Here is a 54,820-nt window from a genome sequence, read left to right as displayed (position 1 = left end):
CAGAAGCTGCTCGACTGCCTCCGCGAGATGCTCAGCACGTCGCCCTATCGGGACGTCAAGGTCATCGACGTCGCCCGTATGGCGGGTACCTCCCCCGCGACCTTCTACCAGTACTTCCCGGATGTCGAGGGCGCAGTCCTCGAAATCGCCGAGGAAATGGCCAAGGACTCCGACACCCTCAAAGAGCTGGTGGCCGGAAAGTCCTGGGCAGGGAAGTCCGGACCGACCACTTCGGAAGAACTGGTCGACGGATTCCTCGCCTTCTGGCGCAAGAACGACGCCATTCTCCGAGTGGTCACGCTCGGTGCCGCGGAAGGGGACAAGCGGTTCTTCAAGATCCGCATGACCGTCCTCAACTCGGTCGCCAAGCCGCTCGCGGAGGCCGTCAAGGAACTCCAGGCGAAGGGTCAGGCCGACAAGTCGCTCGACCCGAACGCCGTCGCCGGGGCCCTGGTCTCGTTGCTCGCCTCGGCGGCCGAGCACCAGAAGGCCTTCACCTCCTGGGGCGTCAAGGTCAAGGACCTCAAGCCCAACCTCGCTCCCCTGGTGTACCTGGGCGTCACCGGCAAGAAGGCGCCCAAGTAGGACCGTCCTCCGACCCACCATCCGCTCCGCGCGCAGCCCCGGCCTCCTGTCCGGGGAACGACGGACGGCGGCCGTGTCCTCGGGGGAGGTCCGCCGACGTACCGCACGCGCGCCAGACATGCCGGTGGGCGGGCACCCCTCACACAGGGTGCCCGCCCATCGGCATGTGCTGTTCAGGGACGCCCGCCCCGGAGGCGAGTGGGCGGATCAGGGGCAGCGGACGACCTGCCCGGCGTAGGCGAGGCCGCCGCCGAAGCCGAAGAGCAGGACCGGATCGCCCGGGGAGAGCTCGCCGCGCTCGACCAGCTTGGAGAAGGCGAGCGGGATCGAGGCGGCCGAGGTGTTGCCGGAGTCGACCACGTCCCGGGCCACCACCGCGTCGGCGAGGCCCAGCTTGGCGGCGATCGCGTCGATGATCCGCAGGTTGGCCTGGTGCGGGACGAAGCCCTTGAGCTCCGACGGGTCGATCCCGGCCCGCTCGCAGGCCTGCCGGGCCAGCGGGGCGAGCTGGGTGGTGGCCCAGCGGAACACCGACTGGCCCTGCTGGCTGATCACCGGGTCCCAGCCGGTGATCACCACGGCGTCGCCCCGTTCCGGCTCGGAGCCCCAGACCACCGGCCCGATGCCCGGCTCGGCGCCCTCCTCCTGGGCCTCGACCACTGCGGCGCCCGCACCGTCGCCGAAGATCACGCAGGTGGAGCGGTCGGTCCAGTCGAGCGTGTCGGACATCCGTTCGGCGCCGATCACCAGCGCGCGCCGCGCCGCACCGGCCCGGATCGCGTGGTCGGCGGTGGCCAGCGCGTAGGAGAAGCCGGAACAGACCGTGTTGATGTCGTACGCGGCGGGCGCGCGGACGCCCAACCGGGCAGCCACCGCGGCGGCGGTGTTGGGGCTGCGCTCGATCGCGGTGCAGGTGGCGACCACGACCAGGTCGATCTCCGCCGCCGTCCGGCCGCTGTTGGCCAGCGCCTTCTGCGCGGCCTCGGCGGCGAGGTCGACCAGGGTCTCGCCCTCGGCGATGTGCCGGGTGCGGATCCCCACCCGGGTGCGGATCCATTCGTCGTCGGTGTCGACGAATGCCGCCAGGTCGTCGTTGGAGAGCACCTTGGGAGGCTGGTAGTGCCCGAGTGCCACAATGCGCGAACCGCTCATGCTGCCATGGAACCGGGTTACCCGCTGGTCAGCCGGGCACGACCGGCTACAGGATCCGCGCCGGTGAACTGTAGGGGCTCCACAAGGCCCTTGGGGCGCCTGGGCCCGGACGTCCGCCGAGGTCAGGCGGCCAGCGAAGTGGCGTCGCCCATCACGATCACCGGGTGGGCGGCCGGGTCGAGGGTGCGGATCAGCTGGGCCATCTTGTCCTCGGGTATCGACACGCAGCCGTGGGTCGGGCCGTCGTGGTCGACGTGCAGCCAGATACCGCCGCCCTTCTTGCTGCCCATCGGACGGCGCATGTCGAGCGGGGAGCTGCCGGCGACCCGGTTGTAGTTGATCGCGACCACGTAGTCGAAGGAGCCGGCCAGCTGGTCGCCGAAGAAGCCCGTCCCCGAGACCACGAAGCTCGCGTCCCTGTCGTACGGGAGCTTGCTGCCGGGGTTGTCCTTCTTGCCGCCGGCGTCGGTGAGGTCGAAGACGCCGATCGGGCTGCGCAGGTCGCCCTCGTTGTGGTCGGTGGTCCAGCCGTTCTTGCCGTTGTGGCCCTGCCAGGTCTCACCGGCCAGCCAGCGGCCCTCGGGGGTGCGGGTCCACAGGGTGACGCTGTTCTTGTCGGTGTCCTTGCCCTGGCCGGTGGCGACCACGACCTGGGTGGTCGCGGCGGGGATCTTCGCGGTGAAGGCGGCCCCGAGGCCGGGTATCGCGGTCAGCGAGCCGTCCGGGCGGGTCTCGCTGCGCCCGGCGGCCGCGGGGGCGGCCTGCCGGTCCGCGGCGGCCTGGACGGCCGCGGGGGCGGGCGTGACGGGGTGGTCGGGCTTGCTGACGCCCTCCGGTCCGGGGCCGTCGGCGGCCGCGGCGACGGACTTGGCGCCGTCCTGGCCGACGGTGTACCAGCCGGCGGCGGCCGCGACCAGCAGCGCGGTGCCGGCCATCACGGCCTTGCCGTGTCGTTTCTGCTTCACCTTGCGCCGCCGGCCCCGGGCGGCGGCCCGGCCACCGGGCGCGGGGGCCGCGGCGGCGATGGGCGTGACGGAGGCGAGGGGCGCGAGGGGCTCGGCCGGTTCGGGCTGCTGCTCGTACACCGGCTGCTGGTAGGCGGGCTCCTGGTAGACCGACGGCTCCGGGTAGGCGGGCTCCGAGTAGGCGGGCTCCGGCTCGACGACGTACGGCTGGAAGGGCTGGAACGGCTGCTCGTACGCCCCGGAGTACCCGTCGGCCGGCTGCCGGTACTCGCCGTAGTACTCCTGCGGAGCGGGCTGCGGGACGGCCTGCGGGTACGGCTCGTACGCCTGGTACGGCGCCTCGTGCGACTGCTGCGGCACCCCGTACTCCGGCTCCGGCATCGGCTCGTACGGCGGGTACTCGGTGGCGCGATGGGAACCGGACATGCCGTCGATCCTGCCAAACGCCGTACCCGTTGGTAAACCCGGGTCGCGTGCGGGAGCCGTGAAGACGCCGCCGCCCGGGCCGCGGTGCGGTCCGGGCGGCGGGAAGTGCGCAGGTCAGAGGCGCATCGCCTGCGGGGTCTCGCGACGCGTCAGGTCGGGGCCGTCGTACTCGCGGATGACCTCGTAGCGGGTGTTGCGCTCCACCGGGCGGAAGCCGGCGTCCCGGATCAGGCCGAGCAGGTCCTCACGGCCGAGCTTGTTCGGGGTGCCAAAGTTGTCCGCGTCGTGGGTGATCTTGTACTCGACCACCGAGCCGTCCATGTCGTCCGCGCCGTGGCTGAGCGCCAGCTGGGCGGTGGTGACGCCGTGCATCACCCAGAAGACCTTGACGTGCGGGACGTTGTCGAAGAGCAGCCGGGAGACCGCGAAGGTCTTCAACGCCTCGGCGCCGGTGGCCATCTCGGTACGGGCCATCAGCTTGTTCCGCACGACGCCGTCCTTGGAGTCGTGGAAGTCGTGCTGGTAGCGCAGCGGGATGAAGACCTGGAAGCCGCCGGTCTCGTCCTGGAGCTCGCGCAGCCGCAGCACGTGGTCGACCCGGTGGCGGGGCTCCTCGATGTGGCCGTACAGCATGGTGGCCGGGGTCTTGAGGCCCTTGCTGTGGGCGAGCCGGTGGATCCGCGACCAGTCCTCCCAGTGGGTGTCGTGGTCGACGATGTGCTGGCGGACCTCCCAGTCGAAGATCTCCGCGCCGCCGCCGGTCAGCGACTCCAGACCGGCGTCGATCAGCTCGTCCAGGATCTCGTCGGCGGGCAGGCCGCTGATCTTCTCGAACCAGTGGATCTCGGTGGCGGTGAAGGCCTTCAACGAGACGTTCGGCAGCGCCGCCTTGAGCTCCCGCAGCGAGCGCGGGTAGTAGCGCCACGGCAGGGTGGGGTGCAGGCCGTTGACGATGTGCAGCTCGGTGAGGGACTCGCTCTCCATCGCCTTGGCGAGGCGGACGGCCTCCTCGATGCGCATCGTGTAGGCGTCCTTCTCGCCCGGCTTTCGCTGGAACGAGCAGTACGCGCAGGAGGCGCTGCAGACGTTCGTCATGTTGAGGTGGCGGTTGACGTTGAAGTGGACGACGTCGCCGTTCTTCCGCGTCCGCACGTGGTGGGCCAGACCGCCCAGCCAGGCCAGGTCGTCGCTCTCGTAGAGCGCGATCCCGTCCTCGCGGGTCAGCCGCTCACCCGCGTAGACCTTCGCCTCCAGCTCGCGCTTGAGCCCTGCGTCCATGCGGTGCCCCGCCTCCTCAGACATTCGATTCCTTGCCGGAGACGAGGTTACGCCTATGCGGACAGCAGCTCTGCGAGCAGTGCGGGGTCGATGTTGCCCCCGCTGACCACGGCGGCCACCGTCCGGCCCCCGGTCTCGGCGGCGCGGTGGAAGTAGGCGGCCGGGGCGACCGCGCCGGAGGGCTCGGCGACCAGCCGGCCGCGGCGGGCCAGCAGGGCGACGGTGGCGCGGATCTCGTCCTCCGTGACGGTGACGATGTCGTCGACGTAGGCGGTGAGGTGCTCGTACGGCAGCACGCCCACCGAGGGGGTGCGCAGCCCGTCCGCGACCGTCCGGTAGGTGTCGGCGACCGGCCACTCCACCCGGCGCCCGGAGCGCAGGCTCTCCCGGGCGTCGGCGGCCAGCTCCGGCTCCACCCCGATCACCCGGACGCCCGGGCGGGTGAGCTTGAGCGCCGCGGCCGTCCCGCTGATCAGCCCGCCGCCGCTGACCGGCACCAGGACGGTGTCCAGCCCGGCCGGGGCGTCCTCGGCGATCTCCAGGCCCACCGTGCCCTGGCCCGCGATGATGAACGGGTCGTCGTACGGCGGCACCCAGACGAAGCCGAACCGCTCGGCCAGCTCGCCGGGCAGGGTGTCCCGCTCCCCCGGTGGGACGAGGATCACCTCGGCGTCGAACGCGCGGGTGGCCTCGACCTTCACGGCGGGCGAGGTGTCCGGCATCACGATCACGGCCTTGAGGCCGAGCAGCTGCGCCGCGTAGGCCACCGCCTGCGCGTGGTTGCCGCTGGACTGGGCGACCACCCCGCGGGCGCGCTCCTCCGGGGTGAGCGCGGCCAGCCGGTTGTAGGCGCCGCGGGTCTTGAAGGCCCCGGTCGGCTGGAGGTTCTCGGGCTTGAGCCAGAGCCGCCGCCCGTCCTCGGACGCCCAGGGGGCGGGGACCAGCGGGGTGCGCACCGCGACCCCCGCGATCCGCTCCCGGGCGGCGTGCAGCTCCTCCAGACCGACCAGTGCCATGCCGTCACTCTCCTTCGGGGGGGAGCTCGCTCACCCGGTTCTCCCACTTCGTGGAGAGTACGACGGTGGTGCGGGTGCGGGCCACGCCCTTCGTGCCCGAGATCCGCTTGACCACCGACTCCAGGCCGGCCACGTCGGCCACCCGGACCTTGAGCATGTAGGAGTCGTCACCCGCGATGAACCAGCAGTCCTCGACCTCGTTGAGGTCCTTGAGCCGGAAGGCGACGTCCTCGTGGTCGGCGGCGTCGGTCAGTTGGAGACCGATCAGGGCCGTGACGCCGAAGCCGAGCGAGGCCGGGTTGACCGTCGCCCGGTAGCCGGTGATCACACCGGCCTGCTCCAGGCGGTTGATGCGGTCCGTGACGCTCGGGCCGGAGAGTCCGACCAGTCGGCCCAGCTCGGCGTAGGACGCACGGCCGTTCTCCCGGAGCGCCTGGATGAGCTGTCTGTCCACCGTGTCCATATACCGTCCGCGTCCTTCCGAACCTCACCAGACCCACAGATCATTATCCGGATTCAAAGGCGCCGTGCGCTGAACGACCCGGATATCGCAGAGAAGATACTCTCCCACCCTCGCTCTCCTTACTCCCCCTCAGGCCGAGCGGCGTCCCCGTCGCCCGGTGTGCGGGCGGCCGCGCCCAACTCGCCCTCCCAGCGCAGGTACAGGGAGTGCGGCACGCCGACGGCGTCCAGCACCCGGCCGGCCACGAAATCCACCAGTTCGCGCACGGTGGAGCCGCCGGCGTAGAAACCGGGCGAGGCGGGGAGCACGACGGCGCCCTGCGCGTCCAGTTCCACCAGGTGCTTCAACGTCACCCCGTTGAGTGGTGCCTCGCGCACGCAGACGACCAGCGGACGGCGCTCCTTGAGCGTGACGCTGGCCACCCGCTGGAGCAGGTCCTTGCTCAGGCCGAGCGCGATCCCGGCCACCGCGCCGGTGGTCGCGGGGACCACCAGCATCCCCTTGGCCGGGTACGAGCCGCTGGACGGGCCGGCCGCGAAGTCCCCGGCCGACCAGTAGCGGACGTCGTCCAGGCCCTCGTCCGTACCCAGCCAGCGGGCGAGGTCGGCGCGCCAGTGGGCGTCCCGGAAGGAGATCCCGGTCTCGTCCAGGATGGTGAGCCGGGCGGCCCGACTGACGATCAGGTCCACCGCCTCACCGGCGGCCAGCAGCGCCCGGATCACCGAGGCCGCGTACGGCGTCCCCGACGCTCCCGAGACCCCGACCACCCACGGCTGACGCTTCGCAGTTCCCATGGAGGCAATTCTGTCCCGCCCCCACCTGCGGCTCCGCCCCGGGCACGGCGGAGCGGGCCCGCGCGGGCGCGCCCCCTGGGAGGATGGGCGCATGGCAGCGACCCTCGTCGACCTCACCCATCAGGTGACCACCGCGATGCCGGTCTACCCCGGCGACCCGGCCGTCCTGCTGGAGCCCGCGCTCACCACCGCCACGGCGGGGGTGAACGTGCTGGCCCTGCACCTCGGCTCGCAGTCCGGGACGCACGTGGACGCGCCCTACCACGTGGACGTCACCTGGCCGACCCTGGACGGACTGCCGCTGGAGCGGTTCACCGGCCCGGCCGTGGTCGCCGACCTGCGCGGGCTGGAGCCCCGGACGGCCGTCACCCCCGACCTGCTGGCGCCCGCGCTGGCGCGCTGCGCCGAGGGCACCGTCCTGCTGCTGGCCACCGGCTGGGCCCGGCACTGGGGCACCGACGCCTACCTGGCCCACCCCAGCCTGACCGCGGCCGCCGCCGAGGCGATCGTGGCCGCCGGGGTGCGGACGGTCGGCGTGGACGCGCTGAGCGTGGACCCCACCCCCGACCCGGGGCCGGAGCACCCGGCGGTCGCCGCACTGCTCGCCGACCTCACCGACGAGCACGACGGGCCCGACCCGGTGGAGGAGCCGACGCTGGCCGCCCACCGGGTGCTGCTGGGCGCGGACGGCGGCGGGGTGATCGCCGAGAACCTGACCGACCTGCGGGCGCTGCTGGCGGCGCAGCAGGCCGGTCGGCCGGTGGAGGTTTCGCTGTTCCCGCTGCGTCTGGTGGCGGCGGACGGGGCCCCGGTGCGGGCGGTGGCGCGGTTGGGCTGACCGGCCCCGACCGGGGCCGTACTTGGTCTAGACCAACTCCGATGGCGCCACTAGGCTTTCCGGCCATGGCTGAGATCATCGGAGTGGTCGAGCGACTCTGGCGCTACCCCGTGAAGTCCACCGGCGGCGAGCGGCTCGACTCCGTCGACGTGGACGTGCGCGGCCTGGCCGGGGACCGCCTCTACGCCGTCCGCGACGCCTCCGGGAAGCTCGGCTCGGGCAAGAACACCCGCCGCTTCCGCCGGATGGACGGGCTGCTCCGGCTCTCCGCCCGGCTCGGCCGCCGGATCGACGGCCCCGAACTGTTCGACCCGCTCGGCCGCCCGGTCGACCGTCCGACCGCCTTCCTGCGCGCCTACCTCCAGCGCGAGGACGTCGAACTCGCCCGCGAGGACGCCGTCCCGCACTTCGACCGGCTGCCCGTCAGCGTGCTCAGCACCGCCACCCTGGACTGGGTCCGCGAGGCCGTCCCCTTCGCCGTGGTCGACGAACGCCGGTTCCGCCCCAACATCGTGCTGCGCACCCCGCCGGGCACCCCGCCCTTCGTCGAGGACGCCTGGCTCGGCCGGCAGGCCCGCGGCGGGGCCCCGGACAGCGCCCGGCTCGCCTTCGTCTCCTCCAGCGAGCGCTGCGCGATGAGCGGCGCCCCGCAGCCCGGCCTGCCGCACGCACCGGAGATCCTCAAGGCGATCGTGCACGCCCACGACGGCCGGCTCGACGCCCTCGCCGAGGTCGCCGCCCCCGGGCGGCTGCGGCTCGGCGACCGGCTGGTGCTGGACTGAGTCCGGGCCGCGACGCCGGCGAAACCGCAGGTCGGAGCGGTTTCGAAGATTCTCCGAAAAAGTTCTGAACTCACCTGCAACCCCCGGGGCCCTTGCACGTCTATGGGAGTGAGCGGCGGGGGAGCCCGCCCGAGCGGACCGCAGGCGACACCGGGGACACCACCCCGGACCTCAGGTCCGATCCGTACCGTGCTGATCGACCAGCAGCGGAAAGCTGCCGGTGAAACACCCTGGGGGGTATTCAGAATGTCCGTCGTGCGCGCACGCCGTTCCCGCTCCGCCGTCGTCACCGCCGCCACCCTGGGCGTGCTGCTCGCCACCGGCGCCGTGGTCTCCTCCCCGGCCGCCCACGCCGCCGACGCCCCGGCCGCCGCCACCGCCCCGAAGGCCGCGACCGAGGCCGGCCGGCCGTCGCTGACGGTCAACACCCCTGAGTCGTTCGGCAACGGCGGGGAGCCGGTCGAGTTCACCGAGACCGTCACCAACCCCGGCACCACCGACGCCTCGTACAAGCTGTGGTTCGACGCGAGCAACCCGGCGGCCGGCTCCCGGAACCAGCTCACCGTCGACTACCGCGACGCGGACGGCGCCTGGAAGCCGGTCGACCTGGCCTTCACCAACTCCGGCGGCCACTTCACCGGCGGGATCCCGACCGCTCTGACCGTCGCCGGTGGCGCCACCAAGACGGTCCAGCTGCGTCTCGGCCTCCCGGTCAGCAACAACTGGGGCAGCCACGACCTGGCCATCAAGCTCGACTCCACCGTCCTCGACGCCTCCGGCCACACCGCTCTCGCCGAGAGCACCAGGACCGTGACGGCCAAGGCCCTCACGGTGCAGGTCAGGAACGCGCCGACCACCGCCGTCGCCGGCGGTGCCCCGGTCGAGTTCGACGTCACGGTGACCAACCCCAGCGCCGCGCGCTACACCGACGTCGCCAAGGTCATCGAGGCCGACAAGCGCAGCAAGCTCCAGGTGCGGAACGCCGACGGCAGCTGGGAGACCGTCACCGCGGCCCCCGACCAGTTCGGCCGCGTCCTCTACCACCTCACCGCGGACAGGACCCTCGCCCCCGGCGCCTCCTTCACCCGGCACGTCCGCCTCTCCTTCGCCGCCGACGCCCCGATCGGCACCACCTACATCCACCCGTGGGCCATGCTCGGCGAGGGCGGGGCGTTCGCGCCCGTCGTCTGCGGTCCGCAGTTCGTCGCGATCAACCTCACCTCCGGCCCGACCCTGTCGGTGCAGCCGCCGTCGTCCATCGGGAACTCCGGCAAGCCGGTCGAGTTCACCGAGAGCGTCACCAACCCGGGCGGTGCCGACGCCGTGTACACGCTGAAACTGAACGTCAGCAACCCGGCCGCGCGCAGCGCCGGCCGCTTCGCCGTCGACTACCGCGACACCGACGGCACTTGGAAGCCCGTCACGCTGAACTTCAGCCAGGGCGAGAAGACCTTCGATTTCAGCGGTGAGATCCCGGGCGTGGCGGTCGCCGCCGGTACCACCAGGACCGTCCAGCTGCGCCTCTCCGCCCCGGTCAACAACGACTGGCCCAACGCGCACGGGACCGTCACGCTCCACTCCGCGATCGTGGACGGCGCGAACGCGGTCGTGTCGGAGAGCACCGACGACGTCGAGATGAAGAGCCTCGGCCTGACGGTCAAGAACGCGCCGAGCACCGCCACGATCGGCGGCGCGCCGGTCGAGTTCGACTTCACCGTGGACAACCAGAGCGCCTCGGACTACGACAACCTCTCCCCCGTCGTGGTCGCCGACCGGTACAGCAAGCTCCAGGTGCAGCAGGCCGACGGCAGCTGGGCGGACATCACCGGCACGCCGAGCACCCAGTCCGGCGGTCCGCTGGTGTACCACCTCACCGCGGACAAGAACCTCGCGGCCAAGTCGTCCTCCACCAAGCACGTGCGCCTGGCCTTCACCGCCGACGCCCCGATCGGCCGGGTCTACGTCAGCCCGGCGGTCATCCTCGGCGAGCAGCCGGCCGGCAGCCAGTACGCGGACGCGTGGGCCAGCGCCCCGGGCTTCTCCCTCGACCTGACCACCACCCCGGCCGAGTACACGGGCAAGGGCACCGACAAGGGCAACGGCACCGCCGTCAAGGCCGGTCTCACCGGCACCGGCACCGACACCACGGCCGACAGCACCGACAGCACCGGCGGCACCACCGCCGACACCCAGCTGGCCGGCGGCTCGCTCGCCCACACCGGCTCGGACGGCATGCCGGCGGCCGCCGCGGCCGCCGCCGGCCTGCTCGCCAGCGGCATCGGCGCGGTCTTCTTCGCGCGTCGCCGCCGCAGCGCCTGATCCCCGCCCCGAGAAGCACCCGAGCCCCGGCTCCCGGCACCGTCCGGGGGCCGGGGCTCGGCCGTTCCGACCGCCCTCAGCCGCGGACCAGGCAGAACGGGTGACCGGCCGGGTCGGCGTAGACCCGCCAGCCGCCGGCGTCGTGCCATCGCACCGCGCCCAGGGCGAGCACCGCGGACTCGGCGGCGTCGAGGTCCGGCACGTCGATGTCCAGGTGGGCCTGCTGCGGGTGTTCGGCGCTGCCCCAGCGGGGCGGGCGGTGGTCGGCGACGGCCTGGAAGCAGAGCACCCTGCCGTCGTCCAGGTGCAGGGTGGACCAGCCCTCGCCGAGCGACCAGCGGCGGTCCGGGCGGTCGACCTCGCCGCCGAGCAGGCCGGCGTAGAAGCGGGCGAGCGGGCCCGGGGCCGGGCAGTCGAGCACCAGGCACTGCAGGGTGCCGATCACGGTTCTCCTCGGGGTCGGTTCAGGGGGTCCGGTGGTCCGGCCCGGGCAGGGTGACCGCCCGCAGGTAGGCCTCGACGAACAGGTCCAGCACGTCGTCCAGCGACGGCAGTCCGGCGCCGAACGCGGGCTCCAGCACCGGTCTCATCAGGACGTGGTTGATCAGCGGGCCGAGCAGCAGCTGGACCAGCACCGGGAGCGGCAGCGGGCGCAGCCGCCCCGCCTCGACGTACGGCAGCAGCAGGCGGGAGAGGCCGTCGAACAGGCGCGGCAGGTGGGCCGCCATCATCCGGGCGGCGGGGCCGTCCGGGCGGCCGAACAGGTCGGCGAAGACCGCCGGGACGACCCGCGGTTCGCCCTCGTAGGCCGCGGCGAAGGTGCGGTGGATCGCCCGGACGGTGTCCTCCAGGCTCTCCGGCGGGTTCGCGGCCAGCGTCTCCAGGTCCGGCAGCGGACCGTACTGGAGGAAGACGGCGGCGAACAGGCCGTCCCGTCCCTCGAAGACGGTGTGCAGGCTGGGCAGTGAGCAGCCGGCCCGGTCGGCCACGGCGTCCAGGGTCACTCCGGCGAGGCCGCGTTCGGCGACCAGCCGGCCCGCCGCCTCGATCGCCCGCTCCCGTACCGGTGGCCGCCCGCCCGGGTCGACGCCGGCCTGCCGGACGGCCTCGTCCAGCGGGGCCCGGGAGCCGCCGAGCCGGCGCAGCAGGGTGCTGCGCGAGATCCCGGCCGCCGAGGCGATCGCCGTCAGCGGGACGTCCGCGACGTCCTGCCCCCGTGCCTTCGCGGCCGCCAGGGCGGCCGCCACCAGATCGTTCATGTGAGACATCGTACTACTTGACACATGAGACGGTTCCAGAGACTCTCTATAGGCAAGTTCCACCCAGGAACGGCAAGGGATCGAAGGGGAGAGAGCCATGAGCGTCGTCATCTCCGGGGGCGGACCGGCCGGAATGGTGCTGGGCCTGATGCTGGCCCGAGCGGGCGTGGAGGTGACCGTGCTGGAGAAGCACGCCGACTTCCTGCGGGACTTCCGCGGCGACACCGTCCACGCGTCCACCGTGCGCCTGATGGACGAACTGGGCCTCGGCCGGAAGTTCGCCGCCCTGCCGCAGAGCCGGCTCGGCAACCTGGTGGTACCGGTGCCCGGCGTCGGGGAGGTCGCGCTGAGCGCCTTCGACCGACTGCCCGCGCCCTACAACTACATCGCCATGATGCCCCAGTGGGACCTGCTCACCTTCCTGGTCGAAGAGGCGAAGCGGGAACCCACCTTCACCGTGCGGATGAACACCGAGGCGACCGGACTGCTCCGGGAGCACGGCCGGGTGGTCGGCGTCCGCTACCGCACCCGGGACGGCGAGGAGGGCGAGCTCCGCGCCGACCTCACCGTCGCCGCCGACGGCCGGCACTCCACCCTGCGCCGGGAGTCCGGCCTGGTGCCCGAGGAGTACCCGGTGCCCTTCGACGTCTGGTGGTTCCGGCTCCCCCGGCACACCCACGAGCAGGCCGCGCCGCCCAGCCTCACCCCCGGCTTCGGCGAGCGCGAGATGGTCCTCAGCTTCACCCGCGACGACTACTTCCAGATCGCCTACTTCAAGTCCAAGGGCTCCGACCCCGCGCTGCGCGCCGAGGGCATCGACCGCTTCCGCGCCCGGATCGCCCGGCTCATGCCGCAGTTCGCCGACCGGGTCGACCAGTTGGCCGGGATGGACCAGGTCCACCTGCTCGACGTCAAGCTCAACCGGCTGGACCGCTGGTACGTCGACGGGCTGCTGCTGATCGGCGACGCCGCCCACGCGATGTCCCCGGCCGGCGGCGTCGGCATCAACCTCGCCATCCAGGACGCCGTCGCGGCCGCCACCCTGCTCGCCGAACCGCTGCGCCGCGGCCGGCCGACCGTGGCCGCGCTGGCCCGGGTCCAGCGGCGCCGCTGGTGGCCGACCGTGGTCATGCAGCGGCTCCAGCGGGTCCTGCACGCCGTCATGTTCGTCCCGGTGCTCACCGGCCGGCGCGCCGGGCCGCCGACCGCCTTCGCCGCGCTCACCCGCCGGGTGCCCGCCCTCCGGACCGGCCTGTCCCGGCTGATCGCCATCGGGCCGCGCCCCGAACACGCCCCGGCCTTCGCCCGCCGGCCGTCCGCCTGACCGTCCCCCGGCCATCCGCCCGACCGTCCGCCCGGCCGGGCGCCCGACCACCGGCCCGTCCACGCCCGCCCCGAACGGCCCGCCCCTGACCGGCCGTTCGGGCGGGCGCTTTCCGGGGAACGACCCTCAGCATGACGATCCCTCACCGCCTGACCGGCACGGGCGCCCACCCCGTCCTCGTCCTGCACGACTGGTTCGGCACCAGCGCGGGCTGGGGCCCCTTCCTCGACTACCTCGACGGCAGGGCGTTCAGCTACGCCTTCCTCGACTACCGCGGCTACGGCGAGCGCAAGGACGTGACCGGCGCCTACACCCTGGCCGAGATCGCCGCCGACGCGCTCGCCCTCGCCGACCAGCTCGGCTGGGACCGCTTCTCGCTGGTCGGCCACTCGATGGGCGGCAAGGCGGCCCAGCAGGTCCTGGCCGAGGCCCCGCTGCGGGTGCGCAAGCTGGTCGGCCTGTCGCCGGTGCCGGCCGGGGCGTACCCGCTGGACGCGGCGGGTGAGGCGCTGTTCTACGGCGCCGCCGAGGACCGCGAGAAGCGGTACGCGATCCTCGACCTGGTCACCGGGCAGCGGGCGGGCCGGGTCTGGCTGGACCGGATGGTCGACCAGTCGCTGCGGCTGTCGACCGTCGAGGCCTTCGACGGCTACGTCCAGGACTGGACCACGGCCGACCTGGAACACCGGATCAGCGGGAACCCCGTCCCGGTCAAGGTCATCGTCGGCGAGCACGACCTCGCGCTGACCGCCGACGTGATGCGGGGCACCTGGCTGGAGCACTACCCCAACGCGGAGTTGGAGGAGCTCGGCGGCAGCGGGCACTACCCGATGTACGAGGCGCCGGTGGCGCTGGCGACCGCGATGGAGGCCTTCCTGCACAACTGAGCCGAGCGGCGGGGCCGACCCGTTCGGGAGGGCCCCGGCCGCAGGGGTCAGATGCCGAGGCCGCGGATGACCAGGTCGACCAGGGCGAAGAAGAACAGCGAGATGCCGACGAAGCTGTTCGTCTGGAAGAAGGCCCGGTTGAGCCTCGACAGGTCGTTCGGCTTCACGATGGTGTGCTCGTAGACGAAGGCGCCCGCGACGACGGCCAGGCCGATCCAGAGCGCCGGGCCGGCGTCGGTGAGCACCGCGAACCAGCCCAGCAGCAGGGTGGTCAGGACGTGGCAGACCCGGGCGCCGCGGATGGCGGCCGGGACGCCGAAGCGGGCCGGCGGCGAGCCGACGCCGTGCTCCCGGTCGGACTCGACGTCCTGGCAGGCGTAGATCAGGTCGAAGCCGCCGATCCAGATGCCGACCGCGACCCCGAGGACCACGGCCTCCCAGGACCAGCTGCCGGTCACCGCGAGCCAGGCGCCGACCGGGCCCATCGCCTGGGCCAGGCCGAGGATCGCCTGCGGGAAGTTGGTGAACCGCTTGCCGTACGGATAGACGACCATCGGCACCACGGCCACCGGGGCGAGGGCCAGGCAGAGCGGGTTGAGCAGGGCCGCCGCGCCGAGGAACACCACCAGGGCGACCGCCGAGCCGACGTACGCGGTCCTCAACGAGACGGCGCCGGTGACGAGTTCGCGCCCGGCGGTGCGCGGGTTCCGGGCGTCGATCTCGCGGTCGATGATCCGGTTGGCGGCCATCGCGAAGGTGCGCAGGCCGACCATGCAGACGGTGACGACGAACAGTTCGCCCCAGTGCACCCGCTTGTCCGCCAGGAACATGGCGGTCAGCGCGGCGATGTAGGCGAAGGGCAGGGCGAAGACCGAGTGCTCGATCATCACCAGGCGCAGGAAGGCCGACACACCCCCGCGAGTGCGGGGAGATTCGCCCTGGCCTCCGCTACCGAGCGTACCGACTCCGGTGCTCACAGCCCGTACTCCTTCCAGCGGCGCGAGACCAGCGCGGCGGTCTCCGGGTCCGAGGAGACCATCTCCGGCCAGCCGCCGTCCCGGGTGTAGCCCTCCTCGGGGAGCTTGCGGGTCGCGTCGATGCCCGCCTTGCCGCCCCAAAACTGCTGGTAGGAGGCGTGGTCGAGGTGGTCGACCGGGCCCTCGACGACGGTGAGGTCGCGGCTGTAGTCGACGTTCCCGAAGGCCCGCCAGGCGACTTCCTGGTAGTCGTGGACGTCGCAGTCGGAGTCCACCACGATGATCAGCTTGGTGAGCGACATCATGTGGGCGCCCCAGATCGCGTGCATCGTCTTCTGGGCGTGCTTGGGGTACTTCTTGTCGATCGAGACGATCACGCAGTTGTGGAAGCCGCCGGCCTCGGGCAGGTCGTAGTCGACGATGTCCGGGATGATGATCTTGAGCAGCGGCAGGAAGAACCGCTCGGTGAACTTGCCCAGCGGGCCGTCCTCGGTCGGCGGGCGGCCGACCACGATCGACTGCAGGATCGGCCGGCGGCGCATGGTCACGCAGTCGATCGTCAGCGCCGGGAACGGCTCCTGCGGGGTGTAGAAGCCGGTGTGGTCGCCGAACGGGCCCTCGGGGAGCATCTCGCCGGGCTCCAGCCAGCCCTCCAGGACCACCTCGGCGTCGGCCGGGACCTGCAGCGGGACGGTCTTGCAGTCGACCATCCGGACCCGCTCGCCCGCGACGAAGCCGGCGAACAGGTACTCGTCGATGTCGCCGGGCAGCGGCGCGGTGGCCGCGTAGGTGACGGCCGGCGGGCAGCCGAAGGCGATCGCGACCGGGAGGCGCTCGCCGCGCTTGGCCGCGACGGCGTAGTGGTTGCGGCTGTCCTTGTGGATCTGCCAGTGCATCCCGATGGTGCGGCGGTCGTGCCGCTGGAGCCGGTAGAGGCCGAGGTTGCGGACGCCGGTGTCCGGGTCCTTGGTGTGGGTCAGGCCCAGGTTGAAGAAGGAGCCGCCGTCCAGCGGCCAGGTGAACAGCGCGGGCAGCTCGTCCAGGTTGACGTCGTCGCCGGTGAGCACGACCTCCTGGACCGGGGCGTCGCCGGCCTTCACGTGCCGCGGCGGGACGTGCGCCATCGAGGCGAGCTTGCCGAAGGCGTCCCGGAACCCGGTGAAGCCCTGCGGCAGTTCGGGCTTGAGCAGGCCGGCGATCTTCTCGGCGATGTCCTCCGGGCCCTTGAGGCCGAGCGACTTGGCGAGGCGCCGCTCGGTGCCGAAGACGTTCATCGCGAGCGGCATCGACGAGCCCTTGACGTTCTCGAACAACAGCGCCGGGCCCTTGGCCTTCTGCACGCGATCGACGATCTCGCCGATCTCCAGGTGGGGGTCCACCTCCGCCTTGATGCGCTTGAGGTCGCCCTCGCGGTCGAGAGCCCGGAGAAACGAGCGGAGATCGTCGTATGCCATGCCAGTCAGTATCCGCCACCCGATAGCCTGGCTTGCGTCAAGGGCCCCGGGAGGTGCCCGTCGCTACCGCCCTCGCGGGGGAGATCGCAGCCGTGCTGAGGATTCTTCTGACCATCGTCCTTCCGCTCGCGCTGTGGGTGTGGGCGTTCATCGACTGCCTGGTCACGCCCGAGGGAGAGGTCAAGCACCTGCCGAAGCCGATCTGGCTGATCATCGTGCTGCTCTTCCCGCCGCTCGGCCCGATCGCCTGGCTGGTGGCCGGGAAGCAGCGCGGCTTCCTGCGCACGGGCGCGCCGGACGGGCGGACGGACGCCGACGGCCGGAGCGGTTCCGCCGCCCCGCGCCGCGGCCGGCCGGTGGCCCCGGACGACGATCCGGAGTTCCTGGCCTCCCTCGGGAACGAGGCCGCGAAGAAGGACGAGTCCGCGCGGAACGAGGCCCCGAGGAGCGGGTCCTTGCAGGAGGACGACAAGGACCACGAGGAGATGCTCCGCCGCTGGGAGGCCGATCTGCGCCGCCGGGAGCAGGAACTGCGCGGCGGGGAGGAGCCCGAGGACGGGCGAAAGAGCTGATCGGAGCGGTTCCGCCACTCCCCCGGACAGCCCACCCGAGCACCTGCGGGTGGGCTGCGGCCTTTTTGGCGCTTCCCTACGACCGGGAGGCCTCCGGCCTTGATCGCCCCGCTCCCGGCGTCACGCTCCAGCCGTCCTCGAGCGGTACTCCAAACGACCGCCCCACACTGCTGGAGGACGGTCCTGACCTGCGTTTTCCTTCATGCTCAGATCATCGGACCATCATCTGCCCGACAACCCCCGGTATTCGAACGGCCACTGAGCGCACAGCCCTCGGGTCGACCGCTTCTGTACAGGCCTGACAGCTAAACGAACTCGACCTTGTACAGAATCGACGCCGAAACCAGCGCACGGCCCCTCGTACAGTCATAAGTGAAGAAGTTGATTCGCAGCTGGGGGTACAGCAGACGCTGGCTGTCGGACAGTTCCCTCACCCTTGGAGTGGTTCGAGATGACGGTTGTGCATGAGGCGCCGGTCGGCGGCGAGGTCCCCGAGGTCCCGGCCGACGCCAGGGGGCGGGTCGCCGAGCTCCACGAGCTCCGCGAGCAGGTGCGCCGCGGCCCGAGCGACAAGGCCACCGAGGCCCAGCACGCGAAGGGCAAGCTGACCGCGCGCGAGCGCATCGACCTGCTGCTGGACGAGGGCTCCTTCCGCGAGGTCGAGCCGCTGCGCCGGCACCGCGCCCAGGGCTTCGGCCTGGAGGCCAAGAAGCCGCACACCGACGGCGTGGTCGTCGGCTGGGGCACCGTGCACGGGCGCACCGTGTTCACCTACGCGCACGACTTCCGGATCTTCGGCGGCGCCCTGGGCGAGGCCCACGCGCAGAAGATCCACAAGATCATGGACATGGCCATCGCGGCCGGTGCCCCGCTGGTCTCGCTGAACGACGGCGCCGGCGCCCGCATCCAGGAGGGCGTCACCGCCCTGGCCGGCTACGGCGGCATCTTCCAGCGCAACACCAAGGCCTCCGGCGTCATCCCGCAGATCTCGGTGATGCTCGGCCCGTGCGCCGGCGGCGCCGCGTACTCCCCCGCGCTGACCGACTTCGTCTTCATGGTCCGCGAGACCTCGCAGATGTTCATCACCGGCCCGGACGTGGTCCAGGCCGTGACCGGCGAGAAGATCACCCAGAACGGCCTGGGCGGCGCCGACGTGCACGCCGGCGTCTCGGGCGTCTCGCACTTCGTCTACGACGACGAGCAGTCCTGCATCGAGGAGGTCCGCTACCTCCTGTCGCTGCTGCCGCAGAACAACCGCGAGATGCCGCCGTCGGTGGTCAGCGAGGACCCGGTCGAGCGCCGCAACGACAGCCTGCTGGACCTGGTGCCCGTCGACGGCAACCGCCCGTACGACATGCGCAAGGTGATCGAGGAGATCGTCGACCACGGCGAGTTCCTGGAGGTCCACGAGCGCTGGGCCACCAACGTGCTCTGCGTGCTGGCCCGGGTCGACGGCCACGTCACCGGCATCATCGCCAACCAGCCGCAGTCGCTGGCCGGCGTGCTCGACATCAACGCCAGCGAGAAGGCCGCGCGCTTCGTCCAGATGTGCGACGCCTTCAACATCCCGCTGGTCACCCTGCTGGACGTGCCCGGCTTCCTGCCCGGCGTCGACCAGGAGCACGGCGGCATCATCCGGCACGGCGCCAAGCTGCTGTACGCCTACTGCAACGCCACCGTGCCGCGCATCTCGCTGATCCTGCGCAAGGCCTACGGCGGCGCCTACATCGTCATGGACTCCCGCTCCATCGGTGCGGACCTGTCCTACGCCTGGCCGACCAACGAGATCGCGGTGATGGGTGCCGAGGGCGCGGCCAACGTCATCTTCCGCCGCGAGATCAACGGCGCCGACGACCCGGACGCCATGCGCGCCGAGAAGATCAAGGAATACAAGAGCGAGCTGATGCACCCGTACTACGCGGCCGAGCGCGGCCTCGTGGACGACGTCATCGACCCGGCGGAGACCCGCCAGGTGATCGCCTCCGCCCTGGCGATGCTCCGTACCAAGCACGCCGACCTGCCCAGCCGCAAGCACGGCAACCCGCCGATGTAGCAGCGGCACGGTTCGCAGCAGCAGGCCGTACCGAGCACCACCACACACCACAGCAACCGGGGGAGAAACCAAGGACATGACCGCTTCCGCCGAACCCCTCGTCCGCGTCGTCCGCGGCAGCCTCTCCGACGAGGAGCTCGCCGCCCTGACCGCCGTCCTGATGGCCCGGGCCGCCGTCGCGCAGCAGGCCTCGGCCGCCGCGCAGGTCGAGCCGATCGCCAGCTGGCAGCGCCTGGAGCGCCGCCCGGCCTACTACTCGCCGGTCAGCTGGCAGCAGGCCGCCTGACGTCTCCCGGGCCCCGAGCGTCCGACCTCGACGGCCGGTCACCCCCATCGGGTGACCGGCCGTCGGGCTGTCCGGCCGGTGCTCCACCGGCCGCCGCGGCACCGGCACCCGGGCGCCCCGGTGCCGTTCGTGCCCGTCCGACCGGGCGCGCAGCGGCTCGGTAGGATACCTAGCGGACGGTTCACGCCCGTCGCCCCGTCGGCCCCCATAGGATCGGCCGCTGCCGAGGTACAGAACTTTCCAGGGAGGCTGCGATGGCCAGGCAGGCCCGCGCGCTGGCAACCCGCCAGGCGGTGCTCCTCGCGGCGGCCGAGGTGTTCGACGAGCGGGGCTACGCCGCCGCCACGATGGCCGAGATCCTGGACCGGGCCGGTGTCACCAAGGGCGCGCTGTACTTCCACTTCCACTCCAAGGAGGAGCTGGCACTCGCCGTGATCGAGGGCCAGGGCGCCTGGATCGCCACCTGGGAGCCCTCCTCGGACAGCCCGGTGCAGACCCTGATCGACCTCGGGTACGCGTTCGCCCGCGCGCTCCAGGAGGACCCGCTGGTGCGCGGCAGCATCCGGCTGACGATCGAGCACGGCAGCTTCACCCAGCCGCAGATCGCCGCCTACCAGGGCTGGATGGACCTGGTGGGCGCGCTGCTGGAGCGCGCCCGGGACGCCGGTGACCTCCACCCGGGGGTCGACCTGGTGGCGGCCTCCGGGGTGATCACCGGCGCGGTGACCGGGATCCAGCTGAGCTCCCAGGTGCTGGCCGACCGGCAGGACCTGATCAAGCGGATGGCCGACCTGTGGACGCTGCTGCTCCCGGGGCTCGTCCAGCCGCACGCCCTGGCCCGGCTGAGCGTGGCCGAGCGCGGCTGAGTACCGCTGAACGTCGCCGAGCACCGCTGAGCACCGCCGGGGCCCGGCGCCCCGGTCGGATCCGGTCAGACCCGGTAGCCCGCGCAGTCGTCCGGCCCCACCAGGGCCGGCAGGGCAGCCGCCCAGAGCCGCCGGACGGCCTCCGGCGCCGGACGGCCGGGCTCCTCGGCGGCCAGCAGGACCTGGCCGGCCGCCACCGCGGTGAGCAGTTCGGCGCAGGCCCGCCGGTCCGCCCCGGGGCGCAGCTCCCCGGCCCGTTCGGCACGCTCCAGCAGCCGCTGGACGACGGCGGCGAGGCTGCGCCAGGCGGCGCCCGGTCCGGCGCAGCCGTCGGCCGGCCGCAGGCCCTGGCGGCCGAGCCGGACGCCGGCCCGCACCACCACGTCCTCGCGCAGCAGCCGGGCCAGTTCGTGCGAGAAGTCGATCAGCCCCTGGACGGCCCGGTCCTCGGTGCGCAGGGCGCGCAGCGCGGCCGCGCCGATCTCCCGCCCGGCGGCGGCCCGCACGCCGTCGGCCAGGGCCTGCTTGGAGACGAAGTGGAAGTAGAGGGCGCCCTTGCTCACCCCGGCCCGGCGACTGATGTCGACCAGGCTGGCGGCCTCGAACCCGGCCCCCGCGAAGGTGTCGGCGGCGGCGAGCAGCACGGCCCGCCTGGTCCGCCCCGCGCGTTCCTGCTTGACCACTGATCCCCCCGGACTCCGCCGGACGCGTTCCCCGCCCCACCCGGCCGCTGTCGGCGCGCCCTCGGTCGGAGGCGACGCCTCGCATGCGGAGGGCGTTGGCCGAAACCGCATGGTTGGTATCTAATCTAGCGCCTGTGTCGACCCCGCCGTCCAGCGGGGACCGGCCCCCGCCCAAGGTCTGCCGTCCCCATATCAGGCATTCCCGCAGACCAGAGGCCAGGTAGCGTGGCCAGTCCGGGTCCAGCGACGGGCCACCCCCGGCCGCAGAAGACAAACCGGGTGGTATGTATGTTTTGCTGTGGGGCGTCCGTGGCGGACGCTCGACCGACACCCTGGAGCTGGGGCCAGTCATGCCATTGATCGTAGAGCCGGACACCCACGGCCCGTACGCCCACCCCGGCACCGGCTACGGCACCCACTCCGGCACCGGCCACTCCGGCACCGGCTACGACTTCCACGACCGGACCGTCTCCCGGCACCTGGTGCACCGCGCCTCGGTCTCCGAGGTCTTCCTCACCGGCTGGCAGGCCACCGGCCCGTACGACTTCCTGCTCGGCGCCCAGTGGCCCCGGCTGCACGGCTTCTACCGGCTGCCCGGGGACCGCTACCACGACCCGGTGCTGATGGCCGAGACCGTCCGGCAGGCCGGCCTGCTGATCGGCCACGCGGGCTTCGGGGTGCCGCGCGACCACCACTTCGTCATGGAGGAGCTCGGCTACGCGCTCGGCGAGGCCGGCCTGCCCGGCCTCGCGGTGACCGCCGACCCGGCCTCGCTGATGCTCACCGTCGGCTGCCAGGACGTCCGGATGCGGCACGGCCGACTGGCCTCGCTGCGGGTGCACGCCGAGGTCACCCGGGACGGCCTGCGGATCGGCCAGGGCGCCGGCCAGCTGCGGGTGGTCACCCCCGCCTCGTACCGGCGGCTGCGCGGCCCCGGCCTCGGCGCCGTCACCCCGCCGCGCCCGCCGGAGCCCGCCGCGCCCGAGCTGGTCGGCCGGGCGCAGGCCGCGGACGTGGTGCTCAGCCCGACCCTGCGGCCGGACACCTGGCTGCTGCGCGCCGACGCCGGGCACCCGGTGCTGTTCGACCACGGGCTCGACCACGTGCCCGGGATGCTGGTGCTGGAGGCCGCCCGACAGGCCGCCCAGCGGCTGCACCACCCCGAGCCGGTGGTGCCGGTCGAGCTGGTCACCGCCTTCGACCACTACATCGAGCTGGACCGGCCGTGCTTCGTACGGGCCGTACGCGAGCGGGCAGCGGACGGCCGCCGCGCCCCCGTCCTGGTGCGACTGCTCCAGGACGGGCGGACGGCGGCCGAGTGCCGGCTGCTCACCGAGCCGGTCGACGGTCCGCGGGTGCCGGTCCGGCGGGACGCCTTCGAGGGCCGCCCCACCGCGACCGGCCTGCTGCCGCTGGCGAGTTGAGGTCCGACGGGCCGGGGTCCGGTCGGGCCGGGGCTCAGGCGGCCACCAGCGCGGACGGCCGCCGCCCGGCGTGCATCACGCTGAGGTTGGCCGCCAGCCGGACCGGGTCCTGGGCCAGCCAGAGCCGCAGCGCCGCGCCCAGCGCCGCGCTGGCCGACTCGATCCGGACCTCGGTGATCTGGGCGATCCGGGCCGCGCCGGGCACCAGCAGGTCGGCCAGTGCGGTCGGCAGCCAGACCGTCAGCGCGCACGGCGCCGGCGTCGCGAGGGCGCCCAGCAGCCGGTAGGCGTCCCCCGGTGCGCTGAGCGTGGGGATGATGTCCAGCAGAGCGTCGGCCACCACTTCGGACACGTCGCTCCGGTGTCCCTGGGCGAGCCGTCGGAGCAACATGCGCTCGGCGGCGGTGATTCGGACGGTCAGCATGACCTCGTCGCACTCCATTGCGCGATCTCCTCCTCGTTCCTCCCCGTACCGGCACGGACGGCCGGCACGTCCTACCCCTGTTGCACCTCGGCCCGGCGATCTCGTGCGGAAAGCCGGGCCGGTGGGTGCGTGCCTCCGGTCAGATCCCCGCGTACGAGTGCTTGCCGGTGACGAAGATGTTGACGCCGTAGTAGTTGAAGAGCCAGCAGGCGAAGGCGGCCAGCGCCAGGTACGCGGCCTTGCGGCCCTTCCAGCCGGCCGTCGCGCGGGCGTGCAGGTAGCAGGCGTAGGCGACCCAGGTGATGAACGACCAGGTCTCCTTCGGGTCCCACTCCCAGTACTTGCCCCAGGCGGCCTCGGCCCAGATCGCGCCCGCGATGATGGTGAACGTCCACAGCGGGAAGACCAGGGCGTTGATCCGGTACGACAGCTTGTCGAAGGTGGACGCGGCGGGCAGCCGGCGCCAGATCGAGGGCGAGGTGCCCAGGGGGCCGGTGGTCAGGCCGGCTGCCATCCGCTGGTCGAAGGAGTCCTTGCCCAGGTACAGCAGCGTGGCGATGAACGCCGCGTAGAAGGCGCCGCCACACAGGATCGCGGTGGAGACGTGGATCGCCAGCCAGTACGAGTGCAGCGCCGGGACGAGCTGCTCGGAGTCGGTGTAGAGCACCTGGGTGGCGATGCCGAGGGTCAGCAGCACCGCGACGGCGACCGGCAGGCCGAGCCAGCGCACGTTCTTCCGCGCGGCCAGCAGCCCCAGGTAGGCGGCCGTCATCGCGAAGGCGAAGGCGCAGGAGAACTCGTACATGTTGCCCCACGGCCAGCGGGACACCGACAGCCCGCGGGCGACGATGCCGCCGCCGTGCAGCAGCAGCGCCAGGACGGTCAGCGAGACCGCGATCCGGCCGGCCAGGTCGGCCTTCTCGCTGGTGCCGGCCGCGCCCGGGCCGTCCTCCTCGTCGTCACCGCGACCGCCGGTGATCACCGTCGCGCCCTCGCCCGCCAGGACGGTGCGGGTCAGCGTGGTGGTGCCGCCCTTCGCCCCGGCCACCGTGACGGTGACCTTCTTGGCGGCCTTGGGCTCAGTCGCGGCGACGGTCTCGGCCAGGTTGCCGGACTGCTCCTTGGAGCGGACGGCGACCGCGCCCTTGCTACCGAACGTCCACTCGAACATGTGGGCGAACATGGCGATCGTGTAGACCGCCATCGCCGAATAGATCAGCTTGTTGGAGAGGTCGGCCAGTTGTGGGTCGACTCCCGAGGCGAGGTGCACCGTCTACTCCTTGGAGTTCTGGTCGGCAGGGGCTGTGGGGTCTTCTGCTGCGGGGTCTTCCGGTGCTGCAGGGTGTTCGGGTGCTGCGGGATCTTCCGACGCCACGTCGGCCTCCTGGTCCTCCTCCGACGCCGGGGCGTCGTCCTGGAGGTCCACCGCGAGTTCGGCCAGCTCCTCGGCGATCTTCGCCGACTCGCTGCGGGCCAGGCCGGCCAGCTCCACCTGGGTGCCGCCGCCCGGCAGGGCCACCGCCCGCACCCAGATCCGGCGGCGCTGGATGAACAGCGAGCCGATCAGGCCGAGGATCGCCAGCACCGCACCGGTCAGCGCGATCTCGTTGCCGGGGCGGTGCGAGACGTTGAAGCTCGCCCACTGCTTGTAGCCCTCGAAGGTGACGGTGCCGTAGCCGTCCGGCAGGGTCCAGCCCTGGCCGGGCTTGAGCAGGGCCTTCGCCGGCTGGTCGTCCTGCTTCATCTGGGTGAGCTTGGAGGTGTTCAGCTGGTAGATGTTCTGCGGCAGGCCGGAGTCGGTGCCGAGGTCGCCGGAGAAGGCGTTCAGCACCAGCTCGGGGGCGGCGTCGCCGGGGAACAGCGAGATCGGGCCGGTGCCCGCGAAGCTCAGCGGCGCGGTCGGCAGGAAGAAGCCGGAGAAGCCCAGCTGGGTCTTGTTGCCGTCCGGGCCGACGCCGTAGTCGGAGACCTTGACCACGCCGGTCGAGGTCAGGTTGGCGTCCTGCGGCAGGAAGGGCACGACGTCGTGGTAGACCACGTCGCCCTTGCCGTTCTTCACGGTGATCACCGGGGCGTAGCCGTGGCCGATCAGGTAGACCTTGCTGCCGCCGATCTCCAGCGGGTGGTTGACCTCGATCGTGCCCTTCTTCACCTTCGACTCGTCGCTGCCCTCGTAGTACTCCACGTTCGCGGTGAACTGACGGGCGGCGCCCATCTGGTCACCGGTGTTCTGGAACTTCGAGGTGAAGTCGTCGAGCTTGAGGTAGAAGGGGTCGAGGTCCTGGTTGCCGTAGAACCGGGTGCCGGTGAAGTCGTCGAGCTGGGTGATGGTGTTGGAGTAGCCCTGGCCCTCGACCATCAGCTTGCCGCCGGTGCCGGAGGCCAGGCTGGCCCAGGCGAAGCCGCCGAGCAGCGCGAACAGCGACAGGTGGAACAGCAGGTTGCCGACCTCGCGCAGGTAGCCCTTCTCGGCGGCCACCGAGCCGCCGGACAGGTTCGCCCGGAAACCGCGCTTGCGCAGCAGCCGGTGGGCGGCCGCGTTCACCTGCGCCGGCTCCGCCCCGGTGCGCCAGACCGCGTACACCGGCATCCGGGTCAGGTTGCGCGGGGCGGCCGGGGGCTGGGAGCGCAGCACGCCGACGAACTGCCAGGTGCGCGGGATGATGCAGCCGGCCAGCGAGACGAACAGCAGGATGTAGATCGCGGAGAACCAGACCGAGCTGTAGACGTCGAACAGCTGGAGCTTCTCGTAGATCGGCGCGACCGCGGTGTGCTGCGCCTTCCAGGTCTGCACCTTGAACTGGTTCTGGCCGTTCTGCGGGATCAGCGAGCCCGGGATGGCCGCCAGCGACAGCAGGAACAGCAGGATCAGGGCGACCCGCATCGAGGTCAGCTGGCGCCACATCCAGCGCGCCCAGCCGAGCACCCCTATGCCGGTCGGCCCCTCGGACTCGACCGGAGCGGTGCTGAGCCGTTCGGCGGCGGCGTCGTCGTCCGGCGCCGGAGGCAGCTCGGTATCGGTCGTGGTCTTGCTCACGGTCAGATTCCGATCTGGGAGTCGGCGGTCCAGGACTGCAGTTCGCTCATCCAGGAATCCCAGATCCCGGTGACGAGCAGCAGACCGACCGCGACGAGCATGCCGCCACCGATCCGCATCACGAGCGGGTAGTGCCGCTTGACCCACCCGAAGGCGCCCAGCGCCCGGCGGAAGGCCAGCGCGGCCACGATGAACGGTACGCCGAGGCCCAGGCAGTAGAAGGTCATCAGCAGGGCCCCGCGCGCCGCGTCCGCCTGGTTCAGCGACAGCGTCTGGACGGCCGCCAGGGTCGGGCCGATGCAGGGCGTCCAGCCGACGCCGAACACCATGCCCAGCAGCGGCGCGCCGAGCAGGCCGACGGCCGGGCGGCGGTGCGAGCGCACCTCGCGCATGCTCAGGCCGGGCACCAGGCCCATGAAGGCCAGGCCCATCACCACGGTCAGCGAGCCGAGCACGATCGCGATGACCCGCTTGTGCTCCTGCAGGGTGTTGCCGAACTGGCCGAACAGCGCCCCGCCGGAGACGAAGACCACGGTGAAGCCGAGGATGAACAGGGTCGCCCCGAGCAGCATCCGGCCGCGCCTGGCGCCGCGGGCGTCCGCGAGGTCGGCGGCGGAGAAGCCCGTCACGTACGACAGGTAGCCGGGCACCAGCGGCAGCACACAGGGCGAGAAGAACGAGACCAGCCCGGCCGCGAGCGCGACCGGCGCGGCGGCGAGCAGCGCCCCGCTCTGGACCGTGGTGAAGGTGTCGGCCAGCGGGAGTGCGGCGGCGTTCAGCGGCCCACTCACTGCTGCTGCTCCGCGACCACCGGCTGGACGATCGACTCCAGCGCCTCCTGGGTCGTCCCGCCGACGGCGCGGGCGGCCAGCTTGCCGTCGCGGTCGACGACCAGGGTGGTCGGGATGGACTGCGGGTTGAGGCTGCCCTTGGGGAACTTGAGCAGCTGGGTGCCGGCCGGGTCGAAGATGCTCGGGAAGGAGACGCCCTGCTCCTGCTCGAAGCGGACGGCGTTGGTCTTGTCGGTGTCCCGGGTGTTGATGCCCAGGAACTGGACGCCCTTGTCCTTGTACTCGTCCGCGACGGCCTGGAGGTTCTTCGCCTCGGCCCGGCACGGCCCGCACCAGGAGCCCCAGACGTTCAGCACCACGACCTTGCCCCGGTAGTCGGAGAGCTTGACCTGCTTGCCCTCCAGGGTCTCCCCGGAGATGTCGGGCGCGTCCCCGCGCTTGCCGGTGTCCGCCTTCGACAGGTTGGTCCCCTTGACGGTCACGAACCCGACCTGCCCCTCACTGCTGCTCGACGAGCCCGAGGAGGAACAGCCGGTGAGGACGAGCGCAGCGGCGGCGACTGTGGCGGCGGCTGCGGCGACACGGGGACGGGGGCGCGTCATGGCAGACATGTGAAAAGTTTCGCATGGAGTTCCGGGCGGGTTCGCCGGGGTCCTACCTTGCGCGTCGCACACCCTCTGACCTGCGAAGACTTCGGGTCACCCGACGCTCGCCGGGTGACCCGAAGTCATACTTACGCACCGCTTACGGGCCTCAGGCGCCGAAGCTCCTGCCCACCGGCTTGTCGCCCTTGCGGCCCTTGCCGACCAGGTGCGCGGGCAGCAGGTCGCGGGCCGGCTCGCGGTACCCGACCGAGACGATGCTGTCGCCCTCGAAGGTGAAGCTGGTCAGCGAGGCCAGCGAGCACTGCCGGTTGCGCGGGTCGTGCCAGAGCCGGCGGCGCTCCACGAAGGAACGGAGGATCCAGATCGGCAGCTGGTGGCTGACGCAGACCGCCTCGTGCCCGCGGGCCGCGTCCCGGGCGGCGCCGAGCGCACCCATCATCCGCACCACCTGGTCGAGGTACGGCTCGCCCCAGGAGGGCTTGAACGGGTTGGTCAGGTACTTCCAGTAGCCCGGGTTGCGCAGCGAGCCGTCGCCGACGCCGAAGGTCTTGCCCTCGAAGACGTTCTCCGCCTCGATCAGCCGCGGGTCCGCCGCGACCTCCAGACCGTGCGCCTTGGCGATCGGCTCGGCGGTCTCCTGGGCCCGCTCCAGCGGGGAGGCCACCACGTGGGTGATGTCCCGCCCGGCGAGGTCCTCGGCGACCCGGTCGGCCATCTGACGGCCCAGCTCGGACAGGTGGTAGCCCGGCAGGCGGCCGTACAGCACACCCTCCGGGTTGTGCACCTCACCGTGGCGCATCACGTGGACGACGGTGATCTCTTTGGCGCTCACTTCTCAACTGCTCCTGTGGTCGGGAGGGGGGCTCAGGCCGTGGCGGCGGCAGCGGCGCGGGCCGCGGCCGGCAGCGCGGCGGCGATCCGCTCGATCGCCCGGGCGTCGTGGGTCGACGAGACGAACCAGGACTCGAAGGCGGACGGCGGCAGGTAGACGCCCTCGGCCAGCATCGCGTGGAAGAAGGCGGTGAAGCGGAACGCCTCCTGGGTCTTCGCCTGGTCGTAGTCGGTGACCGGCGCCTCGGTGAAGAACACCGAGAACATGTTCCCGGCGGTCTGCAGCCGGTGCGCCACGCCCTCCTTGGTGAGCGCCTCGGAGACCAGGCCGGAGATCTCGGCGGAGACCTTGTCCACCGTCGCGTACACCTCGTCGGTGCAGCCGCGCAGCTGGGCCAGGCCGGCCGCGGTGGCGACCGGGTTCCCGGACAGGGTGCCCGCCTGGTAGACCGGGCCGGCCGGGGCCAGGTGGGCCATCACGTCGGCCCGGCCACCGAAGGCCGCGGCCGGGAAGCCGCCGCCCATGACCTTGCCGAAGGTCAGCAGGTCCGGCGCCCAGCCCTCGTGCGCCGCCTCCAGGCCGTACCAGCCCGCCTTGGAGACGCGGAAGCCGGTCATCACCTCGTCGGACACGAACAGCGCGCCGTTGTCCCGGCAGAGCCGGGCCAGGCCGGCGTTGAAGCCGGGCAGCGGCGGGACGACGCCCATGTTGCCGGGCGAGGCCTCGGTGATCACGCAGGCGATCTCGCCCGGGTGGGCGGCGAAGGCCTGCTCGACGGCGGCCAGGTCGTTGTAGGGCAGCACGATGGTGTCGCCGGCCTGGGCGCCGGTGACGCCCGGGGTGTCCGGCAGGCCGAAGGTGGCCACGCCGGAACCGGCGGCGGCCAGCAGCGCGTCCACGTGACCGTGGTAGCAGCCGGCGAACTTGACCACCTTCGCCCGGCCGGTGAAGCCGCGGGCGAGCCGGATCGCGGACATGGTGGCCTCGGTGCCGGAGGAGACCAGGCGGACCTGCTCGACCGGGGCGACCCGGGAGACGATCTCCTCGGCCAGCTCGACCTCGCCCTGACCGGGCGTGCCGAAGGAGGTGCCGCGGGAGACCGCCTGCTGGACGGCGTCGATCACGGCCGGGTTCGCGTGGCCGAGGATCATCGGGCCCCACGAGCACACCAGGTCGACGTACTCGCGGCCGTCGGCGTCGGTGAGGTAGGGGCCGGTGCCGGACACCATGAAGCGCGGCGTGCCGCCGACCGCGCGGAAGGCGCGCACCGGGGAGTTGACGCCGCCGGGCGTGACCACGGAGGCGCGATCGAACAGCGACTGGGACTGGGGGGCTTCGTAGGGGTAGCTCACGGGAGACATGGTCTCAAATCGTGTCCTTGAGCTCTGCATGTCCGGCCCGATCATCTGGAACGATGATCCGGGCACCGTTGTCTGTACGGTTGTCCCTGACGGTCGCCCGTGGCGGTGGTGTACGGGCGGGGCCGCTGGTTGTTCCGTCACGCGGACCAGTCAGACTGTGTGCACAGAGTGCGCGAGCGCTCCGGTTGTGTGCAGGGGTGTGGAGAGGACTGCTGTGTGCCGCTGGTGGGTACGGCCCGCGAGTAGGCACGGCGGCGAATGACGGTAAGGAGCACGGTCGGCGGGACGCCGGTCGTGCGGGGGTCTGTCGATTCCGGCGAATTCCGGTGAGGATGGTCCGAGTGTCCGAGGCGCAGGACGGGTTCGACGAGGCAGCGGGTGGCCCCCGCAGGCCCGCCGATACCGCACGCGGGGGTACGGGAGCGGGTACGGGTCGTGGTCGTCGCGGCGGCGAGAGGCGGGGTGAGGGACGCGTGGGGGTGACGTACAAGTACTTCGGCGCACCGGACCGCGCCACCGCCGCCAGAGTCCCCACCGCCCTCGGCCCGGGCGGTCTGGGCCTGGACGCCGGCGAACTCGGCGCGCTGGGGCGGCTCGGCGACCTGATGGAGACCAGCGGCTCCCCCACCGGCCACCTCTCCACCAAGATCAAGCCGGAGACCATGAGCGCCATGGTCCTCACCGGCATCCAGGGCGTCCCGCTGCACCAGGTGCCGCCGCTGGAGCTCGTCGTGCTGCACCCCGACTACGCCGTCGTCCAACTCCCGCACAACGTGGTCGAACCGCTGCGCAAGGCGGACGAGACCGAACTCGGCGCGGCCGCCTTCATCTGGTCCACCGTCCCGGACCGGCGCGGGCCGCGGGACGCCTTCGTGATCTACAGCATGCTGCACGAGTGGCAGGACTTCGCCAACCGGCTGCACGACGCCGGGCACCAGCTGTACTGCCTGGTCTGGCCCTGAGCGCACCGCCGGCCGCCGGTCGCTGAACGCCGCTCGGGTCAATGGCGATTGACGGTTCGTCAACCCGGCCTGACCCGGGATCGGCTCCCGGGGCGGGTCAACCGCGGGAGCGGCGGGCCCGGCGGACGGTGCGTCGGCTCTCGACCGGCTCCGCCAGGTGCCCGTCCACCAGCCGGGCCAGGGCCGCGACGAAGACCTCCTGCTCGGGCCGCGGCAGCGCCTCCAGCACCTCCCGGTGGACCCGGTCGGCGATCGCGGTGCCCTGCTCGACGGCGCGCTCGCCCGCCTCGGTGACCGAGATGATCCGGGCCCGGCGGTCGGTGGCGGACGGGCGGCGCTCGGCCAGGCCCGCCTTCTCCAGCTCGTCGACGGTGACCACCATGGTGGTCTTGTCGAGGTCCGCGAGCTCGGCCAGCTGGATCTGGGTGCGCTCGGTCTCCTGCGCGTGGAACAGCACGCAGTACGCGCGCGGGGTGATCCCGAGCTCGGTGAAGGCGGCCGCCATCCGGGTCGCCAGCACGTGGCTCGCGTGGTCCAGCAGGCCGGAGATGTCGCGGATCTGGCGCACGGGCGGGGTCGTCGTCATACGTCCGAGATTAGCAACGGCCCGTCTGCTGCCGGATGATCCCGTAGCCAACCAACACCGGGGTTACGGGATACCCAACTCGAACAGCGCATAGCCCGCGTACCAGCCCGCCGCGATCGCCGGCATCGCGAACAGCCCGATCAGCGAGGAGGTCCGCACCCTGCGCAGCGCCACCGCCAGGCCGATGAACAGCGGGAAGGCCGGCAGCAGGTAGCGGGAGATGTTGCCGAAGATCTGGTTGCTGCTCAGCGCGGTGAGGACGGTCAGCGCGGTGAAGACCCACAGCACCAGCGGCGGACGGGCCCGCGCCAGCAGCACCAGCAGGCCGGGCAGGGCGATCAGCAGGGCGATCGCGATCAGGTCCGGCACCGGATTGGACTGCCAGAAGTCCCAGTGGCCGGTGATCACGTCCATCACCGTGCGCACCGTGGAGGCGCCGAAGTCGAAGTAGCGGTTCCAGGCGCCGCGCTGGAGCTTGAAGTAGCCGCCCCAGTCGCCCATCCGCCAGCCCACCCAGGCGACGTAGCCGAACAGGCCCCACGGGGTGATCAGCATCGCGGTCAGCGGGCGGGCCACCCCGTCGGTGCGGCGCACCAGGGCGACCAGCGCGGCGATCGACACCGCGGCGATCAGCGCGGCCGCGGTCGGCCGGTTCAGGCCCGCGACCAGCGCCAGCAGCCCGGCCGCGATCCAGCGGCGGGTCATCACGCAGTAGCAGGCCCAGGCGGACAGCGCGACGAACAGCGAGTCCGAGTAGACCGCCCACTCCACGCCCGAGCCCGGGAACAGGCCCCAGACCACCGCGGCGATCACACCCGCCCGGAAGCCGCCGAGCCGCTCCGCGATCGCGAAGATCCCGGCCGCGGCGACCAGCGAGGCGAGCACCGAGACCGCTATCCCGGAGCCGTACGGACCGAGGCCGGTGACCGCGCCGACCAGCCGCATCAGCCACGGGTAGAGCGGGAAGAAGGCGGCGGAGTTCTCGTAGTAGGTGGCCAGCGGGAACCCGTGCAGCTCGATCAGCTGCGGGTCGTAGCCGTTCTCGGCGATCCGCTGGTACCAGACGCCGTCCCAGGTGCCCAGCACGTCCCAGGCGTGGGCGCCGCCGCCCCGGCCGGGCTGCTTCCTCAAGTAGTCGCCGGTGTGCTCCAGCAGCATCAGGAAGACGGTCAGGCCGATCGCCTTGACCACCGCGTACGCGCCCAGCGCGGGCGCGAAGCGGTCCACCAGCGCCATGAACCGGCCGGGCGTACGGTCCGCCCGCTCCTCGACCGGCTCCCCCGGCCCGGCCGCCGGCGCGGCGCTGGACGGTTCGGTGCTGGACGACTCGGTGCTCGATGCCGTGCTCATCTGCTCTGGGTACTCCCCGCCCCGCTCATGGTGCGCGCGGCTCCGGCGCAACGACGTTCCGGAGAGCCTACGGCACGCCCCCACGCCCCGCCCCGCCCCCGCCCGGCCCGGAAAACCCGTGGCGCCCGGCCGTCGCCCCCCCCCCCCCCGACGATGCCCGCATAAGCACCGGATCCGGGGGATCACGGACGTGACGGCGCTGGCGGACCGGGTGCGGCGGGAGCGGGATGCCGGGCTGCTGCCGGTGGAGACGGCGTACCCGGTGGGTGCGGCCGTCGCCGCCCGGTTGGGGGCGGCGACGGCCTGAGGTCAGCTGTGGGCGGCTGCCCGAGCTCAGCTGTGGAGGTAGACGATGCCGAGCTTGGTGAGCTGCCAGAGCTGGGTGGGGGCGCCGGTGTCGGTGGCGAGTTCGACGTAGGGGTTGCCCTTGGCGTCGAGGGTGGTGCCGGCCGCCAGGACCTTGGTCGGGTCCGCCGAGTCGGCGATCTTGTAGCTGCCGTTGCCGGCCGGTGTGAACACCCAGTGCTGGTTGGCGCCGCCGTTGCAGCCCCACTGCTGGATCCGGGTGCCGGGCGCGGTGGAGGCCGCGTTGGCGTCCAGGCACATGCCGCGGTTGCCGCTGAAGTCCAGCTCGTAGCTGCCGCCGGCCTTCGCCTCCAGGACGAAGGACTGGTTCAGCCCGCCGGTCGCCGGGTAGCTGATGGCGGCCCGGCCGTTGGTGGAGTCGCCGTACGTGCCGCCGCCGCTGAGGTCGAGGGCGTTGCCGGTGGCCGCGTTGGTGAGCTGGTACCAGGAGCCGTCCTCGGGGGCGTCGCCGAAGGGCTTGCCGGGGGTGAGCGGCTGGATCGAGGTGGTGTTCTGCTGGTTGAGCGTGCAGTACGCCTCCGGCTGGTCGGGCCGGGCGAAGAACTGGCCGAGGCAGACGCCCTCACCGCGGTAGCCGGCCACCCGCAGGTGGTACGACTGGCGGACCATGTTCATGCACAGCCCGGGGATGCCGATCTGCGAGTCGCAGCCGTTGCGGGCCCACTCGGAGAGGTTGATGACGTCCCCGTTGCTGTACTCGTACGGCGAACTCGTCCACTCCGCGCACACCTCGTGCCCGAAGGCGACCCTCCGCTGGTCCAAGTACCGTACGCCGGGCACCTGTTCGGCCGCGCCACGGAGTGCGTCGCTGAACGTGGGAACCACCCAGTCGTGGCCCCAGGCGAGGTCCTCGGGGAAGGCCGGGCAGCCGTCGGTGATCTTGCCGAGGTAGTCGTTGCGCCGGATGTCCGGGGTGATCGGGTTGAAGTACGACTGGTAGACCAGCTGGTACGAGGAGTCGGCGTAGCCGGCCCGACGCATGGTCTGCCGGATGTTCTGCAGCGCGGCGACCACCTTGGGCTGGACCGCCTTGGCCCGGCGGCGGATCTCGTCGCTGCCGATGGTGTCCCGGCAGCCCTGGTCCTTGGGGATCGGGAAGTACTGCGCGAGGCAGTGCATCATGATCCCGCTGAAGTCGAAGTCGTCGTTGGCGCCGATGGTGACGACGACCATCTTGACGTCGTACTTGGCCGCCGTGTCGGCGAGTTTGACGTCCTGTTTGGGCTCGCCGAAGTCGCCGCTGCCGCCACCGGTGATCTTGGCCAGTTCGGGGTCGCTGACCAGGTCGCCGGTCTGGGCGCCGGAGCAGGCCAGGTCGATCGGGGTGACCCCGGGGATGTCGGTGACGAAGATCTCCGACTTGGGGTGCCGGTGGCAGTAGTTGGTGGAGGTGTCGGTCTCCGGGAAGTAGCCGTCGTTGGTGTCGGTGCCGGCGCCCTCCCCGGAGATGGCGCTGTCGCCGAGGGCGACGACGGCGGCCGGGCGGGTGGGCGCCGGGGCGGGGGCCGGGGCACTGTCGGCGAGCGCGGCGGGGGCGCCGGCCAGGCCGAGGGCGGCGACGAGGACGCCGGTGGCGAGCAGCGCGGCGGACCGGGACGAGCCCGTTCGCGCTCGCCGCGCAGCGGACGTGCGGAACCTGATCACACGCGACTCCTTGCGGGGGTGGGGGCCGCCCGGTCTGGGGTGCCGGGCGGTGCGGGGCAAGAGAGGTGCCGAAAAGGTGAGCAGGTCTCACATTCTAGGTACTGACAAGTAGTGCAACAAGGCTCGTGACAGCACCGGAACCCGCCCCCGGGAACCGTGCCACCACCGGCGAGGACGGGAGGACACGAGCGGACACGAGCGGACACGAGCGGCCGCGAGCGGCCGCGAGCCGACACGAGAAAAGAGCCGCCGTTCCGCGCCCCAGGAGGGAAGCGCGGAACGGCGGCTCTCACCGGCCGAACCGGGGGTGGGTTCAGCCCAGGTTGGCGCAGTGGTTGCCGAACGCCGGGTTCAGCAGACCCACGACGTCGACACTGTTGCCGCACAGGTTGACCGGGATGTGAACCGGAACCTGGATCTGGTTGCCCGAGATGACACCGGGAGAACCGGCGGCGACACCCTCGGCGCCGGAGCTGGCCATGGCGGTGCCGGCGCCGGCGGCCACGATGCCCACCACGGCCGCGCCGACGGCGGCGGTCTTCTTGATGCTCATGTGAGCCTCCTGACTGTTCATACAGAGATGCACGGGGAGTGCGACATCTAGAACGACACCCGTCCGGACCGGTTGCGAGGGTGCCCGCACTGTCACCCGTCTGGCCCAATCCGGCCGCCGACCGGCATTCGGGTGATCACCGGCCCGGACCGTTTCCCCTCGCGCCCTGCCTCGTTCTCCCTCACGAAGACGATCCACCAGGCCCTGCTCAACGAATCGAGTACCGCCCATGCGCAGCTCGCCCACGGCCACGTCGGCACCGCGGCCCCCGGCGGGCCGGTCGACGTGGCGGGCCCCCCAGAACCCGGCGTTCGGCGACACCACCTGAACGCCTGACCGGGAATTCCTGGTCGCACCTCTGTCCGGACCGTTCCCGGCCGTGCGGGAAATGTTCGCGAGGTGCCGGAAGAACGCGGCGGCTGCGTCGACGCCCGAGCCACGGGCGCAACACGCCGGTGTGCGCCGCCGGAGTGACATTCACGGCAATCCCTGAACCCTTCGGGTGAGTATTCGTGCTCGCCCGTTTCCCGACATTTCCCTTCCGTCGGGGCAGAAATCGGAGGAACAGACATGCGTAACCTCAAGAAGGCCGCCGCCCTGTCGCTGGCCGCCACCGGCCTGGTGCTCGGTGCCGCGGGCGGCGCGTTCGCCAGCTCGGGCGCCCAGGGCGTGGCCGCCGGCTCCCCCGGCGTGCTCTCCGGCAACCAGATCCAGATCCCGGTGCACGTTCCGGTGAACGTCTGCGGCAACAGCATCGGCATCATCAGCATCCTGAACCCGGCGTTCGGCAACTCCTGCGCCAACGTCGGCTGAACCCGCGGTCGCCGACCCGGCGACAGCTGATTCACCCGAGCCCGTGCCGCGCCCCGCAGCGCCGGGGCGCGGCACGCTCCACCCGCGTGTGATCGAGGAGATCAACCCCCATGCAGAACGTGAAGAAGGTCGCCGTCCTCTCCGCCGCCGCTGCCGGCCTGGTGATGGGCGCGGCGGGCTCCGCCGCCGCCAGCTCGGGCGCCGAGGGCGTGGCCGCCGGTTCCCCCGGTGTCGCCTCCGGCAACCAGATCCAGGTTCCGGTGCACGTGCCGATCAACCTGTGCGGCAACACCATCAACGTGATCGGCCTGCTGAACCCGGCCTTCGGCAACAGCTGCGCCAACGTGGACGTGCACCCGCAGCCCGCGGACGACTGCTGATCCCCGATCGGCACGCGTTTCGGCCGTACTGCCCCCCGACCAGCCGGCCGGGGGGCAGTTCGGTTTCTCCGGACGGGACGTCCGGAAGCTCAGGGCCCGTCCCTCGGGTTTCGCCGGGCCGGGCCCCACTCCACCGAAGGGTGAACCGCATGGTTTCGAAGAAGGGCGGGGCCGGGCTGGCCGCCGCCGTGGGCGCCGCGGTCCTGCTCGGCGCCGGTTCGGCGCAGGCCGCCCCCGCCGCGGGGCAGCAGCCCGCCGCGGGCCCGGCCACGCTGGCCAAGACCGACGTCGGGCAGGCGCTGAACGGGACGACGGCCGGCCTCGGCTACGGCGTCGCGCCGATCAAGAGCCTGCGCCTGGACCCGTGGGCCAACTCCTCGGCCGACGTGCTCAACAACGGCGCGACCGTCCAGCCGGACCAGGGCCTGGCCCCGGTGGGCACCGGCACGCTGACCGGACCGCTGAGCGCGGGCGGCGGGGTCAAGGACCTCCCGCTGGTCGGCGGGCTCTCCGGCGTCCTGCCGGGCTGACCGCGCACGCGCCGGAGCCCGGCACCCCTGGCCGCCAGGAGGGGTGCCGGGCTCCGGCGCATCGGGCGGGAGCCCGGAGCCGGGCTCAGAGCTGGGTGAGGTCGGCCAGGCCGCTCTGCTGGACGAGGCCGGTGGCGGTCGAGGTCGCCGTGCCGGTCGCGTCGGTCTGCTGCAGGACGCCGGTGGCGGTGGCCGTGGTGGTGTTGGCCAGGTCGTTCACCTCGTCGGTGACGGAGAGCCGGCTCTCGTCGCCGCCCAGGCTCGCGGTGGCCCCGGGGACGGTCTGCACGGCACCGGGCACCAGGCGCGGGTCCACCTCGTCCACCCGGATCCGGCCGTCGGCCAGCTGGCCGGTGCCGTCGTGCACCAGGGAGAGCGGCTTGCCGACGTCCAGGCCGGGGGTCCTGGCCTGGAGCGGCGCGGCCGGGGCCTCCAGCAGCACCTGGCCGAGGTCGGCACCCTGGTCGACCAGCGGCAGCGGCAGCTGGGCCTTGGCGCTGGGGCCGACCTTGCCGGTGGCCAGCTGGGGCACCAGGTGGTCCGGGAGCAGCCCGTTGTCGGTGGTCCGGCCGGCCACCGGCGGCATGACCAGCGAGGTGGGGATGCCGGCCGTGACGTGGCTGCCCAGCGGGGTGAGCGGTACGTCCGCCGGGACCTGCTGGGTGGCCAGCTTGTCCTCCAGGGCTCCGACCTGGTCGGGGCTCACCGGGGCGGCGGAGGCCGCTCCCTGGGAGGCGAGCACGCCCGCACCGACCGCCAGCAGCATCGCGCCGGCCCGCTTGGAGAACTTCATGCTTTTCACCGTTCCTTCGGGGAGGGCTGCGGGGCCGCAGCCGGAAAGCAATCTGCGCAACGAGTGACCAGGAGTTCGGATTGCGGGCGTTAACCGATTCGGCGTAATAATCCGACCGGAAACCACCCTCGGACGCGCCTCCCGGACTCTTTTCAAAAATCCCCGTAACCTTCCGTGCCGTCATTCTTTGATCTGGACGTCAGTGACTGCAGACCGGGTCTGAGCGTTCGACGCGTTGCTACGCACGGAAACCGAAAGCATTTCAGAGAGGGATCTCCCCATGATCCAGAAGTCCTTCGCCGCCGCCGGCCTGGCCGTCGCCGCGCTCGCCGGTGCCGCCGCTCCCGCTTCGGCCATCGGTGACGCGGACGGCGCGGCCGCCTCCATCGAGGGCAACGGCGGCACCAACTTCACCGGGACGGTCGGGAACAACAGCCCGAACTTCCACTTCCTGGACAACGCGAACGTCTGCCTCCCCGAGATCCACAACATCGCCGTCGGCGTTCTCGGTGTGGCCGTCCCGGTCGAGGTCCCGATCGCCAACAGCGGTGGCAAGCAGTACTGCACCCAGGGCCAGGGCACCCAGAGCCACGGCGACGCGGGCGTGTCCCACCTGGTCGGCTGACGTTCCCCCAGCCCACCTTCCGCACCACCCCCCTGAACCACCCTCGAATCGCTCCCCGATTCACCCTTGAGAGGAAACCGGAAATGATCAAGAAGTCCCTCGCCGCCGCCGGCCTGGCCGCCGCCGCCATCGCGATGTCCGCCGGCTCGGCTTCCGCCATCGTCGACTCGGACGGCGCCGCCACCTCCGTCCAGGGCAACGGCGGCACCAACCAGACCGGCACCCACGGCAACGGCAGCCCGAACTTCCACACCCTGGACAACGCGAACATCTGCCTGCCGGAGGTCCACAACATCGCCGTCGCCGTCGTCGGCGTCGCGGTTCCGGTCGAGGTGCCCGTCCTGAACAGCACCCCGAAGCAGATCTGCAACGTCGGCCAGAACACCCAGTCCTCGGGCGACGCGGGTGTCTCGCACCTGATCGGCTGATCAAGGGGCACGGCACGGACGGAGGGCCCGGGGAGGAAAGCTCCCCGGGCCCTCCGGGCTTGATCGACAAGAGTCACAGCACCAGTCAGAGGACGGGCGCCCGCGGGGGCGCCCCCACAGAGAGGGCAGATCCATGAAGAGCACGCTGGCCAAGGCCGCCCTGACCGCCACCGCCGCGCTCGCGCTCGCCGGTGCCGCCACCCCGGCGTTCGCCCACGTCGGCCTGGTGGGCGGCGGCGGCATCGTCGCCTCCGGTGACCACCCGTTCGTGGCCGGTGGCGGCTTCGGCGTCGGCCACACCAGCAACGTCGTCGCCGGCGGCTTCGTCGGCGGTGCCGCCACCGCGACCGACCTGGTCGGCGGCGGCGAGGGCTTCGCGCACATCAACGGCTGGAAGTAGTGACGAGGAAGGCCGGGCCGCTCCCCGCGGGGGGAACGGCCCGGCCTTCCGCCGTACCGGCCCTACCGCTGCTCGAGCAGCGCGGCGGCCTCGACCGCCCAGTAGGTGAGGATCTGCTCGGCGCCGGCCCGGCGCAGCGAGGTGAGCGTCTCCATGATCATCCGCTCCCGATCGATCCAGCCGTTCGCGGCGGCCGCCTCGACCATCGCGTACTCGCCGGACACCTGGTACGCGGAGACCGGCACCGGAGAGGCGTCGGCGACCTGGCGCAGGATGTCCAGGTAGGCCATGGCCGGCTTGACCATCACCATGTCGGCGCCCTCGGCGAGGTCCAGCTCCAGCTCGCGCAGCGCCTCGCGGGCGTTGGCCGGGTCCTGCTGGTAGGCCTTGCGGTCGCCCTTGAGCGAGGAGCCGACCGCCTCGCGGAACGGGCCGTAGAAGGCCGAGGCGTACTTGGCGGTGTAGGCGAGGATGCCGGTGTCCTGGTGCCCGGCCTCGTCCAACGCCCGCCGGACGACGGCGATCTGACCGTCCATCATGCCGGACGGGCCGACCAGGTGGACGCCCGCGTCGGCCTGCACCCGGGCCATCTCGGCGTAGCGCTCCAGGGTGGCGTCGTTGTCCACGCTGCCGTCGGCGGCCAGCACACCGCAGTGGCCGTGGTCGGTGTACTCGTCCAGGCAGAGGTCGGACATGACCACCAGGGAGTCGCCGACCTCGGCGACCACGTCCCGGATCGCCCGCTGGAGGATGCCGTCCGGGTTGGTGCCCTCGCTGCCGGTCGCGTCCTGCACGAGCGGGACGCCGAACAGCATGACGCCGCCCAGCCCGGCCTCGGCCGCCTCGACGACGGCCTTGCGCAGGGTGTCGCGGGTGTGCTGGACCACGCCCGGCATCGAGGTGACCGGGACGGGCTCGCTGACGCCCTCGCGGACGAACAGCGGCAGGATCAGCTCCGCCGGGTGCAGCCGGGTCTCGGCGACCAGCCGGCGCATCGCCGGGCTCTGCCGCAGTCGACGGGGGCGAACGTACGGGAATTCAGCGGACACGGCTTCTCTCTCCGAACGGTTGTGCAGTGCTGGGGGCGGCGAACAGCCGCCCCCAGCACCATAGTTGAGGGCTCAGCGGGCCTTGCGGCGGGATCCCGGACGGCGCTCGCTGGGCCGGTAGACCGGCTCGCCCGCGGCCGTCGCGGTGTCCCGGCGCTTGGCCCCGAAGTCTGCCAGCGCCTGGGCCAGCGCGGCCGCCGACGGCGCCGGGGCCATCACGTCGACCCGCAGGCCGTGCTCCTCGGCGGTCTTGGCGGTGGCCGGGCCGATGCAGGCGATGACCGTGACGTTGTGCGGCTTGCCGGCGATGCCGACCAGGTTCCGGACGGTCGAGGACGAGGTGAACAGCACCGCGTCGAAACCGCCGCCCTTGATCGCCTCGCGGGTCTCAGCCGGCGGCGGCGAGGCGCGCACCGTCCGGTACGCCGTCACGTCGTCGACCTCCCAGCCGAGCTCGACCAGGCCGGCGACCAGGGTCTCGGTGGCGATGTCGGCGCGCGGCAGCAGCACCCGGTCGATCGGGTCGAAGACCGGGTCGTACGGCGGCCAGTCCTCCAACAGCCCGGCCGCGGACTGCTCCCCGGAGGGCACCAGGTCCGGCTTCACGCCGAAGTCCACCAGGGCCTGGGCGGTGGTCTCGCCGACCGCCGCGACCTTGATCCCGGCGAACGCGCGGGCGTCCAGGCCGTACTCCTCGAACTTCTCCCGGACGGCGCGGACGGCGTTCACCGAGGTGAAGGCGATCCACTCGTAGCGTCCGGTGACCAGGCCCTTGATGGCCCGCTCCATCTGCTGCGGGGTGCGCGGCGGCTCGACCGCGATGGTCGGCACCTCCTGCGGCACCGCACCGTACGAGCGCAGCTGCTCGGACAGGCCGTGGGCCTGCTCCTTGGTGCGCGGCACCAGGACGTTCCAGCCGAACAGCGGCTTGGTCTCGAACCACGAGTGCGAGGCCCGGTGGGCGACCTGCTCGCCCACCACGGCTATCACCGAGGTCGCCGGGTCCACCGGGGCGGAGACCGGCGAGGGCAGCACCCGGGCGACCTTGAGGTCCGCCGCGATGGTGGCCAGCGTGGAGGTGAAGGTCCGCTGGCGGGTGGTGGTACCGGACAGCGTGGCGCTCAGCGCCGAGTCCGGCTTGCGGCCGTTGGAGACCAGCGCGCTCGCGGTGGCCGGCAGCTGGCCCAGGGTGGTGCGGACCACCAGGGTGGTCTCCGGCGCCCCCAGGTCGACCGGGGCGCCCGACAGCAGCTGGCCGCCGTCCACGAAGCGGACGTCGGTGCCGGCCGCGCCGCGCAGCGGGACGCCCGCGTACGCCGGGACGCCGACCGACTGGGCGACGCCCGGGATCACCTCGAAGGGGATCCCGTCGCCCGCGCAGCTGAGCATCTCCTCGGCGGCGCAGCCGTCCAGGCCCGGGTCGCCGTCGACGGTGCGGACCACGTGCTTGCCGGCCCGGACGGCCTCGGCGACCAGCTTGGCCAGGTCGAAGTCGGTGCCCTCGGCGGCCGGGGCGTGCACCTGCACGCCGGCCGGACAGTGGGTGCGCACGGCGGCCGCGGTCAGCGGGTCGGCGACCAGGACGTCGGCCGAGGACAGCACCTCGACCGCGCGCAGGGTCAGCAGCCCCGGGTCCCCGGGGCCGGCTCCCAGGAAGGTGCACCGTCCGGTGGGCTGGCCGGCCGGGAAGAGGGCGTCGGTGGCGGCGGTGGGGCTCATCGGGCTCGCTCCCCCATCAGGGTGGCCGCGCCCGCGTCGAGCAGCCGGGCGGCCAGGGCGTGGCCGAGGGCCCGCGCCTGCTGCTCGGCGGTCTCGTCGAGGACGATCGGACCGTTGGCGGACATCTTCAGCAGGGCGGTGCCGTCGGGATCGCCGACCACCCCGTCCAACTGCAGTTCGTTCTCCCGGCCCCAGGTGGCCAGTGCGGCCACCGGGGCCGAGCAGCCGGCCTCCAGGGTGGCCAGCAGCGCGCGCTCGGCGGCCACGGCGACCCTGGTGGGGGCGTGGTCCAGCGCGGCGAGCGCGGCGGTCAGGTCCGTGTCGGCGGCGGCGCACTCGATCGCGAGCGCGCCCTGGCCGGGGGCCGGGATCATCAGCTCGGGGTCGAGGTGCTGGGAGATCTCGGCGCTGCGGCCGAGCCGGTTGAGGCCGGCCGTGGCCAGCACCACGGCGTCCAGCTCACCGGCGGCCACGTAGCCGATCCGGGTGTCCACGTTGCCGCGGATCGCGACGGTCTCCAGCTGGGCGCCGCGGGCCCGGGCCCAGGCGTTCAGCTGGGCCATCCGGCGCGGCGAGCCGGTGCCGATCCGGGCCGGGCGACCGGCCCCGGCCAGCTTCTCCACCAGCTCGTCCAGGGCCAGGCCCTCGGCCGCGACCAGGGCGTCCCGGACGTCTTCGCGGGCGGGGACGGCGGCCAGGGCCAGGCCCTCGGGCGCGGCGGTGGGCAGGTCCTTGAGCGAGTGCACGGCGAAGTCGATCCGGCCCTCCAGCAGGGCGTCCCGCAGGGCGGAGACGAACACGCCGGTGCCGCCGATCTGGGCGAGCGCCTCCCGCGAGGTGTCGCCGTAGGTGGTGATCTCGACCAGCTCGACGGGGCGGCCGGTGAGCCTGGTCACCTCGCGGGCGACCATGCCCGACTGGGCCATGGCGAGCGCGCTGCGCCGGGTGCCGAGCCGCAGGGCGGCGGCCGGAGCCTGCTCGGTGAGCGGTTGACCATTCATGAGGTGATCGTCCCGGTGGTACTCGTGGGATGGCTGACGGTTCATCTGGTGCCCCCGGCCGAAGGCTGGGAACGGGCGCCGACCGGCGTACCCGAAACGGCGTGCACGGCCGCCGGGTCGAGGTCGAACAGCTCGCGCAGGGCGTCCGCGTAGGACGCACCGCCGGGCTCGGCGGCCAGCTGCTTCACCCGGACGGTCGGGGCGTGCAGCAGCTTGTCGACGACGCGGCGGACGGTCTGGGTGATCTCGGCGCGGGAGCGCTCGTCCAGGTCGGGCAGCCGGGAGTCCAGCCGGCCCAGCTCGGCGGCGACCACGTCGGAGGCCATCGCCCGCAGCGCGACCACGGTCGGCGCGATCCGGGCGGCCCGCTGGGCGGCGCCGAAGGCCGTCACCTCGTCGGAGACGATCCGGGTGACCTCGTCGACGTCGCCGGCGCCGGGGCTGGCGGCGTGCGCGTGGGAGAGGCTCTCCAGGTCGACCAGCAGGGCGCCGTCCAGCTCGTGCACGGCGTGGTCGACGTCGCGCGGCATGGCGAGGTCGAGCAGCGCCAGCGGCTCGGGAGCGGTGCGCGCGGCGACCGCGGCGGCGACGTCCTCGGCCCGGACCACCACGCCGGCCGCGCCGGTGCAGGAGATCACCAGGTCGACGTCCGCCAGCGCCTGCGGCACCTTGGCGAGGTCCAGGGTGCGGGCCACGTCCGGGCCGAGGATCTCCACCAGGCGCTCGGCGCGGGCCGGCGTGCGGTTGGCGATCAGCAGGTCGGTGACCCCGGAGCGGACCAGGGTGGCGGCGGCCAGCGAGCTCATCGAGCCGGCCCCGACCACCAGTGCGCGCTTGCCGGCGATCTCGCCCGCGCCCGCGGCGACCTGCTCCAGGCCGAAGGTGACCAGCGACTGGCCGGCCTTGTCGATCCCGGTCTCGCTGTGCGCCCGCTTGCCGACCCGCAGGGCCTGCTGGAACAGCTCGTTCAGGCCGCGCCCGGCGGTGTGCTCGTCCTGGGCCTTGGCCAGCGCGTCGCGCAGCTGCCCGAGGATCTGGCCCTCGCCGACCACCATCGAGTCCAGGCCGCAGGCCACCGAGAACAGGTGGTGGACGGCGCGGTCCTCGTAGTGGACGTACAGGTGGGAGGTCAGCTCCTCCAGGTCCACCCCGCTGTGGTGGGCCAGCAGCAGCGACAGCTCGGCGACGCCGCCGTGGAACTTGTCCACGTCCGCGTACAGCTCGATCCGGTTGCAGGTGTTGAGCAGGGCGGCCTCGGCGACGGTCGAGGACGCGGCCGCGTCGTGCAGCAGCCGGGTCGGGACCTCACCGGTCAGCGCGGCGCGCTCCAGCACGCCGACCGGTGCCGTCCGGTGGCTCAGTCCGACGACGAGAAGACTCATGCCCGCCCCCCACAGCTCTCGGTGTTCACGCGGGCATCACCGCGGACAGCTCGCCCTCGCCGCCCTTGGCGGGCTTGCCCTTGGCCGACGGCTCGGCCGGCTCCTTGGCCGCCGGCTCGGCGCCGGTGCGGCCCTTGCCGCTGCCGCCGGCCGCCCGGCGCAGCTTGGCCGCGGCGGCGCGGACCGGGCCGGGGGCGCGGTCCAGCACCGACTCGGTGCGGTCGGGCTCCTCGCCGGCCTTGCGCTGCTCGTGGAAGGCGAGGATCTGCAGCTCGATGGAGAGGTCCACCTTGCGCACGTCCACGCCGTCCGGGACGGTCAGCACGGTCGGGGCGAAGTTCAGGATGCTGGTGACGCCCGCCTCGACCAGTCGGTCGCAGACCTGCTGGGCGGCGCCGGGCGGGGTGGTGATCACACCGATCGAGACGTGCTGGCTCTCGACGATCGACTCCAGCTCGTCCATGTGGCGCACCGGCAGTCCGGCCGCCGTGGAACCGACCACGTTCGGGTCGGCGTCCAACAGGGCGGCGACCCGGAAGCCGCGGGAGGCGAACCCGCCGTAGTTGGCGAGGGCGTGGCCGAGGTTCCCGATGCCGACGATGACGACCGGCCAGTCCTGGGTCAGGCCGAGCTCGCGGGAGATCTGGTAGACGAGGTACTCGACGTCGTAGCCGACGCCCCGGGTGCCGTAGGAGCCGAGGTAGGAGAAGTCCTTGCGCAGCTTGGCCGAGTTCACCCCGGCCGCGGCGGCCAGCTCCTCGGAGGAGACGGTCGGCACCGAGCGCTCGGAGAGCGCGGTGAGGGCCCGCAGGTAGAGGGGGAGGCGTGCGACGGTCGCCTCCGGGATGCCCCGGGCACGCGCGGGTCGGCGCGCGGCGCCCTGGTCGGGCGTCTGCGAACTGCTCTGTGGTGATCGGCCGATTGCCACGGTGCTCCTGTGGGTGAAGCTGGGCTTTGGCAGCCAGGCTAAGCGTTTGTGAACGTGTGCACAAAGATGGTGTCCGATTTGTCCCGGCACAGTGACACGCATCACGCCGATGAGCTCATAGCACCGGCCTGCGTCAGGACCACTTCCGGGGCCTGGGCGCCGGGCAGCCAGGGCCCGTACGGCGCCTCCCGGCGCAGCAGTGGAACGGTACCGCCGGACGGCCGGGAACGGGCCCGGCCCAGCCGCGGCCAGGGCACCCGGGCGGCCTCGCGCAGCGGCCCGGTCCAGTCGTCCGGCGGGCAGGAGGGGACGCCCGCGCAGTGCCGCAGCAGTTCCGCCGTCACCCGGGCGTCGCCCAGCGCGGTGTGCGCCGGGAACCAGCCCAGACCGGCCGCCTCCGCACAGGCCGCCAGGCCCTGACCGCGGGCCTCCGGCAGGTGGGCGCCGGCCAGCCGCATCGTGCACAGCAGGGGGACGGGCGGCAGCGGCACCCCGATCCGGGCGAACTCGCGGTCCAGGAAGGCGTGGTCGCAGCTGACGTGGTGACCGACCAGCACCCGGCCGGCCAGCAGCTCCAGCAGCCGGGGGGCGATCTCCCGGAAGCGGGGCGCGCCCTCGACGTCGGCCTGGCGTATCCGGTGCACATGGGTCGGGCCGACCGGGCCCAGCGGGTCCAGCAGGGTGGCGAACTCGCCCTCGGGGCGGAGCCGCTCGTCCAGCAGCACCACCGCGACCTCGACCACCCGGTGCCGCCACGGACTGCGGCCGGTCGCCTCCACGTCCACCACGGCGAAGCCCGGGGCCACGGGCAGCGCGGGGGTCGGGCGGGGAAGCATGGCGGCACTCCTCGTGTGCTCAGCCCCCCACGGGCGCAAACGCGTTCGATCGTAAGCCGACCGGGGCGCCCGGCTCCAAGCCGGAACGGAGTGTCTTCGGCAACGATTCGGCGAAGCTCCCCCGCCGGTCGGCGGGGGAGGTGGTGCACGCACGAACCCCTCCTCAGCCGCCCAGGGCCTTGCGCAGGCGGTTCTCGTCGACCCGCCAGAAGTCGTGCTGGCGGCCGTCGACCAGGGTGACCGGGATCTGCTCCCAGTAGCGGCGGTACAGCTCCTCGTCCCCGGTGATGTCCTTCTCCTCGAAGGTCGCGCCGAGCTCCGCCGCCACCCGGACGATCACCTCCCGGGCCTCGTCGCACAGGTGGCAGCCGGGCTTGCCGACCATGGTCACGGTACGGACCGCCGGCTCGGGGCTCTTGCGTCGCAACAGTGGGCTCACCTGCTCATTGTCGTCCACTCCCCCACCCGCCTCCGGGGCGGCGTCCGCCCGGCAGCTGTTCACCGCACGGGCACGGCTCCGTCACGGCCGCTCCCCGCCCGGCTGGCTATGCTCGGTGACATGGCCGTGCTCCGAAGGCTCACCCAGGCGAGACGCTCCACCACCGAGCGGAGCGCCCTGGCGGGCGAGGCCGCGGCAGCGGCGGCCGAGGCCGCGCTGCGCGCCGAACCGCTGCTCGCCCCCGCGACGGACGCCCCGGTGGCGCAGGAGCCCGGGGCGGCCCCCGCCAGCGCGGGGAGCCCGGCGCCCGGCCGGCCCGGGAAGACCCCCAAGGCCCCGGCCGAGAACCACACCCCGGACCGGGACGACCCGCGCGCCGCCGCCTTCTTCGACTGCGACAACACCATCCTGCGCGGCGCCGCGATCTTCTACCTCGGCGTCGGCCTCTACCGCCACGGCTTCCTCACCCGCCGCGACATCGCCCGCTTCGCCTGGCAGCAGGCGCTCTTCCGGCTGCACGGCACCGAGGACCCGGACCACATCTCGGACGCCCGCAACACCGCCCTGGGCATCGTGGCCGGCAAGCGCACCGCCGACCTGGAGGTGATCTGCGAGGAGGTCTTCGAGCAGGTCGTCGCCGACAAGATCTGGCCGGGCACCCGCGCCCTGGTCCAGATGCACCTGGACGCCGGCCAGCGGGTCTGGCTGGTGACCGCCGCCCCGCTGGAGGTGGCCCGGATCATCGCCCGGCGACTCGGCATGACCGGCGCGCTGGGCACCGTCGCAGAGGCCCGGGACGGCCACTACACCGGACGGCTGGTCGGCGACCTGCTGCACGGCCCGGCCAAGGCCGCCGCGGTGAACGCGCTGGCCCGGCGCGAGCGGCTGGACCTCGACCGCTGCGCGGCCTACAGCGACTCGGCCAACGACATCCCGATGCTCTCGCTGGTCGGCCACCCGTACGTGGTGAACCCGGACGGCGCGCTGCGGCGGCACGCCCGGGCGCAGGGGTGGCGGGTGCGCGACTTCCGGACCGGGCGCAAGGCGGCCCGGGTGGGCCTGCCGGCGGCGGCCGCGCTCGGGGTGCTGGCCGGTGCGGCGGCGGCCGGGGTCGCGCTGCGGCGCCGTCGTCGGCGCGGCTGAGCCCCCGCCCCTCCCCGGGCCCGGCCGAACACCCGGGGGAGTCGGGCCGAACTCCGGCTGGACGTCCGGCCGGTCCGGGTCGGACGGCCGTCGACGGAGCCGTTTCTGCCCCTCCCCCGTGCGGGTGAGAAGACGTCAATCAGGGGCCTGACCTGGCCCCTCGTACGAGCGAACTCCCGACTCCGACACGGCCGTCCGGGCCCGTTGTGCGAACTTGTCACCCGGTGACCGGTTCTGATCGTTCGCCAGGCCGGGAAAGTCAGGGGTTGCGGAGCCCCAAGGCTGGGAAACCGCCCGCAGTACCGCCGAATTGGTCACCCTGGGCGCCCGAACGGTCACGTTGAGCCGGATGAACGCCGACATCTCCGGTCAGTGTCAGCCGAATATGCGCAACAAATGGATCCCAAACGACCACTTCGACCACACGGTGTAGCTGTCATTGCACAAAGCGTTATTCTCTCCTGGATGCACGTCACCCATGCGTCCCGCTCGAACGGATGCCATGGGGAGTGCTCTCCGCGCAGGCGGAGGTGATCCGTCCACAGTTCTGCCTCTGGGAGTCCCGTGTACCCACCCGTCCGGAACGACGCGCCTGCACCCTCCCGCCCGTCGTCCGCGCCCCTGCGCCCCCGCACCGGCCTCCGCGGCCGCCCGGCCGAGCGGCAGATCTCCACCGGCCTGGACCTGCTGCGCACCCTGCTCCGCAGCCAGCTCGCCGCCTCGCCCCAACTCGTGCCCGCCGGCGCGCCGTTCGGCCACCAGCACGGCCCCGGCATCGCGCTGCGCACCACCGCCGCCGGCTCCACCGGCACCGGCTCGCGCGGCCGCACCGGCAGCACCGGCGTCGGCCGCAGCCGCACGCGCACCGCGCCGAGCCCCGGCTACGAGACCGAGCACAATCCGATCATGGAGCTGGTCGAGCGGGCCCAGGCCGGCGAGAGCGAGGCCTTCGGCCGGCTCTACGACCACTACGCGGACACCGTCTACCGCTACATCTACTACCGGGTCGGCAGCCGGGCCACCGCCGAGGACCTCACCAGCGAGACCTTCCTGCGCGCGCTGCGCCGGATCGGTACCTTCACCTGGCAGGGCCGCGACTTCGGCGCCTGGCTGGTCACCATCGCGCGCAACCTGGTCGCCGACCACTTCAAGTCCAGCCGGTTCCGGCTGGAGGTCACCACCGGCGAGATGCTCGACTCCAACGAGTGCGAGCGCAGCCCGGAGGAGTCGGTGCTGGAGTCGCTCTCCAACGCCGCCCTGCTGGACGCGGTGCGCCGGCTCAACCCCCAGCAGCAGGAGTGCGTGACGCTGCGCTTCCTCCAGGGGCTGTCGGTGGCCGAGACGGCGCGGATCATGGGCAAGAACGAGGGTGCGATCAAGACCCTCCAGTACCGCGCCGTGCGCACCCTCGCCCGGCTCCTGCCGCCCGACGCGCGGTGAGGCGGCGGTGACCGAGGGAGCGATAGGGCCCGGGCGGGGCCCGACCCGGCGCGGGCCCGACGGCCCGTCACCCCTGCCACCCGGCCGACACGTCCGGGTGAACGGTCGGTCCGATGATCAGCCGTGCGTAACCGACCGCCCGTACCGCTCGTTGGCCAGCATGCAAGCCCCCACCAGGCATACGGTCAAGCCGAATTGTGACCTGTCACCCGATGGAGTGGCTTTGGCCCGCCGGGGCAACCGTCCGGCAGGCCGGGGTGTCGACAACGACGAAGGGAGGTGTGGCCCGTGACGGCAAACGTGCTGGAGCACCGACGGGCGAAGGCCTTCGCCGAGGCGCTGGAGGCCCACCAGGCGGAGCAACGCCGCGCGGCCACCGCCGAATCGGCCAACACCACGGCCGCCGAGGCCGGTTCGGTGGCGATGGCCGAACTGGTCGGTCTGGCCGACGCGCTGGGGGCACTACCCGGACCAGCCCTGGACCAAGAGGTCCGGACGGTCCAACGCGCCCAGCTGATGGCCGCGTTCGAGCAGGCCTTCGCGGGCGGGCCGGGCGCCGCAGTGCCCCGCCAGCGCCGCCACCGGGCCATCCGGACGGCGCCGCGCGGCCGGTGGAGCCGCCGCTTCGCGATCGGCGGACTGGTCGCCGGGCTCGCCGTCGGCAGCCTGGCCGGCGCGGCCGCCGCAAGCACCAACGCCCTTCCCGGGGACACGCTGTACGGCATGAAGCGCGGTCTCGAAGGGCTCCGGCTCGACCTCGCGGACTCCGACTCGGAGCGCGGCGAACTGCTGCTCGGCAACGCCGCCACCCGGCTCGGCGAGGCCAACGCCCTGGTCGGGCAAGCCGGTACGACCACCGGGCTCAGCCCCGGCACCGTCGACCGGGTCCGCCGCGCGCTGGACGACATGCACGCCGACGCCCTCAAGGGCCGCGACCTGCTGCGTTCGGTCTACCGCAGCAACGGCTCGCTGGACCCGATGCGCGCGCTGGCCGGCTTCGCCCACGACGAGGACGGCCGCTGGAGCGAGCTGCAGGGCCGACTGCCGGTCCAACTCACCGAGCAGGCCCACCTGGTGAACCAGCTCTTCGACGACATAACCGAGGACGTCGCGCCCCTGCGCCTGGCCCAGCCCCCCGCCAAGAGCGGTGGACCGGGCGGCACCGGAGCGGGCGACGAATCCTCCTCGACCGGCGGCTCCCCGGCCGGAGCCGGGCCCGACGGCTCCGGCGCCGCACCCGGCTCCGCGCAGTCCCAGGGCGGCACGGGCAACGGCAACCGCCCCGGTACCGAACGCGCCCCGGACGCCACCGGCAACAGCGGCCCGGCCGGCGGCGGGGCCAAGGGCGGCGGACTGCCGAGCACCCTGCCGAGCAGCGCCCCGGACGCCGTCAACGGCCTGGTCGGCGACCTCACCAGCGGGCTCACCGGCGGTCGGCCCTCGCCGAGCGCCGACGCGGCCCCGCCGAAGGTGCCCCAGCCGCCGTCCGGTGCGCCCAGCACGCCGAGCGGCGCCCAGCAGGGCGTGGACGTGCCTCCGCTGATCCCCGGCCTGCTGCCCGGGCTGCGGATCCTCGGCGGGAGCTGAGCGAGGCGGTGAGGGCCCGGCGGGACGCGTCCCGCCGGGCCCTCACCGTGCCAGGTCCTCACACAGGACGATCAGAAGAACACCGACCGCCGCTGCACCAGCAGCTGGTACAGGGTGTGCTGGATGGTCTCCCGCACCTCGTCGGCCAGGTCGAAGACCAGCATCGGGTCGTCCGCCGCCTCCGGCGGGTGGCCGTCGGTGGCGATCGGCTCGCCGAAGCGGATCGTCCACTTGGTCGGCAGCGGCAGCATCCCGAGCGGCCCCAGCCACGGGAAGGTCGGCGTCACCGGCACGTACGGCAGGCCGAGCAGCCGGGCCAGCGTCTTCACGTTGCCGATCATCGGGTAGGTCTCCTCCGCCCCGACGATCGAGCAGGGCACGATCGGCACCCCCGCGCGCAGCGCCGAGGAGACGAAGCCGCCGCGGCCGAAGCGCTGGAGCTTGTAGCGCTCGGAGAACGGCTTGCCGATGCCCTTGAAGCCCTCTGGCCAGACCCCGACCAACTCGCCCCGCTCCAGCAGCGCCTGGGCGTCCTCGTTGCAGGCCAGGGTGTGGCCGGCCTTGCGGGCCAGCTCGTTGACGCCCGGCAGCACGAAGACCAGGTCGGCCGCGAGCATCCGCAGGTGCCGGTGGTGCGGGTGGTGGTCGTGGATGGCCACCTGGGTCATCAGGGCGTCCAGCGGGATGGTGCCGGAGTGGTTGGCGACGATCAGGGCGCCGCCCTCGGCCGGGACGTGCTCGATCCCCTGGACGTCGATCCGGAAGTACTTCTCGGCCAGCGGGCGCAGCAGCGAGAGCAGCACCTCCTCGGTGAGCTCCCGGTCGAAGCCGAACTCGTCGACCTCGTAGTCGCCGGTGATCCGGCGGCGCAGGAAGGCCAGCCCCTCGGTGGCCCGGCCCTCCCAGCCCTTGCCGAACAGCCGGGTGGCCGCCGGGCCGAGCTGCCCGGACAGCGCCCCGCCGACGGCCCCGGCGAGCCGGTCGGCCAGGCCGGGGCCCTCCGGCGAGCTCCAGCTGGGGGCGGACTCGATCGGGATGACCTTGGCCTCGCCCGGCGCGTTCTCGGCGGCGGCACTCATCGCGGGTTCAGCTCCTCGGGCGGCGGGTCGGTACGGCGGGGGTGGCCCCTTCGGGGCCGAGCAGGGCGGTCAGCCGGTCGGTGACGGCGGCCAGCCGCTCCGGCGGCAGCAGGCCGGGGCCCAGGGCGGCGGCGAAGTCGGCGAAGGCCTCCGGAGTGCTGAACGCCGGACGGTAGCCGAAGGTCTCCCGCAGCCGCGTGGTGTCCACCACCCGGCCGTGGGTGAGCAGCCGCAGCTGTTCCGGCGAGACGTCGACCAGCCGGGTCTGCCGGGCGAGCACGGCCATCCAGCTGACCGCGGGCAGCAGCAGCGGCAGGGTGGGGCGGCCGAGCCGGCGGGCGCACTGGGAGAGCAGCAGCACGCCCTCCCCCGCCACATTGAAGGTGCCGGTGTTGACGGTGCCCGGCTCGGGCTCCCCGGCGGCCCGGCAGAGCACCGCGACGGCGTCGTCCTCGTGCACGAACTGCAGCCTGGGGTCGTAGCCGAGCACGGTCGGCAGCACCGGCAGCGCGAAGTACTCGCTGAGCGGGGTGTCGGCGCCCGGGCCGACGATGTTGGCGAAGCGCAGCACCGTCACCGCGACGTCCGGGCGGCGCCGGGCGAAGCCGCGGACGTAGCCCTCCACCTCGGCCGCGTCCTTGGCGAAGCCGCCGCCGGGCGGGTCCTTCGGCTGGATCCGTTCGCTGAACACCGCCGGGTCGCGGGGCGCGGAGCCGTAGACGCCGGTGGTGGACTTCACCACCAGCCGGCGCACCCCGGGCGCCTTCTGGCAGGCGCCGAGCAGCTGCATGGTGCCGATGACGTTGGCCTCCTTCACCGCGGAGCGGTTGGTGGAGCCCAGACCGGTGGCGCTGACGCTCAGGTGCACCACGGTGTCCACCCGGTGCTCGGCGATCAACCGGGAGACCGCGGGGCGGCGCAGGTCGAGCTGGTGGAAGGTGTACGGGGCGGCCGGTCCGGCCGGCTCCTCGACCGGCAGCCGCGGCGGCTGCACGTCCACGCCGACGACCCGGTCCACCCCCGGCCGGCGACGGACCTCGGCGGCGAAGCGGGCACCGAGATGGCGTGCCACGCCGGTGACGAGCACGACCACGCCCACGGTGCTGCACCCCATTCCCTCGACCCGAGCGGCTGCGTGCACCGTACCGCGCCGCCCCACCGGGCCGTGAAACGACACCGCCCGCCCAGGCCGCGAGGGCCTGGGCGGGCGGTGGAAGCGCTGGGCGCGCTGGGCGCGGCCGGGGGCGCTTACTTCTTGTTGCGACGCTGAACGCGGGTCCTCTTCAGAAGCTTGCGGTGCTTCTTCTTGGCCATACGCTTGCGACGCTTCTTGATGACAGAGCCCACGGAACAACCCTCGCTCACTGAGACTCTCGTCCGTGAGAGACGGAGTCCATACGACTGACGTGAGGGCCTAGCCTACCGTCCGCGTGGCCCGGGCCGTAATCGCGCTCCCCCGCAGCAGGAAACTCGCGGGAAATCCGGGGCGAACGGGGACGGATCCACGGGCTGTGGGACCCGCCCCCGACCGCCCCCTCGGCTACGCGCTCTCGAGCCGCACGTAGGACTCCTTGAGGTACTCGTGCACCGCCTGCTGGGGCACCCGGAAGGACCGTCCGACCCGGATGGCCGGCAGCTCTCCGCTGTGCACCAACCGGTACACGGTCATCTTGGACACCCGCATGACCGCGGCCACCTCGGCCACGGTCAGGAAGACGACTTCCTGCAGGGGACGCTCGACGGAACTCATGACCATCACCCGACCCTTACCCGTGTGCAAGGCACCGGCTTCCCCTCCGGTGACTCCACCGGCACACGTGTATCCCCAGAGTAGTTATGGGTGGTACCAGTGGGAAGAGGGGAGGTGCAGTCCTCGTACGGTGAGAGATAGGACCGTTGCAGTACGTAGTCACTCGGCGGATCGCCCCAGGGGGCGTACGCACGGCCCGTCCGGGGCCCGGCCGGGGTGCGGGCCGGGGCGGCGGATTCAGGCCAGCAGACCGTGGTGGGGGAACACCGCACGGCGGGCCGCGAGGATGGCCTGATCGAGTCGGTCGGCCGGATCGTAACCCGAGTCGAAGTCGCGCCAGGACGGGCGGGCGCCGTCGGTCATCCGCAGCGGGGCCGGGCGGCGGGTGCGGCGGTAGACCTCGGCGCGCCAGGACTCGGGGGTCTCGGTGGCCGGGTCGACGGGCCGGCCGGCGGCGGTGGCGACCAGGTGGGTCCAGCTGCGCGGGACGACGTCGACCACGGCGTAGCCGCCACCGCCGGTGGCCACCCAGCGGCCGCCGGTGAGCCGGTGGGCCAGCCCGTGCAGTTCCTCGGCGATCAGCCGCTGGGCGTCCACCGTGACGGCGAGGTGGGCGAGCGGGTCCTCCAGGTGGGTGTCGGCGCCGTGCTGGGTGACCAGGACCTGCGGCCGGAAGGCGGTGAGCAGTTCGGGCACCAGGGCGTGGAAGGCGCGCAGCCAGCCGGCGTCCCCGGTGCCGGCCGGCAGCGGCAGGTTGGCGGCGGAGCCGGGGGCGTCCGGGCCGCCGGTCTCGGTGGGCCAGCCGGTCTGCGGGAAGAGCGTGGCCGGGTGCTCGTGCAGCGAGACGGTCAGCACCCGGGGGTCGTTCCAGAAGGCCTCCTGGACGCCGTCGCCGTGGTGGACGTCCACGTCGACGTAGGCGACCCGTTCGGCGCCGAGTTCGAGCAGCCGGGCGATCGCGAGGGCCGGGTCGTTGTAGACGCAGAAGCCGGAGGCCTTGCCGGGCATCGCGTGGTGCAGCCCGCCGGCGAAGTTGACGGCGTGCGGGGTCTCGCCGCGCCAGACCGCCTCGGCGGCGGCGACCGACTGGCCGGCGATCAGCGCGGCGGCCGTGTGGACGGCCGGGAACGACCAGTTGTCGTCGGTGCCGAGGCCGTGCCGGGGGTCCGACTGCTCGGGGTGGGCGGCGGCGTGCTTGACCGCCTCGACGTACTCCTTGGTGTGCACCAGCTGCAGGGTGGACTCCCCGGCGGCGGGCGCGGACCGCACGGTCACCCCGGGCCCGGTGGCGAGTCCGAGGGCCTCGACCAGGCGCATGGTCAGCGCGAGCCGGGCCGGGTCCATCGGGTGGCCGGGGCCGAAGTCGTAGGCGGTGACGGCCTCGTCCCAGTAGAGGTGCAGGCCGCAGGGGGTGTCACGCTCGGCTTCGGGCATGGCCTCCACCGTAGTGGGTGGGGGCGGCGGGCCCCGCCCGCCCCCACCGTCAGGCGGCGGCGGGGGCGGGGGCCGGCACGGGTGCGGGGGCGAAGCGCTCGGCCAGCGGCAGCACGGCGAGCACCAGCAGCATCGGGGCGAGCAGTGCCC

The 54,820-nt window shown here is 72.8% G+C and carries 57 protein-coding genes (2 of these 57 only partly in view); 21 read left to right on the top strand and 36 right to left on the bottom strand.

Features of this window, described 5'->3' with window-relative positions:
• Positions 1-585 carry the 3' portion of a TetR family transcriptional regulator gene (locus ACZ58X_RS06280; protein WP_188307623.1) on the top strand. It extends 63 nt beyond the left edge of the window, so only the last 585 of its 648 coding nucleotides appear in the window; its start codon lies off the left edge, out of view; its stop codon occupies positions 583-585.
• A gap of 207 nt (positions 586-792) precedes the next feature.
• On the opposite strand, the gene ACZ58X_RS06275 is transcribed toward ACZ58X_RS06280, so the two are convergent.
• From ACZ58X_RS06275 to ACZ58X_RS06250, 6 genes are all read right to left on the bottom strand, one after another.
• Positions 793-1,737: a beta-ketoacyl-ACP synthase III gene (locus tag ACZ58X_RS06275; RefSeq protein ID WP_470332520.1), complete on the bottom strand. Its 945-nt coding sequence runs from the start codon at positions 1,735-1,737 to the stop codon at positions 793-795.
• 122 nt (positions 1,738-1,859) lie between these two features.
• Positions 1,860-3,128, bottom strand: a complete 1,269-nt coding sequence (locus ACZ58X_RS06270; protein WP_470332519.1) for a L,D-transpeptidase family protein — start codon at positions 3,126-3,128, stop codon at positions 1,860-1,862.
• A 114-nt stretch (positions 3,129-3,242) separates the two neighbouring features.
• Positions 3,243-4,406 carry an aminofutalosine synthase MqnE gene (gene mqnE, locus ACZ58X_RS06265; protein WP_402482164.1) on the bottom strand — a complete coding sequence of 388 codons (1,164 nt, stop codon included), beginning with the start codon at positions 4,404-4,406 and terminating at the stop codon, positions 3,243-3,245.
• 53 nt (positions 4,407-4,459) lie between these two features.
• Positions 4,460-5,422 (bottom strand): threonine ammonia-lyase, encoded by a 963-nt coding sequence (locus ACZ58X_RS06260; protein ID WP_470332518.1) that lies wholly within the window; start codon positions 5,420-5,422, stop codon positions 4,460-4,462.
• Between the two features lie 4 nt (positions 5,423-5,426).
• Positions 5,427-5,885, bottom strand: a complete 459-nt coding sequence (locus ACZ58X_RS06255) for an Lrp/AsnC family transcriptional regulator (RefSeq protein WP_030232219.1) — start codon at positions 5,883-5,885, stop codon at positions 5,427-5,429.
• 119 nt (positions 5,886-6,004) lie between these two features.
• Positions 6,005-6,679, bottom strand: a complete 675-nt coding sequence (locus ACZ58X_RS06250; protein WP_470332517.1) for a UbiX family flavin prenyltransferase — start codon at positions 6,677-6,679, stop codon at positions 6,005-6,007.
• 91 nt (positions 6,680-6,770) lie between these two features.
• On the opposite strand from ACZ58X_RS06250, the gene ACZ58X_RS06245 reads away from it, so the two are divergent.
• The 3 genes from ACZ58X_RS06245 to ACZ58X_RS06235 all read left to right on the top strand — a co-directional run bounded on the left by ACZ58X_RS06245 (position 6,771) and on the right by ACZ58X_RS06235 (position 10,618).
• Positions 6,771-7,517, top strand: coding sequence for a cyclase family protein (locus ACZ58X_RS06245; RefSeq protein WP_470332516.1), 747 nt, complete (start codon positions 6,771-6,773; stop codon positions 7,515-7,517).
• A gap of 65 nt (positions 7,518-7,582) precedes the next feature.
• The gene (locus ACZ58X_RS06240; RefSeq protein ID WP_470332515.1) at positions 7,583-8,299 is read left to right on the top strand and encodes an MOSC domain-containing protein; all 717 of its coding nucleotides are present in this window, start codon (positions 7,583-7,585) and stop codon (positions 8,297-8,299) included.
• 255 nt (positions 8,300-8,554) lie between these two features.
• Complete coding sequence (locus ACZ58X_RS06235; protein WP_470332514.1) at positions 8,555-10,618, top strand: LPXTG cell wall anchor domain-containing protein; 2,064 nt, start codon at positions 8,555-8,557, stop codon at positions 10,616-10,618.
• Between the two features lie 76 nt (positions 10,619-10,694).
• On the opposite strand, the gene ACZ58X_RS06230 is transcribed toward ACZ58X_RS06235, so the two are convergent.
• Positions 10,695-11,063: a VOC family protein gene (locus tag ACZ58X_RS06230; protein WP_470332513.1), complete on the bottom strand. Its 369-nt coding sequence runs from the start codon at positions 11,061-11,063 to the stop codon at positions 10,695-10,697.
• 19 nt (positions 11,064-11,082) lie between these two features.
• Entirely contained in the window at positions 11,083-11,877 is a 795-nt protein-coding gene (locus tag ACZ58X_RS06225) for a TetR/AcrR family transcriptional regulator (RefSeq protein ID WP_470332512.1), read from the bottom strand.
• A gap of 97 nt (positions 11,878-11,974) precedes the next feature.
• Here ACZ58X_RS06225 and ACZ58X_RS06220 point away from each other — a divergent pair, with 97 nt between their 5' ends.
• The gene (locus tag ACZ58X_RS06220; RefSeq protein WP_470332511.1) at positions 11,975-13,201 is read left to right on the top strand and encodes an FAD-dependent oxidoreductase; all 1,227 of its coding nucleotides are present in this window, start codon (positions 11,975-11,977) and stop codon (positions 13,199-13,201) included.
• A gap of 131 nt (positions 13,202-13,332) precedes the next feature.
• Complete coding sequence (locus ACZ58X_RS06215; RefSeq protein ID WP_470332510.1) at positions 13,333-14,088, top strand: alpha/beta fold hydrolase; 756 nt, start codon at positions 13,333-13,335, stop codon at positions 14,086-14,088.
• Positions 14,089-14,135: 47 nt separating this feature from the next.
• Here ACZ58X_RS06215 and mqnP read toward each other — a convergent pair whose 3' ends face one another.
• Both mqnP and ACZ58X_RS06205 read right to left on the bottom strand, forming a co-directional pair.
• Entirely contained in the window at positions 14,136-15,065 is a 930-nt protein-coding gene (mqnP, locus tag ACZ58X_RS06210) for a menaquinone biosynthesis prenyltransferase MqnP (protein WP_470332509.1), read from the bottom strand.
• Complete coding sequence (locus tag ACZ58X_RS06205) at positions 15,062-16,519, bottom strand: menaquinone biosynthesis decarboxylase (protein ID WP_470332508.1); 1,458 nt, start codon at positions 16,517-16,519, stop codon at positions 15,062-15,064. Before ACZ58X_RS06205 ends, mqnP begins: the two co-directional genes overlap by 4 nt.
• Before the next feature lie 92 nt (positions 16,520-16,611).
• On the opposite strand from ACZ58X_RS06205, the gene ACZ58X_RS06200 reads away from it, so the two are divergent.
• From ACZ58X_RS06200 to ACZ58X_RS06185, 4 genes are all read left to right on the top strand, one after another.
• Positions 16,612-17,091, top strand: coding sequence for a PLD nuclease N-terminal domain-containing protein (locus tag ACZ58X_RS06200; RefSeq protein WP_470332507.1), 480 nt, complete (start codon positions 16,612-16,614; stop codon positions 17,089-17,091).
• Between the two features lie 451 nt (positions 17,092-17,542).
• Complete coding sequence (locus ACZ58X_RS06195) at positions 17,543-19,144, top strand: acyl-CoA carboxylase subunit beta (protein ID WP_470332506.1); 1,602 nt, start codon at positions 17,543-17,545, stop codon at positions 19,142-19,144.
• 76 nt (positions 19,145-19,220) lie between these two features.
• The gene (locus tag ACZ58X_RS06190) at positions 19,221-19,430 is read left to right on the top strand and encodes an acyl-CoA carboxylase subunit epsilon (RefSeq protein ID WP_470332505.1); all 210 of its coding nucleotides are present in this window, start codon (positions 19,221-19,223) and stop codon (positions 19,428-19,430) included.
• 254 nt (positions 19,431-19,684) lie between these two features.
• Positions 19,685-20,296 carry a ScbR family autoregulator-binding transcription factor gene (locus ACZ58X_RS06185; protein ID WP_470332504.1) on the top strand — a complete coding sequence of 204 codons (612 nt, stop codon included), beginning with the start codon at positions 19,685-19,687 and terminating at the stop codon, positions 20,294-20,296.
• A gap of 65 nt (positions 20,297-20,361) precedes the next feature.
• On the opposite strand, the gene ACZ58X_RS06180 is transcribed toward ACZ58X_RS06185, so the two are convergent.
• Complete coding sequence (locus tag ACZ58X_RS06180) at positions 20,362-20,979, bottom strand: ScbR family autoregulator-binding transcription factor (protein ID WP_470332503.1); 618 nt, start codon at positions 20,977-20,979, stop codon at positions 20,362-20,364.
• Between the two features lie 350 nt (positions 20,980-21,329).
• On the opposite strand from ACZ58X_RS06180, the gene ACZ58X_RS06175 reads away from it, so the two are divergent.
• Positions 21,330-22,403 (top strand): ScbA/BarX family gamma-butyrolactone biosynthesis protein, encoded by a 1,074-nt coding sequence (locus ACZ58X_RS06175; protein ID WP_470332502.1) that lies wholly within the window; start codon positions 21,330-21,332, stop codon positions 22,401-22,403.
• A 34-nt stretch (positions 22,404-22,437) separates the two neighbouring features.
• Here the strand turns inward: ACZ58X_RS06175 and ACZ58X_RS06170 are convergent, their stop codons facing one another.
• The 7 genes from ACZ58X_RS06170 to hemL all read right to left on the bottom strand — a co-directional run bounded on the left by ACZ58X_RS06170 (position 22,438) and on the right by hemL (position 29,453).
• Positions 22,438-22,845 carry a hypothetical protein gene (locus ACZ58X_RS06170; protein WP_375881817.1) on the bottom strand — a complete coding sequence of 136 codons (408 nt, stop codon included), beginning with the start codon at positions 22,843-22,845 and terminating at the stop codon, positions 22,438-22,440.
• Between the two features lie 121 nt (positions 22,846-22,966).
• Positions 22,967-24,097, bottom strand: a complete 1,131-nt coding sequence (gene ccsB / locus ACZ58X_RS06165) for a c-type cytochrome biogenesis protein CcsB (protein WP_470332501.1) — start codon at positions 24,095-24,097, stop codon at positions 22,967-22,969.
• Between the two features lie 3 nt (positions 24,098-24,100).
• Positions 24,101-25,864: a cytochrome c biogenesis protein ResB gene (gene resB / locus ACZ58X_RS06160; RefSeq protein WP_470332500.1), complete on the bottom strand. Its 1,764-nt coding sequence runs from the start codon at positions 25,862-25,864 to the stop codon at positions 24,101-24,103.
• Positions 25,865-25,866: 2 nt separating this feature from the next.
• A complete protein-coding gene (locus tag ACZ58X_RS06155; protein ID WP_470332499.1) occupies positions 25,867-26,655 on the bottom strand; it encodes a cytochrome c biogenesis CcdA family protein in 789 nt (262 codons plus the stop codon).
• Positions 26,652-27,257, bottom strand: coding sequence for a TlpA family protein disulfide reductase (locus tag ACZ58X_RS06150; protein WP_470332498.1), 606 nt, complete (start codon positions 27,255-27,257; stop codon positions 26,652-26,654). The genes ACZ58X_RS06155 and ACZ58X_RS06150 overlap by 4 nt, the downstream gene beginning before the upstream one ends.
• 151 nt (positions 27,258-27,408) lie before the next feature.
• Positions 27,409-28,059: a histidine phosphatase family protein gene (locus ACZ58X_RS06145; RefSeq protein ID WP_470332741.1), complete on the bottom strand. Its 651-nt coding sequence runs from the start codon at positions 28,057-28,059 to the stop codon at positions 27,409-27,411.
• 65 nt (positions 28,060-28,124) lie between these two features.
• Positions 28,125-29,453 carry a glutamate-1-semialdehyde 2,1-aminomutase gene (gene hemL / locus ACZ58X_RS06140; RefSeq protein ID WP_470332497.1) on the bottom strand — a complete coding sequence of 443 codons (1,329 nt, stop codon included), beginning with the start codon at positions 29,451-29,453 and terminating at the stop codon, positions 28,125-28,127.
• A 479-nt stretch (positions 29,454-29,932) separates the two neighbouring features.
• On the opposite strand from hemL, the gene ACZ58X_RS06135 reads away from it, so the two are divergent.
• Positions 29,933-30,415 (top strand): hypothetical protein, encoded by a 483-nt coding sequence (locus tag ACZ58X_RS06135; RefSeq protein ID WP_350507657.1) that lies wholly within the window; start codon positions 29,933-29,935, stop codon positions 30,413-30,415.
• 97 nt (positions 30,416-30,512) lie between these two features.
• On the opposite strand, the gene ACZ58X_RS06130 is transcribed toward ACZ58X_RS06135, so the two are convergent.
• The 4 genes from ACZ58X_RS06130 to ACZ58X_RS06115 form a co-directional block, all read right to left on the bottom strand.
• Positions 30,513-31,001 (bottom strand): MarR family winged helix-turn-helix transcriptional regulator, encoded by a 489-nt coding sequence (locus ACZ58X_RS06130; RefSeq protein WP_470332496.1) that lies wholly within the window; start codon positions 30,999-31,001, stop codon positions 30,513-30,515.
• Positions 31,002-31,064: 63 nt separating this feature from the next.
• On the bottom strand, positions 31,065-32,351 hold the full coding sequence (locus tag ACZ58X_RS06125; RefSeq protein ID WP_470332495.1) for a hypothetical protein: 1,287 nt from the start codon (positions 32,349-32,351) through the stop codon (positions 31,065-31,067).
• 333 nt (positions 32,352-32,684) lie between these two features.
• Positions 32,685-34,361, bottom strand: a complete 1,677-nt coding sequence (locus ACZ58X_RS06120; RefSeq protein WP_470332494.1) for an RICIN domain-containing protein — start codon at positions 34,359-34,361, stop codon at positions 32,685-32,687.
• 313 nt (positions 34,362-34,674) lie between these two features.
• Complete coding sequence (locus ACZ58X_RS06115) at positions 34,675-34,914, bottom strand: chaplin (RefSeq protein ID WP_470332493.1); 240 nt, start codon at positions 34,912-34,914, stop codon at positions 34,675-34,677.
• Between the two features lie 570 nt (positions 34,915-35,484).
• On the opposite strand from ACZ58X_RS06115, the gene ACZ58X_RS06110 reads away from it, so the two are divergent.
• The 3 genes from ACZ58X_RS06110 to ACZ58X_RS06100 all read left to right on the top strand — a co-directional run bounded on the left by ACZ58X_RS06110 (position 35,485) and on the right by ACZ58X_RS06100 (position 36,637).
• Complete coding sequence (locus ACZ58X_RS06110; RefSeq protein ID WP_470332492.1) at positions 35,485-35,727, top strand: chaplin; 243 nt, start codon at positions 35,485-35,487, stop codon at positions 35,725-35,727.
• A gap of 110 nt (positions 35,728-35,837) precedes the next feature.
• Positions 35,838-36,107 (top strand): chaplin, encoded by a 270-nt coding sequence (locus ACZ58X_RS06105; RefSeq protein WP_470332491.1) that lies wholly within the window; start codon positions 35,838-35,840, stop codon positions 36,105-36,107.
• Positions 36,108-36,256: 149 nt separating this feature from the next.
• The gene (locus ACZ58X_RS06100; RefSeq protein ID WP_360225908.1) at positions 36,257-36,637 is read left to right on the top strand and encodes a hypothetical protein; all 381 of its coding nucleotides are present in this window, start codon (positions 36,257-36,259) and stop codon (positions 36,635-36,637) included.
• A gap of 85 nt (positions 36,638-36,722) precedes the next feature.
• Here the strand turns inward: ACZ58X_RS06100 and ACZ58X_RS06095 are convergent, their stop codons facing one another.
• A complete protein-coding gene (locus ACZ58X_RS06095) occupies positions 36,723-37,430 on the bottom strand; it encodes a hypothetical protein (protein WP_470332490.1) in 708 nt (235 codons plus the stop codon).
• 280 nt (positions 37,431-37,710) lie between these two features.
• On the opposite strand from ACZ58X_RS06095, the gene ACZ58X_RS06090 reads away from it, so the two are divergent.
• The 3 genes from ACZ58X_RS06090 to ACZ58X_RS06080 all read left to right on the top strand — a co-directional run bounded on the left by ACZ58X_RS06090 (position 37,711) and on the right by ACZ58X_RS06080 (position 38,883).
• A complete protein-coding gene (locus ACZ58X_RS06090) occupies positions 37,711-38,055 on the top strand; it encodes a rodlet layer protein (protein ID WP_350507669.1) in 345 nt (114 codons plus the stop codon).
• Positions 38,056-38,138: 83 nt separating this feature from the next.
• Positions 38,139-38,483 (top strand): rodlet layer protein, encoded by a 345-nt coding sequence (locus tag ACZ58X_RS06085; RefSeq protein ID WP_188309838.1) that lies wholly within the window; start codon positions 38,139-38,141, stop codon positions 38,481-38,483.
• Positions 38,484-38,616: 133 nt separating this feature from the next.
• The gene (locus tag ACZ58X_RS06080; RefSeq protein WP_465658105.1) at positions 38,617-38,883 is read left to right on the top strand and encodes a hypothetical protein; all 267 of its coding nucleotides are present in this window, start codon (positions 38,617-38,619) and stop codon (positions 38,881-38,883) included.
• A 62-nt stretch (positions 38,884-38,945) separates the two neighbouring features.
• Here the strand turns inward: ACZ58X_RS06080 and hemB are convergent, their stop codons facing one another.
• From hemB to ACZ58X_RS06045, 7 genes are all read right to left on the bottom strand, one after another.
• Positions 38,946-39,932, bottom strand: a complete 987-nt coding sequence (gene hemB, locus ACZ58X_RS06075; protein WP_470332489.1) for a porphobilinogen synthase — start codon at positions 39,930-39,932, stop codon at positions 38,946-38,948.
• A 72-nt stretch (positions 39,933-40,004) separates the two neighbouring features.
• A complete protein-coding gene (locus tag ACZ58X_RS06070) occupies positions 40,005-41,651 on the bottom strand; it encodes a bifunctional uroporphyrinogen-III C-methyltransferase/uroporphyrinogen-III synthase (protein ID WP_470332488.1) in 1,647 nt (548 codons plus the stop codon).
• Positions 41,648-42,652: a hydroxymethylbilane synthase gene (gene hemC / locus ACZ58X_RS06065; protein WP_470332487.1), complete on the bottom strand. Its 1,005-nt coding sequence runs from the start codon at positions 42,650-42,652 to the stop codon at positions 41,648-41,650. The genes ACZ58X_RS06070 and hemC overlap by 4 nt, the downstream gene beginning before the upstream one ends.
• A gap of 41 nt (positions 42,653-42,693) precedes the next feature.
• The gene (locus tag ACZ58X_RS06060) at positions 42,694-44,034 is read right to left on the bottom strand and encodes a glutamyl-tRNA reductase (RefSeq protein ID WP_470332486.1); all 1,341 of its coding nucleotides are present in this window, start codon (positions 44,032-44,034) and stop codon (positions 42,694-42,696) included.
• Positions 44,035-44,059: 25 nt separating this feature from the next.
• Entirely contained in the window at positions 44,060-44,956 is an 897-nt protein-coding gene (locus ACZ58X_RS06055) for a redox-sensing transcriptional repressor Rex (RefSeq protein ID WP_470332740.1), read from the bottom strand.
• Between the two features lie 107 nt (positions 44,957-45,063).
• Positions 45,064-45,798: a 3'-5' exonuclease gene (locus tag ACZ58X_RS06050; protein ID WP_470332485.1), complete on the bottom strand. Its 735-nt coding sequence runs from the start codon at positions 45,796-45,798 to the stop codon at positions 45,064-45,066.
• 163 nt (positions 45,799-45,961) lie between these two features.
• Positions 45,962-46,237, bottom strand: coding sequence for a glutaredoxin family protein (locus ACZ58X_RS06045; RefSeq protein ID WP_470332484.1), 276 nt, complete (start codon positions 46,235-46,237; stop codon positions 45,962-45,964).
• A 120-nt stretch (positions 46,238-46,357) separates the two neighbouring features.
• On the opposite strand from ACZ58X_RS06045, the gene ACZ58X_RS06040 reads away from it, so the two are divergent.
• From ACZ58X_RS06040 to ACZ58X_RS06030, 3 genes are all read left to right on the top strand, one after another.
• On the top strand, positions 46,358-47,380 hold the full coding sequence (locus tag ACZ58X_RS06040; RefSeq protein ID WP_470332483.1) for an HAD family hydrolase: 1,023 nt from the start codon (positions 46,358-46,360) through the stop codon (positions 47,378-47,380).
• A 621-nt stretch (positions 47,381-48,001) separates the two neighbouring features.
• Positions 48,002-48,820 (top strand): ECF subfamily RNA polymerase sigma factor, BldN family, encoded by an 819-nt coding sequence (locus ACZ58X_RS06035; RefSeq protein ID WP_402482440.1) that lies wholly within the window; start codon positions 48,002-48,004, stop codon positions 48,818-48,820.
• A 288-nt stretch (positions 48,821-49,108) separates the two neighbouring features.
• Entirely contained in the window at positions 49,109-50,407 is a 1,299-nt protein-coding gene (locus tag ACZ58X_RS06030) for a DUF5667 domain-containing protein (protein WP_470332482.1), read from the top strand.
• Positions 50,408-50,478: 71 nt separating this feature from the next.
• On the opposite strand, the gene ACZ58X_RS06025 is transcribed toward ACZ58X_RS06030, so the two are convergent.
• From ACZ58X_RS06025 to ACZ58X_RS06000, 6 genes are all read right to left on the bottom strand, one after another.
• The gene (locus ACZ58X_RS06025; RefSeq protein WP_470332481.1) at positions 50,479-51,486 is read right to left on the bottom strand and encodes a lysophospholipid acyltransferase family protein; all 1,008 of its coding nucleotides are present in this window, start codon (positions 51,484-51,486) and stop codon (positions 50,479-50,481) included.
• A gap of 7 nt (positions 51,487-51,493) precedes the next feature.
• Complete coding sequence (locus tag ACZ58X_RS06020; protein ID WP_470332739.1) at positions 51,494-52,585, bottom strand: NAD-dependent epimerase/dehydratase family protein; 1,092 nt, start codon at positions 52,583-52,585, stop codon at positions 51,494-51,496.
• Between the two features lie 149 nt (positions 52,586-52,734).
• Entirely contained in the window at positions 52,735-52,833 is a 99-nt protein-coding gene (locus tag ACZ58X_RS06015) for a 30S ribosomal protein bS22 (RefSeq protein WP_003948845.1), read from the bottom strand.
• A gap of 193 nt (positions 52,834-53,026) precedes the next feature.
• Positions 53,027-53,236 carry a helix-turn-helix domain-containing protein gene (locus ACZ58X_RS06010; RefSeq protein WP_045699258.1) on the bottom strand — a complete coding sequence of 70 codons (210 nt, stop codon included), beginning with the start codon at positions 53,234-53,236 and terminating at the stop codon, positions 53,027-53,029.
• Between the two features lie 237 nt (positions 53,237-53,473).
• Positions 53,474-54,670 carry an acetoin utilization protein AcuC gene (locus tag ACZ58X_RS06005; protein ID WP_470332480.1) on the bottom strand — a complete coding sequence of 399 codons (1,197 nt, stop codon included), beginning with the start codon at positions 54,668-54,670 and terminating at the stop codon, positions 53,474-53,476.
• A gap of 49 nt (positions 54,671-54,719) precedes the next feature.
• Positions 54,720-54,820 carry the end of an MFS transporter gene (locus ACZ58X_RS06000; protein ID WP_470332479.1) on the bottom strand. Its footprint extends 1,117 nt past the window's final position, so 101 of the gene's 1,218 nt are visible here — the last part of the coding sequence; its start codon lies beyond the right edge, outside the window; the stop codon is at positions 54,720-54,722.

Source organism: Kitasatospora sp. NPDC040550 (genome assembly GCF_055594965.1).
Note: the sequence above shows the minus strand (reverse complement) of the source record. Positions and strands in the feature narration are given on the sequence as shown.

Coding starts and splice junctions, on each gene's coding strand:
- ACZ58X_RS06275 (WP_470332520.1), bottom strand. CDS start 1,737: ATGAGCGGTTCGCGCATTGTGGCACTCGGGCACTACCAGCCTCCCAAG.
- ACZ58X_RS06270 (WP_470332519.1), bottom strand. CDS start 3,128: ATGTCCGGTTCCCATCGCGCCACCGAGTACCCGCCGTACGAGCCGATG.
- mqnE (WP_402482164.1), bottom strand. CDS start 4,406: ATGGACGCAGGGCTCAAGCGCGAGCTGGAGGCGAAGGTCTACGCGGGT.
- ACZ58X_RS06260 (WP_470332518.1), bottom strand. CDS start 5,422: ATGGCACTGGTCGGTCTGGAGGAGCTGCACGCCGCCCGGGAGCGGATC.
- ACZ58X_RS06255 (WP_030232219.1), bottom strand. CDS start 5,885: ATGGACACGGTGGACAGACAGCTCATCCAGGCGCTCCGGGAGAACGGC.
- ACZ58X_RS06250 (WP_470332517.1), bottom strand. CDS start 6,679: ATGGGAACTGCGAAGCGTCAGCCGTGGGTGGTCGGGGTCTCGGGAGCG.
- ACZ58X_RS06245 (WP_470332516.1), top strand. CDS start 6,771: ATGGCAGCGACCCTCGTCGACCTCACCCATCAGGTGACCACCGCGATG.
- ACZ58X_RS06240 (WP_470332515.1), top strand. CDS start 7,583: ATGGCTGAGATCATCGGAGTGGTCGAGCGACTCTGGCGCTACCCCGTG.
- ACZ58X_RS06225 (WP_470332512.1), bottom strand. CDS start 11,877: ATGAACGATCTGGTGGCGGCCGCCCTGGCGGCCGCGAAGGCACGGGGG.
- ACZ58X_RS06220 (WP_470332511.1), top strand. CDS start 11,975: ATGAGCGTCGTCATCTCCGGGGGCGGACCGGCCGGAATGGTGCTGGGC.
- ACZ58X_RS06215 (WP_470332510.1), top strand. CDS start 13,333: ATGACGATCCCTCACCGCCTGACCGGCACGGGCGCCCACCCCGTCCTC.
- ACZ58X_RS06205 (WP_470332508.1), bottom strand. CDS start 16,519: ATGGCATACGACGATCTCCGCTCGTTTCTCCGGGCTCTCGACCGCGAG.
- ACZ58X_RS06195 (WP_470332506.1), top strand. CDS start 17,543: ATGACGGTTGTGCATGAGGCGCCGGTCGGCGGCGAGGTCCCCGAGGTC.
- ACZ58X_RS06190 (WP_470332505.1), top strand. CDS start 19,221: ATGACCGCTTCCGCCGAACCCCTCGTCCGCGTCGTCCGCGGCAGCCTC.
- ACZ58X_RS06185 (WP_470332504.1), top strand. CDS start 19,685: ATGGCCAGGCAGGCCCGCGCGCTGGCAACCCGCCAGGCGGTGCTCCTC.
- ACZ58X_RS06175 (WP_470332502.1), top strand. CDS start 21,330: ATGCCATTGATCGTAGAGCCGGACACCCACGGCCCGTACGCCCACCCC.
- ACZ58X_RS06170 (WP_375881817.1), bottom strand. CDS start 22,845: ATGGAGTGCGACGAGGTCATGCTGACCGTCCGAATCACCGCCGCCGAG.
- ACZ58X_RS06150 (WP_470332498.1), bottom strand. CDS start 27,257: ATGACGCGCCCCCGTCCCCGTGTCGCCGCAGCCGCCGCCACAGTCGCC.
- ACZ58X_RS06145 (WP_470332741.1), bottom strand. CDS start 28,059: ATGCGCCACGGTGAGGTGCACAACCCGGAGGGTGTGCTGTACGGCCGC.
- hemL (WP_470332497.1), bottom strand. CDS start 29,453: ATGTCTCCCGTGAGCTACCCCTACGAAGCCCCCCAGTCCCAGTCGCTG.
- ACZ58X_RS06130 (WP_470332496.1), bottom strand. CDS start 31,001: ATGACGACGACCCCGCCCGTGCGCCAGATCCGCGACATCTCCGGCCTG.
- ACZ58X_RS06125 (WP_470332495.1), bottom strand. CDS start 32,351: ATGAGCACGGCATCGAGCACCGAGTCGTCCAGCACCGAACCGTCCAGC.
- ACZ58X_RS06115 (WP_470332493.1), bottom strand. CDS start 34,914: ATGAGCATCAAGAAGACCGCCGCCGTCGGCGCGGCCGTGGTGGGCATC.
- ACZ58X_RS06110 (WP_470332492.1), top strand. CDS start 35,485: ATGCGTAACCTCAAGAAGGCCGCCGCCCTGTCGCTGGCCGCCACCGGC.
- ACZ58X_RS06105 (WP_470332491.1), top strand. CDS start 35,838: ATGCAGAACGTGAAGAAGGTCGCCGTCCTCTCCGCCGCCGCTGCCGGC.
- ACZ58X_RS06100 (WP_360225908.1), top strand. CDS start 36,257: ATGGTTTCGAAGAAGGGCGGGGCCGGGCTGGCCGCCGCCGTGGGCGCC.
- ACZ58X_RS06095 (WP_470332490.1), bottom strand. CDS start 37,430: ATGAAGTTCTCCAAGCGGGCCGGCGCGATGCTGCTGGCGGTCGGTGCG.
- ACZ58X_RS06090 (WP_350507669.1), top strand. CDS start 37,711: ATGATCCAGAAGTCCTTCGCCGCCGCCGGCCTGGCCGTCGCCGCGCTC.
- ACZ58X_RS06085 (WP_188309838.1), top strand. CDS start 38,139: ATGATCAAGAAGTCCCTCGCCGCCGCCGGCCTGGCCGCCGCCGCCATC.
- ACZ58X_RS06080 (WP_465658105.1), top strand. CDS start 38,617: ATGAAGAGCACGCTGGCCAAGGCCGCCCTGACCGCCACCGCCGCGCTC.
- ACZ58X_RS06070 (WP_470332488.1), bottom strand. CDS start 41,651: ATGAGCCCCACCGCCGCCACCGACGCCCTCTTCCCGGCCGGCCAGCCC.
- hemC (WP_470332487.1), bottom strand. CDS start 42,652: ATGAATGGTCAACCGCTCACCGAGCAGGCTCCGGCCGCCGCCCTGCGG.
- ACZ58X_RS06060 (WP_470332486.1), bottom strand. CDS start 44,034: ATGAGTCTTCTCGTCGTCGGACTGAGCCACCGGACGGCACCGGTCGGC.
- ACZ58X_RS06050 (WP_470332485.1), bottom strand. CDS start 45,798: ATGCTTCCCCGCCCGACCCCCGCGCTGCCCGTGGCCCCGGGCTTCGCC.
- ACZ58X_RS06040 (WP_470332483.1), top strand. CDS start 46,358: ATGGCCGTGCTCCGAAGGCTCACCCAGGCGAGACGCTCCACCACCGAG.
- ACZ58X_RS06025 (WP_470332481.1), bottom strand. CDS start 51,486: ATGAGTGCCGCCGCCGAGAACGCGCCGGGCGAGGCCAAGGTCATCCCG.
- ACZ58X_RS06010 (WP_045699258.1), bottom strand. CDS start 53,236: ATGAGTTCCGTCGAGCGTCCCCTGCAGGAAGTCGTCTTCCTGACCGTG.
- ACZ58X_RS06005 (WP_470332480.1), bottom strand. CDS start 54,670: ATGCCCGAAGCCGAGCGTGACACCCCCTGCGGCCTGCACCTCTACTGG.